Origin of the sequence: Bacillus cereus (assembly GCF_015071065.1) — a bacterium.
Taxonomy (GTDB): Bacteria; Bacillota; Bacilli; order Bacillales; family Bacillaceae_G; genus Bacillus_A; species Bacillus_A cereus_BA.
Genome location: NZ_VOVA01000013.1, coordinates 1 through 57,671 on the forward strand (window position 1 = coordinate 1; position 57,671 = coordinate 57,671).

A 57,671-nucleotide genomic window follows, 5' to 3' on the forward strand; every position below is an offset into this window, starting at 1 on the left:
AATTAAGCAAAATGATTTAACAACAAAAACTACAATTATATAAAAAAAGGAAACTTCACCTATAGGTGAAGTTTTCCCAATCTAAAATTTTATTCATGAACAAATTACTTAGAATTACATCATTACCAGTCATTGAAAAGTTTGTTTAAGATTCTATCTCTTTATTCAATGATGTTTCAACAGAACCTGTATTTTTCACCTTTAATATTTTTATTTTTCAACCATAAATATACCTAGAAATATTCTAAAAACTAGTTGAAAATCTTTTAGATTCTAACTTTCTTATAATACCACTTGCTATTTCTTCAATATTTTCATTTAGAAAGAAATGATTACCTTTAAATGAATTGAAGGTACACGATTTACTTGTGTATTGTTTCCATTTTTTTACCTCATCATATGTAGTTAATTCATCATTTTTTCCGTTCAATACAAGAAAATCAATGTCACATGCTCGTATATTGTTGTTATGTATATATGTCTCTACAATTTTAAAATCTGCTCTTAGAATGGGGAGAAAAATTCCCATTAATTCTTCTGATTGTAGTACCTCGGTTGATGTACCCCCCATTGCAATAACTTCATTTTTGAACTGTTCATCGGATAGGTTATGTCGAATGTTTTTTATCTTACTATTAGGATGATTTCTACCGGACAAAACAAGAAATTCAGGCAATATATTATTAGAATCCTGTATTTTTCTGGCTAATTCATAGGCGATCAAACTTCCCATGCTATGCCCGTATAGAATATAGGGCGAATGATCTAGCTGCTTAACTACGCTATTGTAAACATCATTTACGGCCTCTTCCATACTTTGGTACAAACTTTCTTCAATTCTATATCCTCTACCAGCTAACTCTATTGGGACTACTTCAATATATGGATTAAAGTAATTTTTCCATTTTGAGTAACTAAACGCAGATCCCCCAGCATGTGGAAAGCAAAAAATTTTAGTCTTCTTCATAATTTTCTCCTTACTTTAAAATCTGTTTATATTTTGGCCAATTGTATAGATGTCTTTAATTATTATTTCCTGCGGTAATTCATCCCGTGTTGCGCAAGCAGATACCTTATAATTTGGCTCAATATTATATTGTCTAAAGTGAAAGTTTTGAGGTATATTCTTGTATGAAATTAAAGTTTGAGATTCTTTTTTTATAGAGAATGAAATTAATGGGATATAAAGTCCTTTCCCAATCGTTTTTATATAGCTTTCTTTTAATGTCCATAAATCAAAAAAATAATTGATTTGTTCATCAGAATTCATATTAGATAAATCATAAAATTCTTCCTCTGAAAAAAATTCATTTGCTAATTTAAGAGCCTCTATGTCTGAAACTTTTTCAATATCAATACCTACATTAGAATTAGCAGTGGCACAGACCACCCATTCTCCTGAATGTGAAATATTAAAATGAAAGTCAGAAAAATTTTCAACAAAAGGTTTTCCGTACTCATTATATATAAATCTAATTTCTCCATTATTAATTTTATATTTTTGGCAAATTAAGGAACGGATTAATAAATCTCCTATCAGAGTCCTATTAATGTCGCATAAATTTAATAAACGCTTCATTCGTTCCCTCTTCTCATTTGAAATCAAGTTACTAAATTGATTAAACAAATGATTTTCAATATTATTTGGTATTTTCACAGCATGAATTTGTATGATAAATCACTTCCTTTTTAAAAGGATAGCTTCCTATGTATACGTTATAGAAATTTAATTTCCTATTATATCTTGCCTTTATTCAAGTGCAAATATAATAGGAAAGGTGCATATTTACATATCAATGAAAATATACACCTTTCCTCAGCAATATCATCAAAGCATTCGCTTCTGTACAAAAACTTCAGAGTATTTACATCATACTATGAACAACTCATATATGTTTCTATGTTCTTATTAAGGAATTTTTGCATTAGCCCCTTAAAAAGTAATGCTCTTGATATATTCATAATCTCCTACACTTGATGTGCAGTTATTGGACTGCTCTCTTCATTTACACTACTACTCACAAATAACAACTTTAATAATAACAATGTTCGTTTATAAAGTTGCCTCTTTTGTGCTCTCTACTTTTCCGTTAGCGAAAGGGACGTCTCTTTTATTCCTTCTAATTCATTTAGTAGATACTTAGCTAACTTTTCAACTGCGGGGGAAGCTACTATTTCTTCGTGTGATCCAGGGACCGAATACATATTCACTCTTCCTTTTAATAAAGGCTTCCAATCCGTAAACAATTCTTTACCTTCCTCAGCACTAAAGTAAATGACTTCCCCAAAATATGGTGTTAAATCATGCTCTGCCATTAAATTCAGACATTTCCTGTGAGCATTGATAATTTGCTTCAAATTCGTAAGATTTGCATCAGGCGGGAGCACTCCTTCCACAATTAATTGCTCAACAAGCATGTCCTGTTGATGAACAAGCTCTTCTTCCTGCTCCACTAGCTCTATATGGATGAAATGCTCCAATATATAAGATAGCATTTCATCCTCTGTCTTGTAATCCCGTTCTGAAGGCACCTTGGTATCCAATAGTACCAACACCTCAACTTCTTCTCCCTGATTCCGTAGCATAGTTGCGATTTCATAGGCGATGGCACCGCCCAGAGACCATCCTCCCAGACGATACGGCCCCTCTGGCTGAGCCCGCTTCATTTCCTCGATGTAGAGTTGAACTACTTCCGATAAAGTCAACCCGTTCATTCCTTCTTTCTCTACGAGAGGATTTTGTAGACCATAAAATGAGCAGTAATCCTTGAGTAACCTTGCTAGCTGAATGTAACAGAGTACATTACCCATAAACGGATGAACACAGAAGAAAGGTCTTTTCTCTGATTCTTGTAATGGAACCAGCACCGATAACGATTCTTCTATACGATGATTCTCACGGATGAGACAAGCGATCCCTTCCACTGTCGGGTTCTTAATCAGTGCGGGCACCTTAATCTCTTTTCCAAATTTCTCTCTGACCTTTGAAATCAATTTGATTACAAGGAGAGAGTGACCTCCTATATTGAAGAAATCATCGTTTACATGGATATCTTCTAACTGTAGCAAATCCTGCCAGATTGTAATCAGCTGATACTCGATTTCATCCCGTGGGATGATTGGTGTAGAAAAGGTACTTTCTCTTTGAATCGTTAAGCTGTTCAGTGCCTTTCGATCAACCTTCCCATTTGTTGTAAGCGGAATCGCATCTACCTCAATAAAGTGTGCAGGAATCATATAATTCGGTACTTGTCTCTTGAGATGCTCACGCCATTCATGCATACTTCCTTTACCCACCACATAGGCAACCAATCTCTGATCTCCTGGTTGTTCCTCTCTTATCAAGACTACCGCCTCTTTCACCGATGGATGACTTTCTAAATTCGCTTCAATCTCTCCAAGCTCAATCCGGAATCCTCGAATTTTCACTTGATTATCGATTCTTCCCAAATAATCCAAATGACCATCAGCTAAATAGCGGACTAGATCTCCCGTCCGGTATAACCGTTCCCCTTCAATAAATGGATGAGGAATAAAACGTTCTGACGTTAACTCTGGACGATTCAAGTATCCTCTCGCTAGGCCTGCTCCACCGATATAAAGTTCACCCGTTACACCAACTGGAACAGGTAACAAATTCTCATCCAATACATAGGCTTGAACGTTTGGCAACGGACGCCCAATGGTTACTCTCTTACTATCTTTTTTGATACGATAGCATGTCGCATCAACTGTACATTCCGTAGGACCATATACATTATAAAAATGGATATGGTCATTCTCTACTAGTTGTTCCCACAGTGATGGCATAATCGCTTCTCCACCGACCAGTACCTTGCTTGGAACATGAACACTATCGTTTGTTTCTAACAACCCCTCATCTATGAGTAATTGGAGTAGTGAAGGTGTTATATCGAACATTTCCAACTTATTCTCCCGAATATAAGATACAAACTTTTGAGGATCACTGCGAACTTCTGTTGAAATAATATATAAACTAGAACCATACAAAAGCATTTGTAATTGTTTAACGGATGAATCAAAGGCGATTGAGGCATTTAGACCAACGCGCATGTTATCATGTGCCCGATGTGAAAAAACCTCTTTCTGTAAACCATAGGATAGATTTAATACCGAATGATGCTGCACCATAACCCCTTTTGGATTCCCGGTCGAACCTGAAGTGTAGATAACATACGCCAAGTTTTCTCCTGTTACTTTACATATTGGTGAAAGGTTGTTTTCTTGCGAAATCATTGCTTGATCTCGGTCCAAACAAACTGTTTCAACTTCTTCAGGTATCCAACCTTGTGATACTTCGTTCGTAACCAATATTTGAATTCCTGTGTCCTCCAAAATATATCGTAGGTGACTTTCTGGATACGATGGATCCAGCGGAACATAGGCTGATCCAGCTTTCAAGATTCCCATGAGACCGACAATCATCTCAACTGAACGTTGGAAACAAAGCCCGACCAATGACTCCGTCCCAATCCCACATTTCTGAAGATAATGGGCCAATTGGTTTGCTTTCTCATTCAGCTCTCGATACGTCAACCGCTGATTTTCATCCACCACTGCCACCGCATCAGGTGTACGATCCACTTGATCTTCAAAAAGTTTGTGGATCACACTTTCACGTGGATACGCTGCTGCATTATCATTCCATTCTTCCAGTAGTTGTTTCTGTTCTATTTCCGTAACATACACCAGCTCCGACAGAGTTTGATCAACGTTCTCGATCATTTGCTTTAACACCTGGCTTAAATGCCCCAGCATCCGTTCAATAGTGAGACCATTAAACTTGCTACGATCATACTTCAACTTTAACAACAACTGGCTTTCTGGGACAACTGTCAATCCTAATGGATAATGAGTTTGCTCTACTCCTTCCAACTCACCAATTTCTAGATTTCCTGAGGACTCCTCTTTCACTGGGTAGTTTTCAAACACATACAAGCTATGGAACAGCGGGGTTCCTCTAGGAACTTCACTCCATCCTTGAATCTCTGTCAAAGAAGCATATTCATATTGTCTTCTTTCTATCTCTTCCTCTTGTATCTTCTGCAACCAATCCATTATTTTTATATTATCTATCAACTGAATTCGCGTCGGTGATGTGGTAATAAAAGGACCTACAATGTTTTCAACATCAATAATCTCCGTAGGGCGTCCTGAGCTAGTTACACCATAGACAATGTCATCTTCTCCACTATACCGGCCCATGAGATACGCCCACGCACCTTGAATTACCGTATTCAAAGTGAGCCTATTGCGCTTCGCCCAGTTTTGTAACGCTTGGGTTTGCTCTTCTGATAAATAAGTTACCTTCTCTGTGTAACCTTTTTCTTGCTCTTTACTTTCTAAGCCCAGCAGGGTTGGAGCTGTAAAACCTTTAAGTTTCTCTCTCCAGAATTGCTCCGCCTGCTCCTGATTCTGTTCTCTTAGCCATTGAATATATTTCTTGTATGGCGATGAATTAGGTAAATGCACGGCTTCTCCATTCATTCTCTTCTGGTACACTGTAAGCAATTCGTTAAAGACCAGTGGTAGGCTCCATCCATCCAACAGAATATGGTGATGTGTCCAAACAATCCGATATTCTTCCTCACCTTCTTGAATGACAGTCACCCGCATCAATGGCGCTTTATCAAATAGAAAGGCTTGTTTTCGATCTAATGCCAAAAAGGCTTTTCTTTTCTCTTCTTTTTCTTCAGCAGTCAGCGTACGCCAATCTTCTACATTCACCTTAAATGGAACACCCTCATACACCACTTGTAAAGGCTCTTCAACTTCATCCCAAAGGAAAGCTGAGCGGAAAATTTCATGCCGCTGAATTACCGATTTCCACGCCTGTTCAAAAGTAGCAATATCCAATTCTCCTCTAATCATGAAACTTAATTGCACTATATACGGCGCTACATGTTCATCCCCTTGGTCATGCAATGCATGGAAAATCATACCTTCTTGCAAAGGCGATAATGGATATAAATCGGTAATTGGATAGTTCTTTCCACGATTCATCTTGGTTAGTACTTTTGTCAAACCTACTTGGTTAAGATTAGCCATCGCAAAATCCGAAACGGTCAGTGCAGATTCTCCATCTGATGAAGATTGAATCAATCTACTCAGTTGATCGAGCATATTCTCTGCAATACTTTGAATCGTTGATTTCGCGAATTGTCCTACATTGTATACCCAAGTGAACTGAAGTTTCCCATCCGTTACAATTCCAATTACATCGATTAAATGCAAGCGTTTGGAACCAGAAGCATGATCTAAGCGCTTAAATCCGTTCTCCGGAATAAGCATTGCATCGTCAGAAAACATTTGGTCAAATTGTCCAAGATAGTTAAAACTAATAGACGGTGTATGTTGAGACCCCCATTTCTCACACATTGTTGCGTTCAGGTACCGCAAAATCCCATAGTCAACACCCTTATTAGGAATTTTACGTACTTGTTCTTTAACTGCTTTTAATGCTGCAATTGGCGTGTCGGCATCGGTAATATTTAAGTGAACAGGATAAATACTTGTAAACCACCCCACGGTTCTCGATAGGTCAACGTCTTCGATAATCTCTTCCCGACCATGCCCCTCCAAATCCACAGTCAGCGCCGGATAACCTGTCCATGCTGCCATAGCCTGTACCAATGCTGTCAATAGTACTTCATTGATTTGGACACGATGAGTGCTTGAAATCTCTTGCAATACCGCACGGGTCTCTTTCTCATCCAGCACCACCGTAATCTCCTCGGTTCTTGTATTTGCTGGAACTTCGAGGGTGGTATCCACTGGTAGCATAGCCACTTCTTGTTCGGATTGCTGCTCCCAGTAATCACGCACTTCTTGCACAATCCCAGCTTCAGCGTAATGATGCAATTTCTCCGACCACGCTTTAAAGGACGTACTCTTTGTAGGTAATTGGATCATCTGTTCCTGGCTCGCTTGATTATACGCCGTTTGCAGATCCTCCAGTAAAATCCGCCAAGAAACACCATCCACTGCTAAGTGATGAATCACCCAGAATAATCGGCCGGCTCTTTTCTCACCTTCATCAAAATACACCATTCTCATTAGCGGTCCTGCGTGTAAGTGCAAGCTTGCTTGTGCAGTGTCAATCTCCGTTTGAATCACTTGATGCCATTCTGCTTGCGGCACTTCTTCTAATGAAATAACGGTCAGCGTCGATTGTTCTTCGATTCCTTCGTTCCGCTGTTTCCAAGCTCCATTCGGTAACCGTTCATATCTTAAACGCAAGGCATCATGATGGATTAGAAGGGTACGTACAGCTTTCTCCAGTAATACTATATCCAGTCGCTCTTTTGTTCTAAAAAACATGGATTGATTCCAATGGTGTGGGTTTGGATGATCTTGTGCAAAAAACCATTGCTGGATTGGTGTAAGGATCAGTTCTCCAGTTACAACTCCCTGCTCTGCTTGTACACCCCGTTCTTCATTGACTATTTGCGCCAACTCAGCAATCGTTTGGTGTTCAAACATTTGCTTTGGCGTCAATTGCAAACCTGCTTGCTTCGCACGAGAGACAATCTGAATGCTGAGAATCGAGTCTCCACCAATTTCAAAGAAGTTATCATGGATTCCCACCTTTTTAATCCCTAATACTTGCTTCCAAATGGTGGCCAGTGTTTCTTCGTTACCATTCCGCGTGGCAACACATTCACTTTCGATTTTCCTCTCCTCTGGTACAGGTAAGGCCTCACGATCAACTTTTCCGTTAGCAGTTAGTGGAATGGCTTCCATCATCACAAATCCTGAAGGAACCATATGGCTTGGTAGTTCCGCCTTGAGATAATCTCTCCACTCACCTACATTCCCATCACCCACGACATATGCCACCAACCGTTTATCACCCGGCTGATCTTCTCGAACAATTACAACAGCCTCTTTTATGGAGACATGTGCGTTTAAAGCAGATTCAATTTCTCCGAGCTCAATTCGGAAACCACGGATTTTCACCTGGTGATCAATCCGCCCAAGATAATCCAGATTTCCATCAGGTAAGTATCTCGCTAAGTCTCCTGTCCGATATAATCGCGCTCCTGGGTCACTACTGAATGGATGAGGAATGAAACGCTCTGCAGTCAATTCGGGTCTGTTTAAATATCCACGTGCAAGTCCTGCTCCACCAATATATAGTTCGCCAGCTACGCCAATAGGCACAGGTTGTTGACAAGCGTCTAGTACATACACTTCTAAATCTGGAATCTGTTTTCCTATATTACTTCTTGAAGCATGCTGCACATCATCTTGAGTAATTGGATAATACGTAACATGAACGGTAGTTTCTGTAATTCCATACATATTAATTAACTGTGGTTCCTGCTCTCCATACCTTTGAAACCATGGTACCAAGCTGGTAGGATCGAGTGCTTCCCCACCAAATATGACATAGCGCAGATGCAAGTCTTTCTTCTCATCTTCTTGTTCACACACCTGTATCAATTGTCGAAATGCGGAGGGTGTCTGATTAAGAACCGTAACCTTTTCCTTTACTAACAGTTGATAGAAATCCTTGGGCGATCGACTAATCCAGTAAGGAACAACAATCAATCTTCCGCCATGGAGTAATGCCCCCCAAATCTCCCATACTGAGAAGTCAAACGCATAAGAATGGAAAAGCGTCCAAGTATCTTTTTCATCAAACTGATACCAACATTCCGTCGATTTAAATAAACGAATCACATTGTGATGCTCTACCATAACTCCCTTTGGATTCCCTGTTGATCCCGAAGTATAGATTACATACGCCAAGTTTTCTCCTGTCACTTCACATATTGGTGAAAGGGTGCTTTCTCGCGAGATCATCGCTTTATCCCGATCCAAACAAACTGTTTTGATTTCTTCAGTTATCCAACCTTCTAATGCTTCGTTCGTGACCAATACTTGAATCCCTGTGTCCTCCAGAATATATCGTAGGCGACTTTCTGGATACGATGGATCCAATGGGACATAGGCTGCCCCAGCTTTCAAGATCCCCATGAGACCGACAATCATCTCAACTGAACGCTGGAAGCAGAGACCAACCAATGACTCGCTCCCAATCCCACATTTCTGGAGATAATGTGCCAATTGGTTTGCTTTTTCATTCAGCTCTCGATAGGTTAACTGCTGTTTTTCATCTACCACTGCCACCGCGTCAGGTGTAAGATTTACTTGCTCTTCAAAAAGTGTATGGATCACACTCTCACGTGGATACGCTACAGCATTATTATTCCACTCTTCCAGCAATTGCTTCTCCAATTCTGATAGCATCTTCAGCTTCATCAATGATTTATCAGGATGTTCCACGATTTCATTCAACCAATTTTCAAAATGCTCAGCCATACGTCTGATCGTTACAATGTCAAATAAATCAGTCTTATAGTCAAAACAAAGGAATAAACCCTCTTCTACCTCTGCGGCGCTTAAACTCAAATCAAACTTGGCGATCGAAGCATGACTTTCCATCGGTTCTAAACTTCTTCCATGAAGCTCTGGAAGCTCTTGTTTCGTGTTTTGTAAGGTAAACATGGTTTGGAAGATCGGAGAATGACTTGTACTTCGCTCCGGTTGTATGACTTCTACAATCTTTTCAAATGGAACATCTTGGTATTCATACGCCTTCAATGCTTTTGCCCGTACCTGAGACAACAACTCTTGGAATGTCGGTGCGCCACTTAAATCAGCCCGATAGACTAACGTATTGACAAAGAAACCAATCAATCCTTCAATCTCTCGATAATTTCGATTCGCAATTGGGCTTCCAACAAGAATATCTGATTGTCCTGTATAACGGGCAAGGAAACTTTGATAAGATGCCAATAAGGTCATGAAAAGTGTTGCCCCTTCTTGACGACTAAGTTCGTTTAATTTATCAAGTAATGAGCGTGACAACAACACATTATGAGTTAATCCATGGTGGGTTTGCACCGGAGGACGGGGACGATCCATCGGCAACATTAAGACTGGTAACTCACCAGACAGTTCTTCCTTCCAATATGCAAGCTGTTGATTTAGTACTTCCTCTTTTAACCACTCCCTTTGCCATTGAGCAAAATCGGCATATTGAACTGGCAGTGGTGCAAGATTTGCTTGTTTTCCACCAATCTCCTCCTCATAAAATGCCATCCATTCTTGGAGCAAGATTTCCATCGACCATCCATCAGAGATAATATGATGCATATTACACAGAAGAACCCATTCTTCTTTTGAAATTTTCACGATTTGTCCACGGAACAATGGCCCTTTTTCTAAGTCAAATGGGGATTCGACTTCAGTTTGAATCCATTGCTCCAACTCTCTTTCTCTCTCCTCTAATGAAAGCTTAGTTAAGTCCATATGCGGGAGAGGGCGGAAAATATACGGTTGAATCTGCTGCACAGGATGACCGTCCACTTCATGAAATACCGTCCGCATAGATTCATGACGCTCTATCAACTGATTCCATCCCAACTCCAATGCTTCAGGTAGCCAATTCCCTGTAAGACGGCATACCATTGGCATATTATAAAGTGCACTATTAGGTGCAAATTGATCGATAAACCATAAGCGCTGTTGGGCATAAGAAAGTGGAAGGTTATCTCCTCGTTCCATCGGCATCAATGGTGGAATTTCTTCTCGTTTTTTGCTTCCCTTACGTAACTGATCCATTCGTTTCGATAATGCCTCGACCGTTGAATATTCGAACAGTTCACGTACCGGTAATTTGATTTGAAAGACTTCTTGCAAGCGTGAGACCACTTGTGTAGCAAGTAGAGAATGACCACCAAGTTCAAAGAAAGAATCCTGAACACCTATATTTTCTATTCCTAGCACTTGACTCCACACTGAAGCGATAAGTTCTTCTAGCGGAGTTCGTGCGTGAACGGTATTTTCAGTAGATAATTTGCTAGGTATTGGCAATGCCTTTAAATCAAGTTTTCCATTCGGTGTAAGTGGTAAAAATTCCATCTCAATAAAGTTTGTTGGGACCATATAATTTGGTAAATGTGTTTGTAGATGCTCTCGCCATTCTTGGACACTTCCTTCACCAACTACATAAGCTACTAATCTCTTGTCGCCTGGATCATCCTCTCGTACCAATACAACCGCTTCTTTCACAGAAGAATGTGCCTGCAAAACTGCTTCTATTTCTCCCAATTCAATCCGGAAACCACGAATTTTCACTTGGTCATCTATACGACCATGGAACTGGAGAGCACCATCAGAAAGATAACTTGCTTTGTCTCCGGTGTAATAGAGACGTTCTCCTGACTTGAATGGATGCGAAATAAATTTTTCCTTTGTAAGGTCCGGACGATTAGCATATCCACGAGCAAGACTCTTCCCTCCAATATAGAGATCTCCAATCACACCACTTGGTACTAGCTGAAGATGAGAATCTAACACATAAACTTCTGTATTCGCAATCGGTCGACCAATCGATGGCGTACCTGTTGTCACTCCTACAGGTACATAACAATCCGTGGTAACAACGGTATTTTCCGATGGACCATACTGATTGATTACCGCAAAAGGAATATCGTTAGATGGATACTGCGTTAATTGATCCCCGCCGGTAATGATAAAACGAAGATCCGTTTTATCTGGCCAAGATAATTTCAAGAGTCTTTCCAGAATAGGCGTAGGTGCAAAACTAGCTGTTATTCGCGAATCAATGAGCCAGTCTCTTAGTGCTTCTGGATTAATTCTCAGTTCCTCTGTTGACAAGTAGAGTGCTGCACCAGCAGTTAGATACGGCCAAATCTCCTGGACAGCCGAATCAAAAGCAATCCCCGCAATCTGAGTCGCACGATCCTCTGCTGTAATACGATAAACTTCTTGATGCCAAGAGACCATATTCATTAATGAGCGATATTCAACCATGACACCCTTTGGCTTTCCTGTAGAACCAGAGGTATAGACGATATAAGCTAAGTTCTCTGGATTTATCTGCCGTGTAGGTGCGATTACACTTTCCACTGTTAATTCTTCTAACCTCACCATTTCGACCTGTTCGAAAAGGCCTTCTTGTCCTTCTGCCGTCACTACAAATTGAATTCCTGCATCTTCAATCATGTATTCTAACCTTGATTTTGGATACAACGGATCTAAAACAACATAAGCTCCACCAGCTTTTAATATGCCTAGTAAACTTACCATGAGCTCAGCCGACCTCGGAAGATAAACTCCCACGACTGATTCTGGAGCGACTCCTTTTCGCTGTAAAACATTTGCCAACTGATTTGCTTGTGCATCCAGTTCATCGTAAGTCCACTCTTTTGTTTGATCAACCACCGCAATCGCTTCAGGACTCCTAGCTACTTGTTCCTCAAATCTGTCGCAAATAAGACCTTGTGGGGACATTTCCATTACAGTGTCATTCCATGTTTCTAATAACAAAGTACGCTCAGGTTCCGATAGCATGCTCAAACTATGCAACGGATTTTTCGGGTGATGGGAAACTTCGTGTAACCATTTCTCAAAGTGCCCTGCCATCCGTTCAATAGTGGTAGCATTGAATAAATCCTTATTGTATTCAAAAGTAAAACGTACTCCCTCTTCCGTCTCAGCTGCCATTACACTTAAATCAAACTTTGCGATTGGACTATGGCTTTCTATCATTTCAATACTTCTACCAGATAACACCGGGAACTCTTGTTTCATATTCTGCAAAATGAACATAGTCTGGAAGATTGGCGAATGACTTGTACTCCGCTCTGGTTGTACAACTTCTACAATTTTTTCAAAAGGGATATCTTGATATTCATAGGCCTTCAATGCCTTTTGACGAACCTGAGACAGAACATCCTGAAATGTTGGTCTACCACTCAGATTAGCTCGATAAACCAGCGTATTGACGAAGAAACCAATAAGTCCTTCAATTTCTCTATAATTTCGATTAGCAATTGGACTTCCGACCAGAATATCTTCTTGTCCCGTATAACGTGATAGAAAACTTTGATATGCAGCCAACAGCGTCATGAAGAGTGTAGCCCCTTCTTGGCGACTAAATTCGTTCAATTTGTCATGTAGCGTGCTTGGCAGAACCAGAGTGTATGTCGACCCGTCATGTGTTTGTATTGCGGGACGCGGGCGATCCATAGGAAGTTGGAGTACAGGAAGCTCCCCAGACAATTCTTCCTTCCAATATTGGAGTTGTTGATCAAGCACTTCCGCCTTCAACCATCCTTTTTGCCACTGAGCGAAGTCGGCATACTGAACCGGTAATGGTTCAAGTTCTGCTACCTTTCCATCCGTAGCTTTCTCATAGAATGCCATCCATTCTTCAAGTAGGACTCCCATTGACCATCCATCTGAAATGATATGATGTAGAGTACAAAGGAGAATCCATTCTTCCTCTCCCACTTGCAAAATACTTGTCCTGATCAGTGGACCCTCGCCTAAATCAAATGGCACTTCTGTTTCTTGTTGAATCAAACGTTTAACTTCTTCTTCTCGGTCTTCTGGAGAAAGCATAGTTAAATCCGTTTTCGGAATTAATCGAAAAGCATACGGTTCAATTTGCTGTACGGGTTGACCGTTCACTTCATGAAAGACCGTCCGCAATGATTCATGACGCTCTATTAGCTGATTCCATCCCGTTTCCAATGCCTCAGGTAGCCAACTCCCTGTAAGGCGGCATACTATTGGCATATTGTAAAGTGCACTATTAGGTGTAAATTGATCGATAAACCATAAGCGCTGTTGGGCATAAGATAGTGGAATAGTTTCCCCTCGTTCCATCGGCATTAGTGGCGGAATATCTCGTTTTCTATCTCCTTTACGTAACTGATCTAATCGCTTTGCCAGTGACTCCACCGTTGCATACTCAAATAGTTCGCGTACCGGTAATTCGATTTGAAAGATTTCTTGTAAGCGTGACACTACTTGAGTAGCTAGTAGCGAGTGACCACCGATTTCAAAAAAAGAATCCTGAACACTAATATTTCTTATACCTAATACTTGACTCCATACAGAAACGATGAGCTCCTCCACTGGTGTTCTTGATGAAGTAATATCTTCACTTATGAACTGTGCCTCCAATTCCAGTAAAGCTTTCCGATCCACCTTACCATTTGGAGTGAGTGGCATCGATTCAACTTGGAAAAAGTATGCCGGAACCATATAATTTGGCAATTGCTTCTTCAGATATTCACGCCACTCTCCAGTATCCCCTTCACCCACTGTATAAGCTACTAACTGCTTATCTCCTGGTCGATCTTCCTTCACCAACACGACAGCCTCTTTTACAGATGAGTGATCATGTAAAGCTGCTTCGATTTCTCCCAGTTCAATTCGGAATCCTCTGATTTTGACTTGGTTATCTATTCTTCCAATATACTCCAAGTTACGATCATTCATATATCTCACCAGGTCACCCGTTCGATATAATCGTTCCCCTTCCTTAAAGGGATGCGGAATAAAACGTTCAGTAGTTAACTCTGGTCGATTGATGTAGCCACGTGCCAAGCCTACTCCTCCAAGGTAAAGTTCCCCCGCCACACCAATCGGTACCACCTGTTGATGTTGATCCAACACATACAACTCTGTATTATCAATTGGACGACCAATTGGAATAAGCATAGGTTCTTTTTCTAAATCACAATCATAATAAGTCACATCCACAGTCGCTTCGGTAGGGCCATACAAGTTAATTAACTTTGTTTGCTGAACATCGTAAAATACCCCCTTAAACCGGCGAACCTGTTCAGTATTTAATGCTTCTCCACTAGTAAAAACCTGATTTAAAGACGATACATCCCTTTTCGAATTATATTGTTCCATATAATCCAAGAAAGTAGATACCATCGACGGAACAAAGTGCATGGTGGTCACACGATATCGTTCGATATACTCCTCAATCACCGCAGGATCTTTCTCTCCTCCTGGTTGAAGCAAACAAACACGCGCTCCTACAAATGACCACCAAAATAATTCCCAGACAGAAACATCAAATGAAAACGGTGTCTTTTGTAGGATTGTATCCTCCTCAGATAATGGATACTTTTTCTGCATCCACTGTAGGCGGTTGATAACCGAATGATGTTCAATCATTACTCCCTTCGGATTTCCCGTCGAACCCGAAGTGTATATGATATAGGCTAAGTTATTTGCTGTTACTCCACTCACCGGGGCCAAATTACTCTCTTTAGAAATCATTACTTGATCCCGGTCTAAACAAATTGCTTGAATATCTTTGGGTAACCAGTCCTGTAGTGCCTCTTTTGTTAACAGCACTTGAATTTGTGAATTCTCTAAAATGTATCTCAGGCGGTTTTCGGGATAACTTGGGTCCAGTGGGACATAAGCCCCACCTGCTTTCAAAATCCCAAAGAGACCAATAATCATTTCAGGAGAACGTTCAACACATATACCGACCAATGATTCAGGTCCTATACCTCGTTTTTGTAGATAATGTGCCAATTGGTTCGATTTTTCATTGAGTTCTTGATACGTTAGCTTTCCACCCTCATAAACTACCGCCACTGCATCAGGTGTACGTGCAACTTGCTGCTCAAATAGCTCATGAATCATACACTCATGACCATAGACCACGTCAGTATCATTCCATTCTTCTAGGAGTTGTTTCTGCTCTGTGTCCGATAACATTGATAGCTTTGTATATGATTCATCTGGATGATACGCGATTTCATTTAACCAGTTCTCAAAATGTCCTGCCATACGTACAACGGTACTACTATCAAATAAATCCGTGTTGTATTCAAAAGAGACAAATAGACCTTCTTCCACTTCGTAGGCAGTTAAACTCAGATCAAATTTTGCAATAGACATATTACTTTCTACCATTTCGATACTTCTACCAGGCAGATCTAGTCGTTCTTGTTTTATATTCTGTAGTGTAAACATGGTCTGAAAGATAGGAGAATGACTCATACTTCGTTCAGGTTGCACAGCTTCTACCACTTTTTCAAATGGTATATCTTGGTATCCGTAAGCTTTTAACGCCTTTTTCTTTGTTTGATTCAAAATCTCTCGAAAAGTAGGGGTGCCACTCAAATCTGATCGGTAAACCAACGTATTAACAAAGAAACCGATTAATCCTTCTACTCCCTTATGATTCCGATTTGCAATCGGACTTCCGACTAGAATATCTTTTTGCCCCGTATAACGAGCAAGAAAGCTCTGGTATGCAGCCATTAAAGTCATAAATAAGGTAGATCCTTCTTGTCGACTTATCTCCTTCAATTGACTTAGTAATTTATAAGGAAAAATCACGTGATGCGTATCCCCAGCATAAGTTTGCGTAACCGGTCGAGGTCGGTCCACTGGCAGTTGTAATATAGGAAGCTCCCCAGACAATTCTTCCTGCCAATACGTAAGTTGACGATTTAACACATCACCTTGCAACCACTCCTTTTGCCACTTCGCAAAGTCTGCATATTGAATGGATAGTGAACTTAATTTAGCAGGATTCCCGCCAGTTTCTTCTTCATAGAAAGCAAGTAATTCATTCATGAATATACCGATGGACCAAGCATCAGAAATAATATGATGCATCGTACACAGTAATAACCATTCATCCTTTCCTAATTGAACAAGCTGGTAACGAATTAAAGGGCCATTCATTAAATCAAATGGTTCTTGCGCTTCTCTCGCAATTAAACTAGCTACCTCTTTTTCTTTTACTTCTAGAGGAAGTTGAGAGTAATCCCTTACAGGTAAGGCTCTAGGAAGGAATTCGACAATTTGTTGTACAGGTTGCTCTCCTACTTCTTTAAAAACAGTTCGTAATGATTCATGACGTTCAATGAGTCGATTGAACCCCTTTTCTAATGCTTCAAGAATCCAATTTCCTTTTAGATGCCATACCGTTGGAATATTATATAAAGAACTGTTTGGGTTAAATCTTTCCATAAACCACAAACGCTGTTGTGCATAAGACAACGGAAGTGCTTCTTTGTTCTCCTTTTTTTGCATTTTCTTCTGAAGCCAAGCTCTCTTCTCAGGAGAAAGTGAACTCAGCTTTGCAAGTAAATCACTTCTCATTTTTTTACCCCTTCCTCAACTAAATTACTCTCGAATATTCCTTGTGCTTCTTCCTCTGATAGCTCTTCTAATTGCTTAAGCAGTTCAAGTAATTCTTCATCATTACTCACTTCTGCTTCTTTTTGAATATAGTCTTGAAGACTTACATTCTCTTTACTATCATTCTGCATTTCTTGATTTTTGTTATAGAGCAATTGATCAATCTGTTCAGCCAATTGCTGCACCGTATGAAACGTAAATAAATCATGCAATGGTAACTCGATTCCAAAATCCTCTTTAAGATTGGAAACAGCTTGCGTAGCAAGTAATGAATGCCCACCTATTTCAAAAAACGAATCCTGAATTCCGATGTTTTCCATACCTAAGACTTGATGCCATATCGAAACGATTGTTTTTTCCGTAGATGTACGGGGAGCAACATAACAATTCGCTATCTCCTGTCTCTCTGGTGCTGGTAAGGCCTTTCTATCAATTTTTCCATTTGGAGTAAGTGGAAATGCGTTCAATCCGACAAAATAGGCTGGAATCATGTAATTTGGTAGATGGGCCTTGAGATAATCACGCCACTTATGAGCATCCCCATCTCCCACAACATAGGCAACCAAACGCGGATCACCAGGATAATCTTCCCGCACCATCACAATAACTTCGTTAACTAATGTATGTTTTTGTAATGTTGCTTCAATTTCTCCCAGTTCAATTCGGAACCCACGAATTTTTACCTGCTGGTCGATTCGGCCAAGATAATCCAAATTTCCATCCGGCAGATACCTTACTAAATCTCCAGTCCGGTATACTCGCTCTCCTTCTTTAAACGGATGCGGTATAAAACGATCTTGCGTTAAGTCAGGGCAGTTTAAGTATCCACGTGCTAATCCTGATCCACCAATGTAAAGCTCACCGACTACACCAATTGGAACCATTTTTTGTTCAGCACTCAGTACATATACCTCTGTATTGAAGACTGGTTTACCAATTGGTGGTACCCTATGCATGACACCCTTTTCTAATTCCATATATGTGGAATACGTAGTATCTTCGGACGGTCCATATAGGTTGTACACCTTCTCAATCGTACTTCTCTCGTATAAATCTTGAACAAGTGAATATGGCAATGGTTCTCCAGCCAAATTCATCACCTTTACTGAAGATGGGATTGTTTTTGCTCGAACCAGTTCCTTCGCTGCCGATGGCACAGTATTGACCAAAGTCACACCCTTGGTAGACAACTTGTCTAGATGTAAAGCATTTTCAGCGACAATCACCTTACCACCCATCGTTAAGGGAACAAACACTTCAAAAACGGATAGATCAAAGGATAGCGAAGTTGAAGCCAACACTCCCGCTAAATCCCTTCGGGAATATGTGTGATGCGCCCAATGAATCATTGTTACTGTATTCCTATGCTCAATCATTACTCCCTTTGGATTTCCAGTTGAACCTGAAGTATAGATAATATAGGCTAAGTTATCTCCCGTCACTTCACTCGTACACACCGTAGTTGCTTCTTGTTCTATTTCTGCTCGATCACGATCAATACAAATCACGTCAACGGATTTAGGTATAACCATTTTTTGTTGTAACTTTTCCTGTGTCACCAGTACCTTTATTTGAGCATCCTCTAAAATGTATTGCAGTCGACTTTCCGGATACGCTGGATCAATTGGGACATATGCTCCTCCTGCCTTCATAATTCCTAAAAGGCCGACAATCATCTCGGATGAACGTGTAACACAAATTCCAACCAATGATTCGCATACTACACCATTTTTCTGTAGATAATGTGCTAGCTGATTCGAGCGTTCGTCCAATTCTCGATATGATAGTTCTTCATCTTCGCACACTACTGCAATTGCTTCTGGTGTTTTTTCCACTTGTTCTTCAAACAATGTATGAATCGTGCTTTCTCGTATATCTACAACACCTTTTTCATTCCATCCCTCTAGCAGTTGCTTATATTCTACTTTCGATAACATGTTCATTTCCGATAATAAATATTTTGGATGAGATACAATTTGATATAACCAATGTTCAAAATGACTTGCCATACGTTCAATGGTTGTATCATTAAACAAATCAGTATTATATTCAAAGGTTAGCGATAATCCTGCTTCCGTCTCAGAAGCAAATAAACTCAAATCAAATTTCGCAACAGAAGTATGACTTTCCATGAGTTCCATTTGTCTTTCAGATAGCTGAGGAAACTCTTGTTTCGTATTCTGTAAAGTAAACATGGTTTGAAATATCGGTGAATGACTTGTATTCCGTTCCGGTTTTACGGATTCTACCACTTTCTCAAATGGAATGTCCTGATACTCGTATGCTTTTAGTGCTTTTTTTCGTATCTGCGACAAAAGTTCTTGGAACGTCGGATTTCCACTGAAATCAGCTCGATAAACCAACGTATTTGCAAAGAAACCTATTAATCCTTCAATCTCTTTAACATTTCGATTTGCAATTGGGCTTCCAACCAAAATGTCGTCTTGTCCTGTATAACGAGAAAGGAAGCTTTGATACGCTGCCATCAAGGTCATAAATAAAGTGCATCCTTCTTGCAGACTTAAATCTTTGAGCTTTTCCTGTAGGGAATTCGCCAACATTAAGGACTGACTTGCACCACGGTGGGTTTGAACCACAGGTCGAGAACGATCCATCGGTAATTGTAAAACCGGTAGCTCCCCAGACAATTCTTCTTTCCAATATTGGAGGTGCTGATCCAAATTCTCTTCTTTTTGCCATTCCTTCTGCCACATGACAAAGTCTGCATATTGGACAGATAACTCCTTCAGTTCCACTGGCTTTCCGCTTAGTGCTCCTTCATAAAAAGCCATCCATTCTTCAAGTAAGATTCCCATTGACCACCCATCCGAAATAATATGATGCATCGTACAAAGGAGAACCCATTCTTCCCTGTCCACTTTCAATATTCGTGTTCGAATTAGAGGACCTTGTCCAAAATGAAATGGTTCCTCCGCTTCGTTTTGAATGAGCCGTTTCATCTCTCTTTCCCTATCTTCCAAAGAGAGATCTGTTAGATCCGTTTGAGGGATTTGTCTGAATACATGAGATTGAACCTGTTGAAAAGGTTCATCCTCTTGTTCTAGAATTATCGTCCGTAATGATTCATGACGCTCCAACAACTGATTCCATCCTGCCTCCAATGCTTCAATTGACCATTTCCCTGTTAAGCGACACGCTGCATGAATATTGTACATCGTACTATTTGGCATTAATTGATCAATAAACCATAGACGTTTCTGCGCATAGGAAAGTGGAATAGATTCTTCCCATGTCATAGGTACAAGGGGTGGAATCTCTCGTTTTTTATCTTCTTTGCGCAATTGATCTACTCGTTTCGCTAATGCTTCCACTGTATGGTGCTTAAAAAGTTCACGTAGCGGGATTTTAATCTGGAACAATTCTTGTAATCGAGAGACGATTTGAGTAGCGAGTAGTGAGTGTCCACCCCGTTCAAAGAAGGAATCCTGAATACCGATATTTTCTGTTCCTAACACTTGACTCCAAACCGAGGCAATAAGCTCTTCCGAAGGCGTCCGGGGTAGAACATTTAAATCTCCTATAGGTTGCTCATCAGGTGCTGGTAAGGCCTTTCGATCGATTTTCCCATTCGGAGTAAGCGGGAACTGTTCTAACTCTACAAGGTGTGCTGGAATCATGTGATTCGGCAATTGTTTTTGTAGATGCTCTCGCCACTTTCGGGTATTTCCACCGCTTATTACATATGCAACCAATCGCTGATCACCTGGACGATCTTCTCTAACTAATACGACAGCCTCTTTAATAAACGAACATTTTTCTAAAGTCGCTTCAATTTCTCCAAGTTCAATCCGAAAACCACGCATTTTTACTTGATGGTCCATTCTCCCTATAAATTCTAAATTACCATCAGTTAGATATCTTACTGAATCTCCTGTTCGATATAGTCGTTCTCCCAATCGAAATGGATGCGAAACGAATTTTTCGGCAGTGAGATTCGGACGATTTAAGTATCCACGAGCTAAACCGGCACCACCAATATATAACTCACCCTCTATCCCTATTGATTGCAAGCGTTGATTTTGGTCTAATACATATAATTGCGTGTTCTGTATCGGTTGCCCAATAGAAACAAATTCTTGATTAGGTTGAATGTCAAATGCATTTACGTAAATAGTTGCTTCAGTTGGTCCATAAAAGTTGGTTAATTTTACTTGCCCGCTCTGATTCCATTGCTGTTGAAACCGTCTAACCAGCCCAGAACTTAGTTCTTCTCCACCAGAAAATACATGACGCACGGACGAACAATTCATGTTCAACTCAATATGATTGAAATGATCTAAGAAAACAGATAACATCGAAGGAACAAATTGAACAATAGTAACCTGATGTTTTTCAATCACTTCAGCTATTATGGAAGGATCTTTTTCTCCACCTGGAGGCAAGAAAGATACACTTGCTCCAACGTGAATACCCCAAAACAACTCCCAAACAGATACATCAAATGAGAATGGGGTTTTCTGCAAGACCACATCTTTTTCAGAAAGTGGATATTTATGTTGCATCCATTCTAGGTAATTGATTACTGAATGATGCTCAATCATCACTCCCTTTGGATTCCCTGTAGATCCTGAAGTATACATAACATACGCTAAACTTCTCCCTGTTACACCACTTATACATGGGATTGATTCTTCTTTTTCAATTGCAGTATAATCTTTATTCATACAAATCGTTTCAACATCTTCAGATATATATAAATTTTTCGAATTTTCTTCCGTCACTAGTACCTCGATTCCAGCATCCTCTAATATATAACGAAGCCGACTCTCTGGATAAGTAGGATCAAGTGGAACATTCGCCCCTCCTGATTTTAGAATACCTAATAACGCTATCATCATTTGTAATGAACGTTCCATATATACCCCGACTAGAGACTCTGGACCTACACCACGCTTTTGTAAATAATGTGCTAGCTGATTCGCACGCTCATCCAACTCTCTATAAGTAATTTGTTCATTTTCGTAAATAGCTGCGATTGCTTCTGGATTTTTCTTAACTTGCTCCTCAAACACCGTATGAATCATGCCTTCAGCTGAATATTTTACTTGAGTATTATTCCATTCCTCTAGTAACTGTGTCTGCTCTTCCACTGTTAAATGAGTAATTTCAAATAGTTTTGAATCTAGGCTCTTTGTCATCTGAATTAATATTTGCAATAAGTGACCCTGAATCCGATTTATTGTTTCTTCATTAAAATAGCTTTGATCATACATCAACTTTAAAGTAATTTTCTTACCAGGCATTACAATGAGTGTTAAAGGATAATTTGTTTGTTCCGCGCTTTTAACATCTAGTAATCTTAAATCATCATTTCTCTCACCTTGAATTGGATAATTTTCAAACACATACAAGGTATGAAATAAGGAGCTATTCCGCGGAACCTCACTCCACCCTTGAATATCAACCAATGAATTATGCTCATATTGTCTTCGTTCCATTTCTTTCATCTGTATTTTACGAAGCCAATCTACTACTGATGTATCATCCGTTAATCGAATTCTAGTAGGTAATGTGTTAATAAATAGACCTACCATATTCTCTGCTCCTATCAAATCAGTAGGACGTCCAGAGCTAGTTACGCCAAATACGATATCACTTTCACCGCTATACCTACTCATCAAATAGGCCCATGCACCTTGTATTAACGTATTCAATGTTAAACGACTATTTCGTACCCACTCTTGTAAATTCTCAGTGAGTTCCTCAGACACCTGATAAACACACTCTCCATAGCCCTTCTCCTGTTCTTGATCCTTTCTTTCCATCGCTAATGGCGTAGGTGCATAAAACCCCTTTAATTCTTCTGTCCAAAATTCCTCTGCTTCGCTTTGATCTTGTTTATTTATCCACTGTATATATTTTTTATAAGGAAGAGATTTAGGTAGATTCAACAATTCTCCCTTTATCATCTTAAGATAAACTTCCATCACTTCACTAAAGACCAATGACACACTCCACCCATCTAGCAAAATATGATGATGTGTCCAAATGATTCTCGTTTCCTCTTCTGCTTCTTTAATCGCAGTGACTCTCATCAATGGTGCTTCATCCAATAAAAATCCTTTTCTACGATCTGCAGTCAAAAACTGGTGTAATTTCTTCTCCCTCTCCTCATATGAATGGGCACTCCAATCCTCTTGATGAATAGTAAAAGGAAGACGTTGGTAAACTGCTTGCAGAGGTTTTTCTACTTCCTCCCACACAAATACTGAACGTAGAACCTCATGTCGATGAATAACATGTTCCCAAGCCTTTTCAAAAGTAGCAACATCCAATTGCCCCCCGAGCAAGAAGCCTACTTGTACAATGTAGGAAAAAGAATGTTCATCATCTTGATCGTATAAAGTATGAAACAGTATTCCTTTTTGCAAAGGTGATAATCCATATATATCTATAACGTCTCCCATCTTTACACCCTCTTCTTTGTTAATTTAAGTAATACTTTGCTCAAGCTTTCTTCCGTAAGATCCTCAGCATCAGCAAAATCTGATACTGTAAAAGCTGACTCTGTTGTTGGTTTATTTATAAGTTGACGAAGATGCCTCAACATACTATCTGCTATCGCTTGAATTTTTAATCTAGAAAACTGTTCTCTACTATATATCCAAACAAAATGTAACTTCTCATCTTTTACCATACCGATAACCTCAATTAGGTGAGATGGCTTGGAATCTGGAGCATGATCTAAAAATATAAACCCTGTCTCTTGCATAAACAAAGATTCCTTTGAAAACACTTGATCAAATTGGCCCAAATAGTTAAAGCTTATTGAAGGCTTTTGCTGATAAAACGGAAGTAATTCTTTTTTCAAGTAACGTAAAATACCATAATCAACTCCACGATTCGGAATTTGACGCAATTGATCTTTTACAGCCTTTAATCCTTCAATAGGTGTTTTAGTTCCTTGAAAATTCAGATGAACAGGATAAATACTCGTGAACCAGCCCACTGTCCGTGATAGATCAATACCTTCAACCACCTCTTCTCTCCCGTGTCCTTCTAGATGAATAGAAACCGTTTGCTGATTTGTACAATCGACGATAGCTTGTCCTAATGCCGCCAATAGTACCTCATTAATCCTTGTCTTATGAGTCACTGGAACTTCTTGTAACAATGCATGTGTTTCTTCTACTCCTAAAGTCCTCGTCACTTGATCAATCGATTCTTCTGTTGTTTCTTGCATTGGATAGTCCATTGGAATTTTCATCGTTTCTTTTTCTACCCGTTCATTCCAATAATCTTGTACTTCTTTTGAAATAGCCGAATCACTGTATGCCTGCAGTCGTTCTGACCACTCTTTAAAAGATGTACTTTTCGCAGGTAGGCGAACTCCTTGACCTTGTTTCATCTGGTTATATACCGCCTGTAAATCTTCCAATAGAATTCTCCACGATACTCCATCTACTACTAAATGATGAATCACCCAGAATATTCGATCATTTCCAGACAAGGTGTCCTCAAAGTAAACTACTCTCATTAACGGACCTGTAACTAAATTGAAACTAGTTTGAGTAATGTTCATCTCTTCTTGTATTACTTTATTCCACGCTTGTTCATTAGCTTTGTTCCGTTTTACCACATGAAGTACAGAATGCTCATCAGTCCCTTCATTTCTCTGCCTCCACGTTCCATTTGGTAACTGTTCGTACCGGAAACGTAAAGCATCATGATGTTTTAGTAAGTTTAAGATCGCTCCTTCTAGTAACTTCACGTCCAATCTCTCTTTTACTCTTAAAAGCATCGATTGATTCCAATGCTCCGGACGTGAATGTTCTTGCTCGAAGAACCAGTACTGAATTGGAGTAAGGGGCACTTCTCCTGTCACAATTCCCTGCTCCGCTTGTACTCCCTGAGTTTCTATAGCCACTTGTGCCAACTCGGCAATGGTTGGGCATTCAAACATTTGCTTTGGAGTAAGTTTTAATCCTACTTGACTTGCTTGAGATATGATTTGAATACTGAGAATCGAGTCGCCACCAATTTCAAAGAAATTATCATAGATTCCCACATTTTTAACACCTAATACTTGCTTCCAGATGGTAGCCAGTATCTTTTCGTTACTATTCCGAGGGGCAACAGCTTCACTGTTAATCTGCTTTTCCTCCGGCATAGGTAAGGCCTCACGATCAACTTTACCGTTAGCTGTTAGTGGAATGGCCTCCATCGTCACAAATCCCGAAGGGATCATATAGCTCGGTAGTTTTGCTTTAAGATACTCTCTCCACGCACCTACATTTCCATCTCCTACAACATATGCTACTAATCGTTTATCACCCGGTTGATCTTCTCTAACAATTACAACAGCCTCTTTTATAGATGCATATGCATTTAAAGTAGACTCAACCTCCCCAATCTCAATTCGGAAACCACGTATTTTAACCTGATGATCAATTCTTCCACGATAATCCAGATTCCCATCCGGCAAATATCTCGCCAAGTCTCCTGTCTGATATAATCTTGCTTTCGGATCACTACTAAATGGATGAGGTATAAAGCGCTCTGCAGTTAATTCAGGTCTATTTAAATACCCACGTGCAAGCCCTGCCCCGCCAATATAAAGCTCACCATCTACACCTATAGGTACAGGTTGTTGATAAGCATCTAGTATATACACTTCTAAATCTGGAATCCGCTTTCCGATATTACTTCTTGAAGCATGCTGCACATCATCTTGAGTAATTGGATAATATGTAACATGAACGGTAGTTTCTGTAATTCCATACATATTAATTAGCTGCGGTTCTTTCTCCCCATACCTTTGAAACCACGGTAACAAGCTAATAGGTTCTAACGCTTCTCCACCAAATATCACATAACGCAGCTGCAAGTTTTTATTCTCATCTTCTTGTTCACACACCTGTATTAACTGTCGAAATGCGGAAGGTGTTTGATTTAGAACTGTGACTTCTTCCTCCACCAATAATTGATAAAAATCTTTGGGCGATCGACTAATCCAGTACGGGACAACAACTAATTTCCCACCATATAATAATGCTCCCCAAATTTCCCATACTGAGAAATCAAATGCATAAGAATGAAAAAGCGTCCAAGTGTCTTTTTCATTAAACTGATACCAACAATCCGTCGATTTAAATAAACGAATGACATTGTGATGCTCTATCATAACGCCCTTTGGATTCCCTGTTGATCCCGAAGTATAGATTACGTAAGCTAGGTTTTGAGAACTTACATCAGAAAACGGCAAGGTCTTACTTTCTTGCCCAATCTCATCTCTATCACGATCCAGGCAAATCGATTTAATATTTTCTGGTAACCATTTCAATTCTTTTAAACTTTCTTGCGTTACGAATAACTGAATGCCAGCATCCTCTAAAATATATTGAAGTCGCTGCTCTGGATATGTTGGATCAAGTGGAACATAGGCTCCACCAGCCTTCAAAATCCCTAAAATACCTACAATCATTTCTAGAGAACGTTCAACGCACAGCCCAACTAAAGTATCAGGTCCTACTCCTTTTTTCTGCAGATAATGAGCTAACTGATTTGCACGTTCATTTAGCTCCCTATAAGTAACTTTTCCTTTTTCATACGTAACTGCAATAGAATTTGGATAAATCATCGCTTGCTGTTCGAACAATTCATGAATAGTTACTTGAGGTGGAAAATCAAGCTTAGGATTGTTGAACTCTACTAAACTTTTTCTTTTATCTTCTTCTGAAATAATTTCAATCTCAGAAACCTTTTGCTTTGGATTTTTAAATGTATTTTCTATTATTGCTAACATGGTTTTAAAAAAGCGGTTTATCTCTTCTTTAGAAAATAGCTCTTTACGATAGTCAATATGTACTTGTAAAGATTCTATATCAGTCAAATTCTCAATATGTACTGCAAAATCTTGCATTTCTTCACCATTTGGAATCCAAAGTGAGTCACCACTTTCATCACGATCTCTATAATCAATCGTAGTTCCGAAAAGTCTAACATTGCTGTTATTCTCTTTATTAATCTGCTTTAATAACAAATCAAATGGGTATTTCTGATGTCGTAATGATTTACTTTGTTTTCTGGACACCCTACCAATAAACGAAAGTACCTCTTCTTCTGGATCGATATCCATTCTTAGAGGAACCGTACTCACCATCATTCCAATTAATTCCCGTTCCATTTTAGTCATACGATTGCCATAAGCCATTCCTAATGCAATATCAAGCGATGAGGTCCACCGATACATAGACAATGAGAAAGCAGCAACAAAAAGGGTATATAAACTAAATTTGTAATCTTCAGAAAATTTTTCTATCTTTTTCTTCAAATACTCCGATAATATAAACGTTTCACGTGATGCTTTGGTACTAACTTGGTACGTATTATAGGGCTTCAATCCCGTCACAGATGGAAGTGTTTTAAATTCCTCTAACCAGAATTTTTGATCTTTTTGAAAGCGACTACCATTCAAGTATGTTTGTTCATTGGCCAGAAATTGAACATATGAATTTCTAATTTCGCCTACCTCAGTCTCGTTATGCATCTCATCATAATATTTTGCAATCTGACTGGTAAATATTTGGATTGATAAACCATCCATGATAACATGATGAACATTCCCAAAGACTGCACATTCATTATCGTTTAATTTTATTAAAGCGAAATAGTATAAATTTGAATTAAATAATGTAAACGTTTCTTTTGTTTTCTGCTCGACCCATTTCTCAAGCAAATCTGAATCCTCCACAGAACTGAAATCGAAAAACTCAAATTCTTGTTCTTCATGTTTAATAAAATATTGTTCAGGTTCCTGATGCCCATTTTCTTTTAATCTGATGCACAGACCGTCATTTTCACTGATAACACGATTCACAACTCGGTTTAATTTTGAATAGTTCATTTTTCGATGAAGTTTAAATAAGAACCTTAAATTACATATCCCCTTATCAGAATGAATAACTTCTGTATACCATATTCTTCTCTGCGGGTGACTTAATGGATAACATTCCTCATTGGTCATAAAAACTCTTCCCTTCAAAAATTATTTACTCTTATAGGTTCTTGTTTATGTGTAACCCATAAATATTTCTGTAGTGAAACCCCAATTACTGCAATGATGATGAGCCCAATACCCACATAAAAATAGAGTTCAATTACTCCGAAAAAGTGAACCAGTGGACCGCTCATAGCAGGAGAAATAATGAGGGCTGCATTTGCTAAACTGCTTTGAATCCCAAATACTCTTCCGACCTGTTCTTGATGAGATTCTATTTGTAGAATGACTTGATTGGATACAAACATAAGTCCACTTCCAATACCAGCTATAAAACTGATCAGATAGGCAAAAATGAGGGATGCATCAGAACTTATCAGAGTTATCAGGCTAATTCCCCCAAAGCCAATTCCCATTAAAGCAATACCTCCACATATTACCCAACCATATTGAAAATGTTTTAATTTCTGAGTTAAGAATGCGCCAATTATTCCCCCAAGACCAATAATAGAAATGATGTATCCCATTTTACTCTTATCATTTGGGAACAAGCTCTTAAATAAAGTAGGGAACTGTGAGTCTACTAATTGTAATACTGCCATAGCTATTGTAAAGAAAATCATGGTTGATAATATCATCCGATTGGATAATACATAACCCCAACCTTGTAACCAAGCAGTCCAAGTACTTTGCTGTTTCTTTTCTATATGTTCTCTTGACAGAGATTCCTGTAACCTTATTGTGGGTAACAGAACCAAAGCAGCTAGTAAACAGCATATTGCCCTTATAATCAGACAAAACTCTGGCTGAAACCAGCTCAGTAACATTCCTCCTATAAGTGGGCCCAGTATCTTGGTTCCTTGCTCAACTATCCCATTGATACTTACCGCTTTGGTAAGCAGATTAGGAGAAACGATCTGCCGTGTTAGTGTTTGCTGTGCAGGATAATAAAAAACGGTGAAAATGGAACGAACCATTAATGCTAACAAAAGCCAATGAATATTTTGGACAAATAAAAGAACAATTGTTAATAAACCAACCATTAGATTACAAAACATCATAATTGGAATTTTTCTAAAGCGATCAGCAATCACGCCTGCCCATGAACTAAATATAATTCCAGGAAGTGCATACGCAACGGGGATCAATCCAATCATGGTAGGGTCTACTTCCCATTCAAAACTAACAATGGTCATAATGGCTAACATGTCAATAAATACTCCGAGCATAAGCAGTGAATACGCAGAGAAAACTTGTAAATAAATTGTATTTCCCCATAGCCTTTTTGATTCGGTAGTTTTCATAAAAACGAGCTCCTTAAGTTTACTAAATAGGGACGATAGAAGCTAATTGAGTGAGATACGAGGCTTCTCCCGCCTCTTCAATCCTATTCTTTTTTTGCAGTTCGTTTGTGATGGTAATGAAATCAATAGCTTGCTTAGACTCTCTCAAAGACACTAACGCTCTAAAAATGAGATATTGACTAACAATTAAATCATAACACTCCTATTAATGGGATTATTTTCTAAAAATAATATAGAAAATAATGAATATTCCGATTATTTTTTTCTAAAAACCAGAAATATTTCTATAAAACAACTAAATTAAGATTAAATCGTATCGCAGATTTTAAATAATATTAATAAATAGAATCTATTTTGAACGTAAGAAATTTGTATGGAATGGGTAAGGAAAAAGAGAGTTTCATTGTATAGGATAAAAATATTACGAGGCGTGAAAGGCGGAACAGATATGACTTATATATGAAAAACAAACTAGTAACAAAAGTGCTTCAAGGAAAAGAAGTAATTTCTGTGGTTTACAAACATGTGAAAAAAGAGAGATTTACCGTTTGTTAGGGCAGAATGGCGTTGATAAAATAATACTTATGAAGATGATTACAAATTCAATGTTGACCTTTTGTAAACGGTGAAGATGATAGCTGTGTGGTTAGTATGAAACAGCAAGCAACCACCTATACAATATGAATAGAGGAGCGGAATGCCTTATGAAAACATGTAGTCAAATTACATGTGCAAGTCTGGCCCTTTTAATAGCTGGAAGTTCCCTGTTATATACAACACCAACTTCGGTTGTAAAAGCAGAGCCCACTCAAAATGTATCTAGTTCGTTACAAACAAATACTCAACGAGATCGTACTTCCGTCAAGCAAGCAATGCGGGATACATTGCAACTTGGATACCCGGGGATACTTGCTAAAACTTCTGAGGGTGGAAAAACGTGGGGGTATGCCGCTGGGATAGCGAATCTAAGCACCAAGCAATCAATGAAAACAGATTTTCGCTTTCGCATTGGCAGCGTGACGAAGACGTTCACCGCAACGGTTGTACTTCAATTAGCTGGAGAGAACCGCTTGAATCTAGACGACTACATCGAAAAATGGTTGCCTGGTGTCATTCAAGGAAACGGATATGATAGTAACCAGATTACTATCCGGCAGATATTGAACCATACAAGTGGTATCGCTGAATACTCAAGGTCAAAAGATGCTGATTTTATGGATACAAAAAAATCGTATATGGCTAAAGAGTTAGTGAAGATGGGGATTTCTCTGCCACCAGACTTTGCCCCAGGAAAGGGTTGGTCTTATTCAAACACAGGATACGTATTACTGGGTATTCTTATTGAAAAAGTAACCGGAAACAGCTATGCGGAAGAGATTGAAAATCGGATTATTGAACCGCTTGAATTATCGAATACATTCCTACCTGGCAATTCAAGCGTTATTCCAGGCACCAATCATGCCCGTGGATATGTCCAATCAGACGGAACAAGTGAGCTAAAAGACGTTACTTATTATAACCCAAGTGTAGCTAGCTCAGCTGGAGATATGATTTCTACTGCTGACGACTTAAATAAATTCTTCTCTTACTTGCTCGGTGGCAAATTACTGAAAGAACAACAACTAAAACAAATGCTTACTACAGTTCCTACAGGAAAAGAAGGAATCGATGGATATGGTCTTGGAATCTATGAAACTAAGCTTCCAAGCGGTGTCTCGATATGGGGACACACAGGTGGCATTCTAGGGTTTACTACTCTTGTTGGAGGTAAACTTGGAGGCAAGCATACGTTGGTCGTCAATTGGAATAGTTTGGGTAGAACTGACAGTCCTAATCCTTTTAAAAATATTTTACTTGCTGAATTTAACAAGTAGGCAAAAAGGAAAACAGGATAAATTTTGTCATAGTTTTTATAGTTAAAAATATATCTTTCTGGTTTAAAAACCCCCAACTTACTCTAAAAAATAAATTTTGTTTTTTTGGAATTTTGTTGGCAACCCAATGTTATTAAGCTAATAAAACAAAACCCTCTCTAAAATGAAAAAATACGCTATTCTTTCTGTAGAATCATAGGAAAGGGTGGCGTTTTTGTATGTCTCTTTCTGTATCTAATGAATTACAACGTGAATGAAACTAATATGATTTCAGTATTTTATTTTATCAATAGGTTATATTAGGTTCTGTTGCAAAGGTTCTGTTGCAAAGCTGAAAAAAGATAAAGAGGGCTATCGATTGGGATATAATTTAAGCAATTGCTACTAATTTTTGTAATTCTTTATACACAGAAAAGACGGAGTCTGATTTAAGACTTCGTCTCTGTTTATATATGGCTTGCATCGTTTCGATTCCTTTTATGGTACGTGAAGCATGACGAATAGTTTGAAATCCAGAAGATTTGGCAAAGCGCAGCTTTACATGTCGATGATCCTGTTCAATGAGGTTATTTAGATGTTTGACGGTGCAATATTTAGTATGTGTACAAAAATCATCTTTCTGTAATTTTTTGAACGTACAAAGCAAGGCAGGAGCCTTGTCTGTAGTAAGAACCGCTGGTTCTCCAAAAGCTTTGATGAGTCGCTTCATAAACATATAAGCCGCTTGATGATCACGTGTTTTACGAAGGTGAATATCCAAAGTATGCCCGTCTCCATCAATTGCACGATAAAGATAGCACCACTTTCCTCTAACTTTGATGTAAGTTTCATCTAAATGCCAAACATGGTATGATGACTTGTTTTTCTTCTTCCAAATTTGATAGATCAGATTGTCGTATTCATGGACCCAACGCATAATTGTTGTTGGATGAACGGAAATAACACGTTCTTTTAGGATTTCAGATACATCGCGATGAGGTAGGACACCTTTTTCAACTAACGTACCTCTGGTCTAATAAAGATAGCCTAATAAATCTAACTCTCCATCCTGCCATTTTACATTTCCCAGTTCCTTAATCATAAGTTCGTTTATAACTTCATTTCCTATGCTGAAAGTAGTCTGATTTTGTTCATCTATTTTAAGCCACTTGCATTTATTCTCTACCGATTTGTATCCTTTTTTTAAATACAAGCTTTTGTTATCGGCAAATAAGAGTAGAAAGTCAATAGACTTACCCTTGCAGAAATTTTCTATTTCTGAAAGCAATAAGTTTCCTATTCCTTGAGAACGAGCTTCTCTTGATACGCATAAATCAATAATTCCAAGAACTCTTATAGGCATACCATTTAAGTTCATCACTCTATAATCCAAACCTACCTGACCAATAAGTTGATTTTTCTCAGTTAAAGCCAATAATCTAAAATGAGGGAGTTGTTTAAAATAGATTCTTTCCCGAGGGTAACTTTCTTCAAAACACTCTACTAATAATCTTTGAATAGCCAGCCTTAACTCTTGATCCACTTCATACTCAAAAATCTTTTCTATGTTCAAGTTATCTTCTCCTCACGACTAAGTTTTCTACAAAAATTCCGTCGGCATTAAACAGTAATCCTTCTAGCGGTACTTTTTATATTTAGTTTACTAGGTATAGGGACTGCTGCATAGCCATTAAGTTGATATCTTAGATGCCCGCGGAACAAATATTTTTACCTTTTATAATAATTAAGCTTATTTCTATCGTTTTGGGTTACTTCAAAATATTAGGTTGATGGGCATGGGGTCACCAGGCCCCCAAAGAAAATTGTACGTTTAGACATAAAATCGACACATTTTGATTAGTTCCCTGTACGTTAAGGAGTTAGTTTGTATATTTGAGGAGATGTGCGAGACAGGTGTAAATTTAGAGGAATCCAATATTTTCTATTCAAATATGATAGAATGGAAATATATCCAAAACGGAGGAACAACAAATGAACTCAAACACAAAGCAGTTTATTTATGATATCCAGCAAAGAAAGAACAATTATATGGAAAATGTATTAATAGCAATACAACACCCTAAAAAAGAGCAATCTAAACAAGTCATTCAAAATATAGTAGAGAAGATGGATATGATGATCAGTTTAGTTACTACTTACATGGCTATTGAATCAGAATCTATGAAAGAATTAAAAGAGCTTCAGGAAGAAATTATTCATGCTCAAGCATATATTCAAAAACGAAAATTTGAAGAAACACAGAGATAAAACCCTGTGTTTTTACTGGTTCGTCTATGACGCTAATCTGTTATAAATCAAATTAGATGTAATTTAATTATTGTTTTGGCATAATCCATACAATTTGTTGAATGCGTACAATATACGGTACCGTATCTTCAATAAGCAAATGATCTGGTTTCACATTCTTTAACTTTCCTCTTACATTACCTCCTACAGTTTCAATAACCACATGTTTACCAATTACTGATTGTAATGTTTGATATACGTAGGAATCAGATGCAATTACTGCATTTTGTTAAATAAAGTCATTTACTTCCAAATAAATCATTCTATAGAACTCCTTTCTAACTTGCATTATTTCTCTTAATATATGATATATATCTTATGAATATGCTAGAAGGATACTTCATTGTATGAACGAAAATAACATTTTAATAAGGTACGTTTTCTATTCCTAAATTACTAAAAAATTACTTATATAAGATTATTTTTACTAGTTAATAGGTAATGATATAGAGATATTTTGAATGTACATCTAGGTTGTTCCTTTCAAGATATTTATCATTTTATATACGCCCTTTATTAGAATACTGCTTATACTTTTTTTGAGATTCTTTAGTAATACGTGCGTTAAATAAAATTGCTAACAACAAAAACACTCCATATTTTCCCCCTGTAGCTCCTATGATAATCACACTACTAAAAACAAGTACAATTAATAGGAAAAACGAAACTAAATAAATACGGTCATAGTTCTTTGACATCTTCTCGCATTTTATGCGTTCTTTCCTTGCATCCATCTAAATTCCTCCTTAAAATTATCCATTTCACTATAAAATAAATCTCGCCCTTAAAAAGAAAACAATATATCGTTTCAAATAATTAGTTTTTTTAAGCAACTAATTTATATAACATAAAAAGAAATACTACCAATATTAAGCTTTCCACTATGATAATCCCGACCCTCTCCTTTCGTTTAATCCCATCAAATCAGATGAAATTTATTATTATCAACAGCAAACAAAAAGGACCTTCCCTTCTCGTAAAGGCTGATCCTTTTCTTCGTTCATTCAACTATTTTTAGCTATTCTTGATTAATTAGAATAACAGCTGGTCCATCTACACGAATTCCACCAACTTCGATTTTTTCATAAGGTTCAACTGTAATAGAAATGATTCCTTCTCGCTTCTTTAATTCATTACTTAATTCTTTTGTTAACATTTTTTTCATGTGTGCACCCCTTCTTACTGCTTAATTTACTATTGTTATGTAAATGAAATTTAAAATGGTTTCCTGGTCAGGAAACCATTTTTTGTAGTTGACCATATGGTGTTATCAATTCGTTTATCAATTTTACGTAAAGAAGATAAACAATTATTATTCACTGTTTCAGTAGATGTAAGAAATTCTTAAAGATAGAGATGAGATTGATTTTTCTTCTAGAAATAATGACTTAGATATATATACCTAAAACAATGAAAGCCCTACCTCTCTTTCATCCTTACGGCTCCTTGTCCGTGCCAGTGTGAATCAGGATTGCAAAAATCAAGTGACTATTTGATCGAGTTATTTGATGAAACTTCAAACGTTCGTAAAAGAAATTTAAATAATAAAAATGGATTAGATTGTAGAAATAACAAAAGAGGTTCCTACTCTAAAAGTGAGTTGAAGAAGTTGAATGTCTTTGAAATGATTTACTTTTAATAATAATCATATTCCCGAAAAATTCAGGATATTTTCGGGGTATGTAATACATTATCTATAATGAACCTTAACAGAAACTTTTTATTTGATTTTCAGTGATCCCTTTAATTAATCCTAGTTCACTAATCAAAAATTCATGTGCGTTATCCAACATTTTTTTTTCGCTTGTATTCAGTGCTTTTTCTTTCTTCATACGCATTAAATCACGTATAACTTCAGCACCTTCTTGTATTTCACCCGTTTTTATTTTGTCCGTGTTCACTTTATACCTTTGTTTCCACGGCAGTAATCTATCTGATTCTCCATGCTGAAAAATGTGTATAATGTGTTTTAATGCAAGTATATCAGTAACTGGGCGTATACTCGAACTCAATATTTTACCCATAGGAATCATGACTTGCATATTACTGATTGACATTTTTATGACATAATACTGTTGTTTTTCCCCTGAGAATTCTTTTTCTTCTATGGCTTCAATTATACCTGCTCCGTGCATTGGATAAACAATGTTATCGCCAATTTGAAACATATAATCCACCTCCATATATGGTAACCTTCTTAAGCTTACCATATATGTGGTTTTTTATCAAATATTTAATGATACCATAAATTTATTTTTGTAGTCAACTACTTTTTCTTTAAAAATCAAATTAAATAAAAACAGCACCAAAACAATGGGAGCGTGTCATATTTCCAATAAAGGGAAGGGGAATTTCCCCGCGTATATTCTGAAGCCTCTACTCATTAACGTAGATCCGTTTTTCCTTGAAAACGACCAAATCGATCCCGTATTTTTTTCAATCTTGTGTGGTACTCCAAAATCTCAATTCTTGCTTTTTCAGCTAGAGGTGCAATTGGTCGTAAGTCTTTTAACCCCCAATAATCAATTACTACATCAAGTACTTGATCAAAATATTGCAGCGGCCCATAGTTAGCTTCTTTTGCAATCACAGCCATTCTATTTTCAAAATCAGGCATAACGGCACCTGGCATTTTAAAATTCCTAATCACATTGGCAATATGATAGCAATAATTAGGTTCCAATTCCAAATGTGTTCGAATGACGTCTCGATAAAACGCATAATGCAGAGTTTCATCTTTTGCAAGACGGCGTAATAATGTAGCAAGATCTGGATCATGCTTACTTGCAACCTTAGCTACATTATTGTAAAACACCATCGTTGCAAGTTCTTGTAGCGTCGTATACGTCATTGCTTCGATTGGTGTGTGAAAATCGGGCTCAAATCCACCCTCAACGACTGACTTTCTTAATTCATGTAATCGTTTGGGATTCACACTTCGAGTGAGTAGTAAATATGTCTCCAATAAATTCGAATGTTGATCCTCTTCTGAAGTCCAAGTATGAATAAAGTCTGTAATAACAGAAAGGGACCCTTTAAAAGTCGCAGATAAATACGTTGTAAACCATGGTAAATTCACTTCTGTTAATAAAGCTGTTTCAATGGCCGTAATTACACCAGTAGGAAGAGTAACTTGACTTTCATCCCAAGGAACTCTTTTAAAGTCCATTCCCTTATCCCATGGTAAAAACTCATGATAACCCCAGTCTATCTTCTGCGCTCTTATTTTATGTTGTTCATACAGTACTTTTAAACGTGGTTCTAATCGGAAATCTAAATCATTTGTTAGCATATATAAGTGCCCCCTTTTCTTATCATAGATATTCATTCTATTTTTACATTCATTTTTATCCTTAAAAATTTTCTACAAATAAATATTACTTTCCTTTTTTTAGTCAAACATAAAAAATTTTTAACAAAACTCTTTAAGAACGCTTTATTTCTATATGATTTTTTTCATATCAAAAAGGTGCATACCCATAAAGAATCGTTTTATAATAAAGATTGATAAACAATTAATCTTTCATGCGTTTTCGCTACTTTCTAATTTTGTTATTGGTAGCAAAAACTGAAAAGATGAATGGTATGTTATATAGACTAACAACTTATTTAGATGTAAGATCCAAGATGTTAGATTAATCATTTGGAAAATATATACAGTTAATGAGATAGCCGTAAACGACAATCCCCAACAAGATTACTGTACATTAGCTATGATGAGTTAGACCGTATTTTTGGAAACAGTATACAGCTCAAAGGGAAGAGGCGATAAACATGCAGTCAACGGAAGCTCATATGAAGGAAACACAACGTAGAGAAAAAATAGAAATAATATTTAGTCATATGGTAAAAGGAGAGAGTTATTTTCACGGATCCTCCTATCAATGGAAAAACATTGTATACCAAAATTATAATAGGATACAACAAAAAGAGTTAAAAATTGAACAACTTATTTCCAAAATGGAAAAAGAAGGGGTTCTCTTTGCGCAGCACCGTTCACTCATACACTATCCCGTCATTGATTTTGTCAAATATATAGCTAAGGTTTATAAGGAAACCCTCGAAAAACAATAACCATGATTATATTTTTAAAATAAATAATTATATTCAAAGAAAACCTTTACAAAAAGTTTATTTGTGAACATTGTTAACAAAAAGCTCAAAAACTCATTCGAATATTTTTTTATTCAAAATAATATTCGTTTTTGTTATAATAACAACCATAACGTATTCTAGTCGTTTGTATATCTTCAGATTTTGTGAAATTTATTACACAAAAAGACAACTCTTAATTAGAGTTGTCTTTTATTTTTTCTCGATATACATAATACTGTTCTGGTGCAAAAACTCCAAGATTCTTACAACTGGAGAAAAAGTAGGACCTCTCATAGGAAAGATGCTACTTTTCTCTCTCATATTCCTTCATTATTTTATAAAACGTATTTTTCTTTAGCTCTAACATTTCCATAAATATAATAGCTGTTATTCCCCACTTTTCCATTTAGAATAAGTTTCTTCTATATTAATTATGACAATAGATGGTTTTAATGCTACTGTTGGTTCAACCTTACTTATTTTGCGGTCTATGACAACTACCCTGTCACTACCCCATTTAGTAAGAAAGAAGATTTAGAGAAAGCTAAGAAGTACTATGATGAGCTAGGAAACTCAGCTCCACTACTATTCTTTCATATATAGGCTAAAGGCGATTTCCTTTCACAGATAAATGGTGATATAAAAAATAAAGAGTTTAATAAATATAAAGAAGTTATGGATAAAACCATTAAGCAGGCTAATGAATGCACTTTCATTTTGCGGAAAATATGATAAAATTGGGTTCTGGTGCAAAGATTGCATTTATTTAAAAGAGGTATATAGATTTCTAATGGAATCTATTCTTATGCAGCCATTCCGAATAGTTGATGAATAAACTTCATTTCATTTTGGACAGACTTGTCCCGTAAAATAAGTTGGCCTTTTTTAATGATATGCATCGCTTCTATTCCTGAAAGAATAGATTTAGCTGTACGAAAAGATTTCAATCCTAACATTGAACGAACTCTCTTTTTAATAAAACGATGATCTTGCTCTACAATGTTATTAAAGTATTTTACCTGCCTTATTTGGATGCCTACAGGCATCTTTTTCTCTTTCTTCAACTCTTCAATCGCTATAGGATAGGCCGGGTTTTTATCTACTGTAATCACACGGGGCTTTGAAACACGAAAAGACTGCAAAGCTTTCTTGAAAAAAAGCTTTGCAGCCCTATGATCTCTTGTTTTGCTTAAATGAAAATCAATTGTATTTCCTTTTGAATCAACAGCACGATATAGGTACATCCATTGACCTTTGACTTTCACATACGTCTCATCGACTCGCCAAGAATCATTGGTTGACTTAAGATGACGTCGTACGCGCTTATCTAATTCGGGACCATATTGATGAACCCATCGCATGATAGTTGTATGAGCAAGGGATAGCCCGCGTTCTTCCATCATTTCGACTAAATCACGAAAACTGAGGTTGTACCGTAGGTACCATCTCACTGTTAATAAAATAATATCCGGTTGATAATGTTTCCACTTGAATAGATTTTGCTTTTCCATACCAATCACATCCTTTTTAGAGTACTAGTATCAGTATGTCCAAGTTTAGGAGGTTACTTACAAACGTTTTGGAGTGTTTGCACCAGAACCTACATTTGTACATATTAACAGATTGGTATTGCATAGATCGTAAAATTTGCCTAGGTAGAGCTAAATACTTTATGGTATTACTTAATGATTGTAGAGATGGCTTGTTTGTATACCAGTTGTTGTTTACCATGAACCATCATTAAGACAGTAAATTTATCTGTTGCAAGGATCTGCCCACGTACTGGAACGCCATTCTTTAAAAATACAGTAACTTCCCCTTTTTTCTCTATCAATTGTTCATACATATCTTCTTGTAAATTAAACATGAAATGCGCCCCCTGGTTTGTTTGTATTTACTTTTCTTCTCATACCTGCTGCTTTTCACTGTTGGATATTTGTGATTCCCATTCACTTTCTATTTTTCTAGTTTACTTACATAATATCTTTTCACTTCATGAAGAATCTCATCATGTTCGTATTTTCTTGGCTTTCTATGATTTTCTTTTACAAACTGTGTATATTCTCTATATATAACCAATTAGAAATATGCTCTTTTTGTTTTTGTTTGAGGTGTGACCATTTTTGCTTGTTTGAAGGATCTTGCCATTTACTTTTACATGATTTTTCATCTTCATTCAGCCCTTTTATTTTCAGAACGAATATATAAATATCGTAACATCAAAGATATATATGTCACAAAAGTTAAATGTAGACTAGTTCGTTGTGTTGTTATTTTTTATAATAAATACGGTACGTGAAATTATTTTATTGATCTTTAAAAAAGCCCCTTGTAAGGAGCCACTTATTTTACAAGGTACTGTTTTACTTCTTTTATTAATAGTTCCGCACCTTCTGGACTTAATGTTATCTTACCATTTGCTAATGCTATGTTACGATTTGACACCTCTCCTGTTAATGCACAAACACGCCCCGGCTGATACTTCTGTAAAACAATATCTTCACCTTCTACAAAGATCTCTAATGGTGATTTTTCTTTAATACCTAGCGTATTTCTAAGTTCCTTTGGAATTACCACACGCCCTAATTCATCTATTTTTCTAGTTACTCCGGTTGCTTTCATCTAATATCTTTCCCCATTTCATTATCAATTGTACCCAAGTTATTCTTTACTATTGTAACAAGCTTTTCCCATACATGAAAATTTATTTGCATTTACAAAAGAACAAGTAAAATAAATAGAGGATTTTTGGCACGATAACAAGATAAGTAATTGAAATGAAGCAATTCGTCAGCTCGTAGAGAAAGCGTTAAGTCTTAAATAATGACTATCCTTTTTATTCCCCCTAAAAACCCAAAAAAACACATGTAAAGTCCTTATCTGCCTTTTCATATGTTTTTAAAATGAACAAGACCTATTGCATTAACTTGTCCATCGAAACGCAAAATAAACAAATCTGAAGAGTCGTTTTTAAATTAAACCTCATTTTTTTAATACATTCTTTAATCCTCTCATTTTCCGTTACTAGTGTAACCAAATATATTACTCTATTAGGCTTTGAATTATTGGTAAGAAATGCTAAAGTTAAATAAGTTAAAAAAATATACAAAGTGAGGCGATATTTTTGAAAAAGCTCAGTTTATTACTAACGGCATTTCTAATGATTGCTGCATTATTTATCCCTAATCTTGCAAGTGCTAAATCTTTCCCTGATGGTACATTTGGTGCAGACGTAAAAGTAACAAGTGAGCAGTCTGCTGCATTCTTAGCTCGCGTATTAGAACCAAGCTTCCGTCCTCCCCTTCCTCAACCAGAGGGCAATTTAGAAGTTCATTATATTGATGTAGGACAAGGTGATGCAACGTTTATAAAATCTCCAAGTGGAGAAACAATCCTCATTGACGGAGGAAACAATGGCAAAGGTAAAATAGTGGCAAATTATCTAAAAGGACTAGGATTCCAAACCATTGATTATATGATTGCTACACACCCTGATGCTGATCATGTAGGTGGATTAGATGAAGTACTAAATTCTATGAACGTAAAAAATGTGTATGCACCTAAAGTAAGCCATACTACCCAAACATTTAAAGACTTTTTAACTGCGGTAGCCAACAAAGGATTAACAATTAAAGAAACAAAATCTGGTTTAAATTTACCAATCAATGGTTTAGACTCACAATTCTTAGCCCCTGTTAAAGAATATGGTGATGACTTAAACGAATGGAGCGCTGTATTAAAAGTAACGCACGGCAGCAAATCATTCTTATTTACTGGTGATGCTGAAGCAAAAAGCGAAAAAGATATGATTGCAGCACACGGTTCAAACCTAAAATCTGATGTATTAAAACCAGGTCACCATGGAAGCAAGACTTCTTCTTCTCAGCCATTTTTAGATGCAGTTAAACCAAATATCGCTGTTATCAGTGCAGGTGCAGGTAACAGATATGGACATCCTACACAAGAAACGTTAGCCAAGTTATCTTCAATGTCTGTTAAGGTATATAGAACTGATTTAAATGGAACTGTAGTTATTAATAGTGATGGTTCAGATATTTCAGTAAGAACGGAGAGATAACGATGCAAAGAGGTATTATTGACCGTTTTGAAGGAGCATTAGCAGTTATTGAAATCAATAACATAACAATTGATGTACCCAGATCCAAACTTCCTTCTAATGTAAAAGAAGGGGACGTTCTTATAATTGAAAATGATACGTATACAATTGATAATAATGAAACAGATAAAAGAAGATGTGAAATTCAAAATTTAATGGATAAGCTATTTGAATAATAGATTTTCAAAGTCAGCTCAATATAAGCTGGCTTTTTCCATTGCTATTATAAACAAGATCCGCCACTTGCATCGATTAATTCCCCAGTTATCCAGCGACTGTTTGATGAAGCAAGAAAAGCTACAATATCAGCTATATCTTTAGGCTCTCCCCATCTATTAAAGGTCGACAAACTTGCAGCATATTTCTGTCCATCTTGATTTCCCAATGTTCCAGCATTCATTTCTGCATTAATTATGCCAGGAAGAATGGCGTTTACCGTAATACCGCGGTAACCAATTTTGTTGTGCTAAAGTATGAGTGCGTCTATTAATTGCCCCCTTAGATATACTGTAAGCAAAAACACTTGTCGAGGTGACACGTGTAACAAACGATGAAATATTGATGATCCGTCCTCCATCTTTTAATCGTGGTAAAGCCTGTTGGATAATAAGAAATGGAGCCTTAACATTAATATTCATAATCTCATCAAAAGACTCTTCTGTGGATTCTTCTAATGTTAAAATCCGCACTAATTATGAATGCAAAACCACCATCTTTTTTAATTTTATGCACCACTTCTTCTGCTTCTTCTTTTTCCATAGTGAACTACGACCAACGCACCATCCTGTGCCAAATTTATCGCAACATTTCGCACTATCCCCCTACTTGCACCAGTTACTAACGCGACTTTTCCCTTTAATGTATTCATTTCTTCAGCCCCTAGTTTAAAACTCATCCTAGTTATATCACAAGATGACCTTTGAAATGTTGCGCTCTTATTTGGCATCCATAAAACAGCAAAAAAAACATCTCATAAGAGTCGGCCTTTTCACTTCACACATACATTGGCTTTACAGCCCTTTTCGAACGAGAAAGCCCATTGCCTTTAGGCATGGGATGAAAGTGAGGTTGGATACGGAGTACCACTAAAAATCACAAGGTTTGTGGTACTTTAAGTATCCAAAGTGTTGGTATCTTTTATTTTTCATCCTTTTTGTTGCAGTTAATTGAACAAACTAACACAATGTAACTATGATAAATGATTATAGAAGAACTAAAACAACCGTATCATTCATTAACTATCATTTTGTGTTTTGTCCACGATACAGAAGAAAGATTTTTCTAAATACAAAAGTAGAAGAATGCTTCAAAATGTTGGTTCAAGAAATATGTAATGAACTGGATATTGTTATTATCGCAATGGAATGTGAAAAAGACCACGTTCACTTGTTTTTAAATACACTGCCAACACTTAGTCCCGCCGATACAATGGCAAAAATTAAAGGAGTGACATCTAAGTGTTTGAGAGAAGAATTTCCCCATCTCATGCACCTGCCAAGTCTATGGACACGTTCCTGTTTTGTTTCTACTGCTGGAAATGTATCAAGTGAGACAATAAAACATTATGTTGAAAATCAAAAAACAAGGGGGTGAAACTTATGTCTCAAACCATAACAGTTAAAGTTAAATTGCTTCCAACAAAAGAACAAATCTGTTTATTGGAACAAAGTAGCCACGAATATATCAAAGTCATTAATGAACTTGTATCTGAAATGCTTGAAGCAAAGAAAAGCACTAAGAAAAGTACAAAAGATGTTCTTGCTAACCTACTAAGTGCGGTTAAGAATCAAGCGATTAAAGATGCGAAAAATGTGTTTTCTACAAAGGTGAAAAAAAGTAAATACCAAATCGTTCCGATTTTAAAGAAACCCGTTTGCGTATGGAATAACCAAAATTATTCATTTGACTTCACACACATCTCAATTCCGTTTAGCACATTGTTTTAGCTCCTTTTATCAGAAAAAAACGATTCATCCTCCACCTTCACTCCGCGCTTAGAGGAGGGGATCTTCTCGTTCACAAAATAAAAAGAGGGACAAATGCCCCTCTTACAATTACATCTCACTATTTCACAAGGTTAAATAATACCTTTTAATATCAATCCTAAAACTGACATAACTATCGCACTAATAATGATTCGCAAAATCCAGGTTGTGTTTGTACTTATTTTTTCTAATTGCTTATTGATTGTAGCTATGTCTTTCTCATTAATAGTTGTACGCATCTCTAAATTACGAATATCTCTCATGATTTCTTTTTGTTCCGTTTTTAGACTGTCAATTTTAGCGTATACATCTTCCATATATTCACACCCTCTGTTCATCTTAATAGAGAAATCTATATGTATATTATGAGACAACCCTCTTAACTGTGAATGCATTCCACATATTCGCACGCCAAATCCTTTGGTAAAACCTAATTGAATTACTTACATCTTTCCGTGCTTACATATTAAAATCATTAGTAGGATAATCCGCAGTCTTGCAAGTTCTTTTTCACAATCTGGGCCTCTTCTCCTATCCATATTTAGCTACTCCACTGTATTTCCTAAAACACTCATATATTTATCTATATATAAATATATGAGTGTTCAAATCTTTGCTTATATGTGATTTAGATAAGTCGGAATTAGAAGAGGAATCCTTAGTGATTCCTTTTTCTATTTGATATGAAAAAAGAACGGATTTTTCTACTTTAATTACGTCTTCCAATCCTAGTATCTAGAACACTCTTTATATGCTGTTTCGAAATGGTTCTTATTTTCCTCTGAGTTATATCTCCATTTATATTTTGCCAATCCGAATTATTAAGGTCATACTCACAATCTAACATCCTCTTTTTCTCCAACGTTAAATTAGATGTACAGTGGTGCTTTATGTTTAAAAGCAAAAAATGATTCTATTTTGTTTATGGTTATTTGTTACTTTAAATGTTGTTGAATTTAATATTAGTTATATTCAAAGAGATTATAGACCTACTACAGGCAATGAGGTGTTAATCTCTAAAACATTGCGAATAACATTACTAGACGTCCCTGAAGGAATATTTTGTTATTCCAGGTGCAATTTTCATATATCAATTCACAAAAAAATCACCGAACGAAAATGCATCTTTGTAGGTGCTTTTTTTCGGTGAACTATTGATAAATGAAATCCACATAAATCCTCACTAAATGTGACTATAGTCCCTTATTATTTCTTGAAATAATATGACACTTCCAAATTCAACATTTATGACTACTTTCTAATGCTTCTTTTATTACTGATTGCTTTACAAAAAAAACTGAAGGAACATTATCAGAGAAGTTTTGGTATACATGTAAAACTACTATATTTCCAAAGAACGTGTATAAACTGTGACAAACAAAAGATATAGTGTTAAAGTACAAGTAAAATACACGATAGAAATACGCCTTATATTTACTTTCTAATTACGTATACTGGAAATCAGAAAATTCACTATCACCACAACAGTTCCCTACTCACTAATAATAACAATACAAATGTTATTATTGCTAACAGTGAACGTACTACACGTAAATAAAAAATTATATAAAGATATTTCCGCTACCTACTTGACAGAGAGTTGTTCATCCATCAATAACAGCTCTTTTCTAATACGTATATTTATACTTTATTAGCTTTATTTTTTTCTATATGTCCATATAAAATATCTCCTAGCTGTTGTACTGTTATTTCTTCCTTCTCGTAACTCTCTGTAGTTTGTAATAGAAACTCTAAATCAATTATTTCTTTCAAGATTTTATAAATAGAAAAAAAAGCTTTATTTTCTACGTGTATATCCAAATCCATTAAAGCTGAAATAAGTTTTAAATTTTCTCTATCTGCTTCTATCATTTTAATTATGAGTTCTTTTAATACCTTTTCCTGCCACACTATAAACAACTCCTTCAGATATTAATCTAAATAACTACTTCAGAATAACCTTATTAAATTTACTGCCATTTACTTATTATCTTTCAATTTGCTAAAGAATATTATAATCAATACTCTTGATAACTTATTTCTTTTTATATTATCCCTCAATATATTAAATTACTACTATGTTCTTTTTTTAAAGTATACATCCTCTTCTTGACTTAAGTATAACAAAGATAATCAAAAAATAATTAATTAGATTTTGAAAATTAAAAATAAAACCATTTATGGAAAATTAAAGACATAATTTATGAATAAAGAAAAGGGTTCTTCTGTAAATAATTACAGAAGAAAACGATTGATGGCAGATTACCAGCGGATTCGAATTTAATGCCATAAGTCTCCATCGATGAATTCTTCTGATTTTGAACAAACTGGACCCTTAAATTTATCATTTTCCGACAGAAGACTCCTTCCTCAAAAATGTGAAGGTGTGAAACACCAATTTTAGGTGGGAGATGAATGTCGGTAGGCGTAAGCCTACTTATTTTGTATACTATTAAGAAGCATGCTAGAAAGTGAGGTGCAATCAATGTTATTAAATAAAGCATATAAATTTCGTATTTACCCGAATAAAAGACAAGAAATCTTAATTGAGAAAACGATTGATTGTAGTCGATTTGTGTTCAATCGGTTCCTTACTATGTGGAACAATACTTACAAAGAAACAGGGAAAGGATTAACATATAATTCTTGCTCTGCCGAGCTCACTCAATTAAAAAAACAGAATGATACGATATGGTTAAAAGAAGTAGATAGTATTGCGCTTCAATCTACATTAAAAAATCTGGCAGATGCTTTTTCACGCTTTTTCAAGAAATAGAATGATCCTCCACGATTCAAGTCCAAACGAAATAAAATCCAATCTTACACAACGAAAGAAACAAATGAAAATATCGCTGTGATAGGTAATCGAATAAAACTACCTAAAATCGGATTTGTGAGGTTTGCAAAGAGCCGTGAGGTAACGGGACGTATTTTAAATGCTACCATTAGACGGAATCCAAGTGGTAAATACTTTGTATCTTTGCTAGTTGAGACAGAAGTAAAAGAATTACCGAAAACAAGATCTTCTGTTGGGATTGATATGGGATTAAAGGATTTTGCTATTCTTTCAAATGGCACTACATACAAAAACCCTAAATTCTTTCGTACATTAGAAAAAAAATTAGCGGAAGCACAACGCATCCTTTCCAGAAGAACGAAAGGTTCTTCGAACTGGAGTAAACAACGTGTGAAAGTGGCACGAGTCCATGAACATATTACTAATGCAAGAAAAGATTACTTGGATAAAATCTCTACCGAAATCATCAAAAACCACGATGTAATTGGTATTGAGGATCTACAGGTAAGCAATATGCTAAAAAACGGGAAACTTGCCAAAGCAATCAGTGAAGTATCTTGTTCACAATTTCAAAATATGTTGGAATACAAAGCAAAATGGTACAGGAAGCAAGTTGTAGTTGTCTCAAAAATATTTACTGCTAGTCAGCTATGTTCGAGTTGTGGTTACCAAAATAAAGATATTAAAAGTATAAATCTTCGTGAGTGTCATTTTCCTCCTCGTGGCACACATCACGATAGAGATATTAACACAGGACTAAATCTTAGAAACTACGGTGATAACCTAGTTAAGTTTCTATACTTAGAAATCTCCCGCTTCAAACATTCCGTTAGAACGTTAAGTAGTGAGTGGTTCAAATACAGTTTTGAAATACACTTATATCTCATTGCATTACCAAGGATAATACTAATCTATCTTATTCAAAAAACATTTGAAATAAAAAAAGATGCTCGAAAGCATCTCACTGACTAAAAAATTATAATATTTTCAAATTAATATAAATCCAAGTATTTACCAATGTTATTTTTTAGAGCATTCTCATAAATCTCATATGCACATGAAATATCCTCAATAGCCATTCCCATGGGGTTTAGGATAATTAATTCATCCTTATGTTCTCTCCCTGCTTTTAATCCAGTAATAATATCCCCTAATTCAGCATGTAACATCTCTTTAGAAAATTTACCTTCTAAAACCAATTGATTTATTACTTTTTTTTCTCTATTTGCTTGATCCCAATCATCTACAATTACCTTATCCGCTTGTATAAATAATTCACTTTCTAAATCCATAATAGATACATTACTAATAAATGTTCCTTTTTGAATCCACTCTGCTTTAATATATGGCTTATTCGCTACTGTACATGTAACTAATACTTCTGCTTTTTCAACAGCATCCTGAACTTTATCGGCAACCCGAAATGATATATTTTTATATTTTGACTGAAACTCTTTTATTAGTTCTTGTGCTTTATTTAGCTCCACATCGTATAGTACAACATTCTTAATACTTTTGAAATTTTCTAACATAGACATTACATGCATTTTAGCAATCAAGCCACAACCAACAATAGATAGATTTCTAAAGTCTTTATTGGCTAAATGTCTCGTAGCAACTACAGAAACAGCTGCTGTTCTCATTGCACTTATAGAACTTCCCTCTAAAATAGCAATCGGGAAATTTGTTTGAGGATCATTTAAAACAATTAATGCACTTGCCCGTTCCATGTTTCTCAAAGATGGATTATCATGCTTACTTCCAATCCATTTAATACCAGAGATAGACGGCTCACCTAAATGTGCAGGCATAGCGATAATCCTATCAGCAATATGTTCATCTTTTTTGTTAGTTTTTAAGTATGGTTTCAGTGGTTGACTAAAATCCTTACGAGAGTGTAGGATTAATGCCCGTTCTACGCCCTTAATATAAATATCAGAACTATTTTCTTCTAACTTATGAACATCTGCTCTACTAAGATAAAGAATTTTCGGCTCAACAGTTTTATTAGTCATTCATATCACCCTTTATTGTATTTTCATATATTACTAATATTATAAGTACTAGTCAATCTGTAATACTTCTCTCCATTATGTTTAATTTTTGATATACAGTATCTATTTCCTTATGAATATCCTTCTCAACAGACATTAGCTCTTCCAATTTCAATTGAAGGGTAGGTATAATTTGTTGAGGATCTTTATTCTTTAAATTTGCCTGCATTATAATAAAAGAAATTTTCCGTGTAATGCTAAGGGAATATCCCAAATAATTAATCAACTTTTCCATATCAAGAGAAACTATATGGTGATATTTATTTAAGTAATATAGCATCCCTTCTCTACTATAAAGAAAACAAGTATTAAATCTACGAATTAAAAAATTCCAATTATCCTGTATACTTTCTTGTCTACTCATTGCATTTGAAAATACTTGATCTATCTCCATACATAGTTTAGAAATTGCTGTTGTCCCTGTATAATAACTAACACCGTCGAATTGAAAATGCCCCTGTAAATACTGAGATAATTTCAATAAAAACTCATATTTCAAACATTTTATCATTTCATCATTAAAATTATTAATTCGTGCAGTTTCTATATTTAACTTAATAACTTCGCCTGCTTGTTTAATCTTTTTAGACTGAATAGAATTATAAATTAAGTCAATAGGTATCGGACCATGATAACCAAAATATTGATCTTTAACATGAACATTTTCGTTCTCTACTCCTACTATGTTCAAATAATGATAATCATGAACTGGTGGAAAGGTTGGATACATAGTTGAAAGAACCTTAACATCTACGCATAATAAAAATGATTCAGTATTATTATGAAGAAACTCTCTTAATTTATGAGGAGCTACCTTAGATTTACTAGTGCCAATATAATTTTGCAACCATCCAAGAGTATTAGGCTGTTCCGCCTCAAGCTCAAAAGTAATATCTAAACTAGGATTACTATATACATATCCAAAATTTAAATGCTTTAAAATTAATGGCTCTAAACCAAATTGCTCCAATAACAAAGACATACTATTCCAATAACAATTGACACCTCTTCTCAAATAGCTATACCTTTCATTAAGCATCTCATAAAACTTCCTTTGCGTTTTCATTAAACTCAAAAAGAACATTTACAGGAGAGCATACTAATTTCCCTGGATGTCTTGATAATTCAGACGTCTTAATGTTCCTTACTGCAAACATTCGCTGTAACCACCGATCATTTCCATCGTATTTTGGAGTAAAACCTGTCCGAGCATGAATAGCTTTTTTATTATCCACAACTAATAATTCACCTGGTTTAAGAGCGACTTGTATACAGTTCTCTAACAATTGCTTTTTCAAATATTCTAGCGCCCACTTAGCCATAGGTGTTTGAGGTTCCATTAGATAAAAATCCATGCAAATATCCGGATCTAATAAAGGTCCACTTAACACAGGTATAGTAGTATGATAACTGTCTTCATCCCCATTTTCTAAAAATGATGATGGTGCATTAATTTTATATAAAGGTTTTCTTAATATCTCTATTACATCATTAGATAAGTTAAATAAAACTTTTCGGATTGAGGAAGTAATTGTCTTTGCCTTAGCTTCTTTATCAGATTTTACACAGTATAAAGCTAAAAAGTCAGGTTTATATGGATGAAACCCATCTTCAGTATGGAACTCTAAGATATCAGATCCTGTATTCTCTTGCTTTTTTTCTTGTCCTTTTACCGGGCAAATATTTTGAACTAATAACCCCTGTTTTTCATCTTCATATGCAAGTGGTTCCCCTAAACAAAGCATAAATAAAAATAAGATATACTCACTAATGGCCGTTTGTTTATCTTCACTTAACTGACCCTTTACTGGTGTATTCGGAAGAATTGGATCTGTTGGTAAATTAGAGAATTTTAAAGTCCCAAATAAATTAGAAAACCTTTTAAATGTAACTAATTCCTTTAAAATACGTATAGGTAACTTACTTTTAATAATATCTAATTCGTTTAATAATTTATCATCCATCTTGGTTATATCAAGTAATGGAAGCCCATTAATTAAATGCTTTAATTGTTTCTTCTCCTCCTCGGTTAAATACACTTCCCAATTACTGGAATAATTAATCATAAAACTCCTCTCCTTCCTTTCCTATGCCGATCCTTAATTCCCGAGCCTTTTGTTGAAAAAAACTATTAATAGAATATGGTTTAAATTCATCTATAAAGTTCCCAAAATTCGAAAAACTAAGGCTGTTACTTGCAGTTTTAGCAATACAAAAAATATTTCCTTTTGTAATTTTCCATTTGATAGTCCCATTTAAACTTTTATTAAAAGCTCTTATACTTTCATCTAAGCAGGACTTAAGAGGACTAAACCATCCTCCACCTACTACTAGATTAGTCCATTCTCTATCAATATAGGACTTTACTCTTAGTTCATCTCTAGTTAATACCATTTCTTCTAATAATAAATGAGATTGATGTATTAACATTGCTGCTGGAGCTTCTCGAACTTCTGGATTCTTAACACCAAAACAACTATCTTCTAAACCTGCATATCTTCCAATTTTATAATCCGATAAGAGATCATTTAATAAAATCACTATCTCCTTTAAACTCCTCTTATCATTATTAATCTTAAACGGAATACCATTTTTGAACGTTATATCTAGGTATAGAATTTCTTTTTCTTCTATTTTATTTGTCCACTCAAATACGTTATCTCTAATTTCTAACTCAGTATACTCTAAAGTATCATTCTCTATAACTCTGCACCATAAGTTCTCGTCAATAGAATATTTAGATGTGGTAGGGAAATCGATACCTAATTCTTTCTTCAATATTCTCGCTTTATCTTCACGTGTAGTATATTCTCCTATAGCCGGACAAAATATATTAACATTTGGATAATTGGCCATTATAGAAAGGTTAAATCTCATAGCAGAATTCTGATATGGTGTTGAATTATGAACAATTAGTGATCCTCCAATATCTTTAGCATACTCACATGCCAATTTAGCAAGTAACGGACGTGTGTAGCTAGAAGAAATAGGGAAATGGTTGTTATATAAAGCTTTGGCCATTATCCCATGTGATATATAGCTATTACACAAATCTTCTGAAGCATCAATAATATGAAGTTTCAATTCTAATTTTTGAGATAATTCCATAATTTCATCAGAAATGTTTTGTCCAACATCAATTAAAACGGCATGTATATCCATATCGTATTTTTTCAATTCATAAGCTGTATAAAAACTATCTAGTCCACCAGAAAACAAGAGTACAGCTTTTTCATTTTTAAAAGGCAATAGTTCTTGGAATTGACCATATATTTTACTCATATAAATTAGTCCCTATTTCATTTTTTGCGATTAATTTATTGTTAAAATATCTTATATTACGAGGAATATTCAATCCCCTTCCAAGTTCTATAATCCATTTAGCAAATACTGTGGTGACAATTTCTGAATTTCTATAAAAGTCGAAGTTAACACTGAACCATTCTTTGATTACATCTGGAACTGCATCTTTTGGAGAATTTAAGATACGTATCTCAAGGTCTGTAATATCATCTAATAACATACTTAGATTTTCTTTGATTTTCATAATATCCAACTCAATTTTAAAATCTTTAAATGTAATTGCTCTAGCCTTTAAAAGGTACTCAAATAAAATATAATTTGTTAGACAGTCAAAACTTTTTTCAGGATCATCAGCATAGCTATAACGAAATAGTCTTTCCACAAGAAATATCTCTTTTGCTAGTTTATCAATATAAGAGTCCTTATTTAATAAATACAAATATGCTGATATATCTACTCTAACTTCTTCAAATGAACTTCCTAGCAGTGAACTTTTTTCTTTAAAGAATACATTTAAAGGTAATACTCCTTTGTAATGATAGTAATCATGTAAGTACGAAAGTAGCATTCTTGCCGTATAAATATCATTAAGATTAGCTTTAAATATTGATAGAGGTGTTTTTAAGACCTCTTCACTAATAGGTTTAGTAATCTGATGGAACACTTGTAAGTACTTGTTTATAAAGAACAAAGAAAATTTATCTTGTTCTATGCTACTATTTGTTACAATTGCTTCTGGGAAAAAGCTAAATACATTAGCTTCTAAAATACCCTTCGTTCCCAAGATTAATTCTACGCCCATAAAAGTATCAAATGGTAACTCTTCTCTTAAATGTGTGATAGCTTCTGGTTCATTCCGATAATAAAAGCATGCTTCAAAATTAATAATTTTATTTTTTTTCACAGGGAAAAAGAACATACCAAATTCTTTATTCTCAATTTTATTGTATTTCCCAAAAGTAAAATCAAATTTGGGTGTATTATTAATATTAGATTCTTTCCATGCAATCAAATCTTTTATAATTGCTTTTACTAAGCCTTCATCAAAATGGGTCTTTAACTTTTCTAAAATGAGTATAATACGTTCAATAATTTCTTCACAATATGAATCTTCTTTATTAATTTGACCTAAATAATTTTGATGTACTCTTAATTTTTCAACTTCTAAAACTAACTCTTCTGCACTGTTATACCATAACAAATTTTTCAAATTATCCATATCACTTGAAATTAACATAAACTACCTCCTATTTAATAATTGTGTTATCGAACTAATTGAATTGAAGTTTTCAAATGAAATTTCAGACTCCATGAATTGAGCCTGTTGTACATTTTCTAAATAAGTAATTAACTCCATAATTTTTAAAGAATTAAGTATACCTGTCCCTATTAAATCTAGATCATGTGGGATACTTTCAATACTTCCATCCTGTAATAATTCTCTTTTTATATAATCTTCTAATTCCGTTTCCAGCATGCACTTTATTCCTCCGTATATCCCATTAGTTTCTTTCGATCAATTTTGCCAGTACTAGTTTTAGGTAATTTATGCTCTGTAAAAATAAACTTACTAGGAATTGCATAAGCATCTAAAAACTCAGAACAATACTCTCTAATATCTAAGGAATTTAAAGTTGCTTTAGAATGAATATAACAAGTAAGACCATCATTGTTCATTACAATAAACACCTCATCTATAAGATTATGTTTAGAAATTACATTCCTGACTTCTGAAAGATAAACCCTTTTCCCTTGAATCTTAACCATGTCGTCCATACGCCCCATGTAATAATACAGACCATTTTCCTTTTTAACCAAATCACCAGTTGGAAGGTATTTTAAGTTATTTGAATCATTCATTTTAAAGGTCTCATTTTCTGTTTTATTCAAATACCCTTTTAACATCGTCGAAGAATGCACATATAACTCTCCAACTTCTCCTTCACCACATGGTAGCAAATCAGCATCTAAAACCTGTAATTGTACATGTTTTAATGGTCTGCCAATAGGAAGAATTTTTAATGCCTCTATGTCTTGAGGAAACAAATAAGATAATGCCTCATTAACCTCTGTATTACCATAAAAATTCACAATATTAGCATTTTCAAAACAATTTCTAACCAATTTCACATCGCCGAAAGGTAAAGCTTCACCCGCTAATCCCAAAAAACGAACAGAAGTATAATTTTTGATTTTTTCATTTAGAAGCAATTTAATTGATGAAGGAACCAAATGTAAAATGTTAATTTTTTCCTCTTCAATCAATTGATTAATATATCGCGGATTATTCCTCTTTTCACTTGAAGGAAGTACACAGCAACCACCTACAGCAAAAGGGATAAATAAAGAGAATATAGACATGTCAAAATATAAAGGCGCATGACATAAAAATTGATCCGCATTTGTGGCTCCAACAAACTCGCTTCCCCAGCTAATAAAGGCACGTAAACTTTCTCTTGCTAAAATTACCCCTTTTTTCATACCTGTCGAACCTGAAGTGAAAAATATAAAAGATTCAAGACTATCATCTATTCTACCAACATCAACATTTGATTCCATAGACTTAACATATGCTAGATCAAACAAATTTTGTTGAGGTTTACATAGATCCAATGAGAATAATAATAGGTCTTCTACAAAATTCAATTTAGAATCTATAGCATTTTTTTTGTTAACTATACAGCATTTTATTTGAGCGCTTTTAATACTATCTTCAAAGATTTTCACTTGTTCATCTGGATTTAGCGGCACACTTACAGCCCCTATTTTTAGAGCTGCTATATAAGTTATTACGTTGTGTATTGGATTTGTACTTAAAATTCCAATTCTTTCTCCAACGGTAATACCTTTTGACAATAGAGCATTGGCCAATTGACCAGATACATTATCAATTTCTTTATACAAATAATTTTCTGTATCTGTTTTATAAGCTATTTCATCTTTATATTTTTCAATCGTATTATTAAGCATTGTTTTAAGGCATACTTTCAAAGCATCTCCCCCTTTTAATACCTATATATATCCTCTCACGAAGTTTTAATTTTCAGAATAAAACCAATGTTAAATTCACATTAGTTTGTAATAAAATTAAAAAACATATTTGTTAAGTAACGTTAAACTAACCCCTCTTATACAAATACGATATGTAGAAATGTAAGGGCTTGTATTACAATTAAAGAAACTATTTTATGGAGTTGATTTTTATGTCAAATGAAAAAACAGTAGTAAGCTCTAATTCCCCATTTGAAGACTTTTTAGGATCTTCTAGGGCAATTAAAAAAGGAAATATCATTGTAGTTGCAGGCACAGCCCCCTTAAATACTAATGGAGAGACCACAACCTCTGATGTTTATGAACAAACAAAAAGTTGTATTAATGTAATCAAAAGTTCTTTAGAAAAAATGGGTTCTTCTTTAGAGGATGTTGTTAGAACAAAAATTTATATTACAGATATGAATAAGTGGCATGAAGCAGCTAAAGCCCATAAAGAATATTTTTCAAAAATCAAACCAGCTTGTACAGTTTTTGAAGTAAATAGATTTATAAAGGAAGAGTGGCTTGTAGAAGTTGAAGCTGACTGTCTGCTATAATACTATCCCACCTAAGCATAGACTTAAGGTGGGAGATTTTTATGGATTGTCCACGAAAAAATTAACTCAAGTTGGTTCACAAAATTCCCTTGCAGCAATCCCTTTGTTCCATTTGCAAATGTATTTGAATCTACTTTATATAAAATCTTTCAGTCGGATTATTAGTGTTTGAAAGTTTTCTCTTAGCTCTGTACACCTCTCATTTACAAGTCTTCCTCAAAATCACTATTCTACGTGATTTTGAATAGGATCTTCAGTTTAGAAAAGAAACTTTTATTAATAATCACTTTATAAATATATAAATTCAACCACATTATTTTGTATCAAATATATCCTTAAGTAAGGCATTTAATAATGTATAACTTATCATAGGTTTTTCCTTTGTCAGAAATTTAAATAAGGAAGCAACTTTAATTGTTTTCATACATTAATTAGCATTTATAACTCTTTTTGTCGAATTTGATGATAAGGATACACTTTTTTAATCATGGTAAAAATTCAAGATTTAACTAATCATTTTAGTTCGGCTGAAAACTTACCTTACCTCCATTTGATAATAAATTAAATCCAAAAAGGTTTAATAGTGACTTTCATCCCACTTTTATCACTGAATTATGACTTTCACAGTACTCGAAGTGGAAATTAAACTCGCTTATAAATCATAATATCCGTATATAATAATATAATTTTAAGCTTAAAAATATTACTATCATTCGAAAAAAATAGTCAAATTAGAAGGATATAATTCAACCTAAGGAGAATAGTATCTAAAAGGTTTAAAAATTCAAAAATTAATTTTATACATACGTAAGAGACATGTAGAATTCTTCTTATTTTAAATAAGCAATTCTAACACGCCTCTTTTTAATAAGTTATTACAGCCCTACAAGAAATTCGTTTCCTTTACCAATTAAAGTATAACCAACTCCTTTTCGGTGGACTATAAGATTAAAATTTTTCTGACTAGTATATAATTTTTTTCTGAGCTTATAAATATATTGTCTAACTGTTTCAGTAGTTGTATATTCATCCCAAATAGCAAGTAGGATATCTTCTGTTGTGACAAATTTGTCTCGCATGTTTATAAAAAACATGAGCATTTCATACTCTTTTCCAGCTAAAGGAAAAATTTCACCTGCATTATCTAGATAATGCATATCTACATTCACAAATATACCTGGATAAAGTTCAACAATATTTTTGTTGTGCTGCTTATTTCTATTCAATTGGACAATATGTTTATAAAAATGACTCACGCACTCCTGTATTTGTTGATGAGTATGAATTTCAAAAGACATTGTAGAATTTTTTTTCAAAAGTTCTAATCCTGCCTTATTAGTACTAATATCTTCATCAAATAATATTAATATTGGGATATTTTCTAACTCTTTTTTTATATTTCGAAATTGTTTTACCTCTTCAAAATCTAAGCTTTTTAATCTCCATATTATCCCATCAAAATGGTTTCTTTTATCTTTTAAAATATAATTTAGAGAAGTAATATCTCCCACATGTATAATTTCCCAATTGGGATAGTATGCAGATCTCCGAGCTAACTTTGGTAAAAATAATTCAGGACTAATAACGACAATTTTCATTTCCCATTCCTCCATAATATTTTTTATTTGGTAAAATTAGATATCAAGACTACCTGTGCGATAGAGTAGTCTTTGGAATGAGAAAGTGATACAAAAGCTTCCAACTTTTGTTTCTTAATCGTTTGTTCAGTCGTATTATAGAATTTAAAATACGGTTCGCCCGTCTTCTTCTTAAGTATAACAGCATCTGTAAAACAGAATCCATTACCAATCCCTGTACCTAATGCTTTAAAAAGGGCTTCCTTTGCAGAAAATCTTGCTGCAAAATGTTGGGATGGGTTACTTTTTTTTCTACAATATTCAATTTCTTCTGGAACGAAAATTTTATTTAAAAATTTGAGGTCATATTTTTTAATTGCAGATTGAATCTCAGTAATATCTTGAATATCAATCCCTATACCATATACATTAGGCACGGATAAGATTGAATTTCCCTGTTTCATGGTATACATCGACTCCCGAATAAAATTTTTTATTATTCTAGCTATTTTTCAACTCCATAATATAATTTGCAATGGTAGTAACACTTTCTAAATATGAAGGATCCAACTCTTCCATATCAAATTCAATTTCACATTTCTCTTCAAGAGCTAATAAAAGTTCAATTATACCTGTTGAATCAAGCCCTAGTTCTTCAAAAATATTTGCATCTACTTTCACATCTGCTACAGCAAGTT

Annotated in this window: 35 protein-coding genes and 8 pseudogenes (1 of these 43 running past the window's edge); 11 read left to right on the forward strand and 32 right to left on the reverse strand. The window is 35.6% G+C overall.

What is annotated here, in order from left to right:
- Positions 1-244 precede the first annotated feature (244 nt).
- From FT637_RS22370 to FT637_RS30685, 7 genes are all read right to left on the reverse strand, one after another.
- Entirely contained in the window at positions 245-967 is a 723-nt protein-coding gene (locus tag FT637_RS22370; protein WP_193648174.1) for a thioesterase II family protein, read from the reverse strand.
- A 15-nt stretch (positions 968-982) separates the two neighbouring features.
- Positions 983-1,657 carry a 4'-phosphopantetheinyl transferase family protein gene (locus tag FT637_RS22375; RefSeq protein WP_413541629.1) on the reverse strand — a complete coding sequence of 225 codons (675 nt, stop codon included), beginning with the start codon at positions 1,655-1,657 and terminating at the stop codon, positions 983-985.
- A 422-nt stretch (positions 1,658-2,079) separates the two neighbouring features.
- The gene (locus tag FT637_RS22380) at positions 2,080-16,992 is read right to left on the reverse strand and encodes a non-ribosomal peptide synthase/polyketide synthase (protein ID WP_193648176.1); all 14,913 of its coding nucleotides are present in this window, start codon (positions 16,990-16,992) and stop codon (positions 2,080-2,082) included.
- Positions 16,989-23,459: a non-ribosomal peptide synthetase gene (locus FT637_RS22385; RefSeq protein WP_193648177.1), complete on the reverse strand. Its 6,471-nt coding sequence runs from the start codon at positions 23,457-23,459 to the stop codon at positions 16,989-16,991. Before FT637_RS22385 ends, FT637_RS22380 begins: the two co-directional genes overlap by 4 nt.
- 2 nt (positions 23,460-23,461) lie before the next feature.
- Positions 23,462-28,018 (reverse strand): non-ribosomal peptide synthetase, encoded by a 4,557-nt coding sequence (locus FT637_RS22390; RefSeq protein ID WP_193648178.1) that lies wholly within the window; start codon positions 28,016-28,018, stop codon positions 23,462-23,464.
- Between the two features lie 14 nt (positions 28,019-28,032).
- Entirely contained in the window at positions 28,033-29,295 is a 1,263-nt protein-coding gene (locus FT637_RS22395) for an MFS transporter (RefSeq protein WP_193648179.1), read from the reverse strand.
- A gap of 22 nt (positions 29,296-29,317) precedes the next feature.
- The gene (locus FT637_RS30685; RefSeq protein ID WP_413773242.1) at positions 29,318-29,482 is read right to left on the reverse strand and encodes a DnaB-like helicase N-terminal domain-containing protein; all 165 of its coding nucleotides are present in this window, start codon (positions 29,480-29,482) and stop codon (positions 29,318-29,320) included.
- 517 nt (positions 29,483-29,999) lie between these two features.
- Here FT637_RS30685 and FT637_RS22405 point away from each other — a divergent pair.
- Positions 30,000-31,169: a serine hydrolase domain-containing protein gene (locus FT637_RS22405; RefSeq protein WP_193648181.1), complete on the forward strand. Its 1,170-nt coding sequence runs from the start codon at positions 30,000-30,002 to the stop codon at positions 31,167-31,169.
- Between the two features lie 370 nt (positions 31,170-31,539).
- Here FT637_RS22405 and FT637_RS22410 read toward each other — a convergent pair.
- Together FT637_RS22410 and FT637_RS22415 are read right to left on the reverse strand one after the other, a co-directional pair.
- A pseudogene (locus tag FT637_RS22410) lies at positions 31,540-32,151 on the reverse strand (IS6 family transposase); the annotation flags it as partial.
- Between the two features lie 30 nt (positions 32,152-32,181).
- A complete protein-coding gene (locus tag FT637_RS22415) occupies positions 32,182-32,721 on the reverse strand; it encodes a GNAT family N-acetyltransferase (protein ID WP_193648182.1) in 540 nt (179 codons plus the stop codon).
- Between the two features lie 419 nt (positions 32,722-33,140).
- Here FT637_RS22415 and FT637_RS22420 point away from each other — a divergent pair, with 419 nt between their 5' ends.
- Positions 33,141-33,416, forward strand: a complete 276-nt coding sequence (locus FT637_RS22420) for a hypothetical protein (protein ID WP_193648183.1) — start codon at positions 33,141-33,143, stop codon at positions 33,414-33,416.
- A gap of 67 nt (positions 33,417-33,483) precedes the next feature.
- Here the strand turns inward: FT637_RS22420 and FT637_RS22425 are convergent, their stop codons facing one another.
- The 5 genes from FT637_RS22425 to FT637_RS22445 form a co-directional block, all read right to left on the reverse strand.
- Positions 33,484-33,672, reverse strand: a complete 189-nt coding sequence (locus FT637_RS22425) for a DUF2642 domain-containing protein (RefSeq protein ID WP_193648233.1) — start codon at positions 33,670-33,672, stop codon at positions 33,484-33,486.
- A gap of 283 nt (positions 33,673-33,955) precedes the next feature.
- Entirely contained in the window at positions 33,956-34,189 is a 234-nt protein-coding gene (locus FT637_RS22430; protein ID WP_193648184.1) for a hypothetical protein, read from the reverse strand.
- Between the two features lie 284 nt (positions 34,190-34,473).
- Positions 34,474-34,620 carry a BC1881 family protein gene (locus FT637_RS22435; RefSeq protein WP_000738547.1) on the reverse strand — a complete coding sequence of 49 codons (147 nt, stop codon included), beginning with the start codon at positions 34,618-34,620 and terminating at the stop codon, positions 34,474-34,476.
- A 541-nt stretch (positions 34,621-35,161) separates the two neighbouring features.
- Complete coding sequence (locus FT637_RS22440; RefSeq protein WP_193648185.1) at positions 35,162-35,623, reverse strand: CarD family transcriptional regulator; 462 nt, start codon at positions 35,621-35,623, stop codon at positions 35,162-35,164.
- Positions 35,624-35,838: 215 nt separating this feature from the next.
- Positions 35,839-36,747, reverse strand: a complete 909-nt coding sequence (locus FT637_RS22445) for an acyl-ACP desaturase (protein WP_193648186.1) — start codon at positions 36,745-36,747, stop codon at positions 35,839-35,841.
- Between the two features lie 482 nt (positions 36,748-37,229).
- On the opposite strand from FT637_RS22445, the gene FT637_RS22450 reads away from it, so the two are divergent.
- The gene (locus tag FT637_RS22450; RefSeq protein WP_002144219.1) at positions 37,230-37,529 is read left to right on the forward strand and encodes a hypothetical protein; all 300 of its coding nucleotides are present in this window, start codon (positions 37,230-37,232) and stop codon (positions 37,527-37,529) included.
- A gap of 325 nt (positions 37,530-37,854) precedes the next feature.
- Here FT637_RS22450 and FT637_RS30030 read toward each other — a convergent pair.
- Positions 37,855-37,976: pseudogene (locus tag FT637_RS30030) on the reverse strand (recombinase family protein); the annotation flags it as partial.
- A 90-nt stretch (positions 37,977-38,066) separates the two neighbouring features.
- Here FT637_RS30030 and FT637_RS30035 point away from each other — a divergent pair.
- A pseudogene (locus tag FT637_RS30035) lies at positions 38,067-38,282 on the forward strand (hypothetical protein); the annotation flags it as partial.
- Positions 38,283-38,353: 71 nt separating this feature from the next.
- Here FT637_RS30035 and FT637_RS22455 read toward each other — a convergent pair.
- The 4 genes and pseudogenes from FT637_RS22455 to FT637_RS22470 form a co-directional block, all read right to left on the reverse strand.
- A complete protein-coding gene (locus tag FT637_RS22455; protein ID WP_193648187.1) occupies positions 38,354-39,061 on the reverse strand; it encodes an IS6 family transposase in 708 nt (235 codons plus the stop codon).
- A gap of 167 nt (positions 39,062-39,228) precedes the next feature.
- Complete coding sequence (gene hfq / locus FT637_RS22460) at positions 39,229-39,417, reverse strand: RNA chaperone Hfq (RefSeq protein ID WP_193648188.1); 189 nt, start codon at positions 39,415-39,417, stop codon at positions 39,229-39,231.
- A 39-nt stretch (positions 39,418-39,456) separates the two neighbouring features.
- Positions 39,457-39,720: pseudogene (locus FT637_RS22465) on the reverse strand (transposase).
- A 173-nt stretch (positions 39,721-39,893) separates the two neighbouring features.
- Positions 39,894-40,172: an AbrB/MazE/SpoVT family DNA-binding domain-containing protein gene (locus FT637_RS22470; protein ID WP_088031163.1), complete on the reverse strand. Its 279-nt coding sequence runs from the start codon at positions 40,170-40,172 to the stop codon at positions 39,894-39,896.
- A 583-nt stretch (positions 40,173-40,755) separates the two neighbouring features.
- Between FT637_RS22470 and FT637_RS22475 the strand changes: the two are divergent.
- Together FT637_RS22475 and FT637_RS22480 are read left to right on the forward strand one after the other, a co-directional pair.
- A pseudogene (locus FT637_RS22475) lies at positions 40,756-41,628 on the forward strand (ComEC/Rec2 family competence protein); the annotation flags it as partial.
- 2 nt (positions 41,629-41,630) lie between these two features.
- On the forward strand, positions 41,631-41,843 hold the full coding sequence (locus FT637_RS22480; RefSeq protein ID WP_149191246.1) for a DUF3006 domain-containing protein: 213 nt from the start codon (positions 41,631-41,633) through the stop codon (positions 41,841-41,843).
- 47 nt (positions 41,844-41,890) lie between these two features.
- Here the strand turns inward: FT637_RS22480 and FT637_RS22485 are convergent.
- Positions 41,891-42,535: pseudogene (locus FT637_RS22485) on the reverse strand (SDR family oxidoreductase).
- A 323-nt stretch (positions 42,536-42,858) separates the two neighbouring features.
- Here FT637_RS22485 and tnpA point away from each other — a divergent pair.
- On the forward strand, positions 42,859-43,260 hold the full coding sequence (gene tnpA, locus FT637_RS22490; protein ID WP_193648189.1) for an IS200/IS605 family transposase: 402 nt from the start codon (positions 42,859-42,861) through the stop codon (positions 43,258-43,260).
- A gap of 5 nt (positions 43,261-43,265) precedes the next feature.
- Positions 43,266-43,595: pseudogene (locus tag FT637_RS22495) on the forward strand (RNA-guided endonuclease TnpB family protein); the annotation flags it as partial.
- 149 nt (positions 43,596-43,744) lie between these two features.
- Here the strand turns inward: FT637_RS22495 and FT637_RS22500 are convergent.
- A complete protein-coding gene (locus tag FT637_RS22500; RefSeq protein ID WP_193648235.1) occupies positions 43,745-43,969 on the reverse strand; it encodes a hemolysin XhlA family protein in 225 nt (74 codons plus the stop codon).
- 590 nt (positions 43,970-44,559) lie between these two features.
- Here FT637_RS22500 and FT637_RS22505 point away from each other — a divergent pair.
- Complete coding sequence (locus FT637_RS22505; protein ID WP_227493918.1) at positions 44,560-44,802, forward strand: DUF3937 family protein; 243 nt, start codon at positions 44,560-44,562, stop codon at positions 44,800-44,802.
- Between the two features lie 491 nt (positions 44,803-45,293).
- Here the strand turns inward: FT637_RS22505 and FT637_RS22510 are convergent, their stop codons facing one another.
- Positions 45,294-45,563 (reverse strand): hypothetical protein, encoded by a 270-nt coding sequence (locus tag FT637_RS22510; RefSeq protein ID WP_088031166.1) that lies wholly within the window; start codon positions 45,561-45,563, stop codon positions 45,294-45,296.
- A 574-nt stretch (positions 45,564-46,137) separates the two neighbouring features.
- On the opposite strand from FT637_RS22510, the pseudogene tnpB reads away from it, so the two are divergent.
- Positions 46,138-47,262, forward strand: a pseudogene (tnpB, locus tag FT637_RS30040) (IS200/IS605 family element RNA-guided endonuclease TnpB); the annotation flags it as partial.
- A 179-nt stretch (positions 47,263-47,441) separates the two neighbouring features.
- Here tnpB and sbnB read toward each other — a convergent pair.
- The 7 genes from sbnB to FT637_RS22555 are packed head-to-tail and all read right to left on the reverse strand — an operon-like array spanning position 47,442 to position 54,797.
- Positions 47,442-48,464, reverse strand: a complete 1,023-nt coding sequence (sbnB, locus tag FT637_RS22525; RefSeq protein ID WP_149191250.1) for a 2,3-diaminopropionate biosynthesis protein SbnB — start codon at positions 48,462-48,464, stop codon at positions 47,442-47,444.
- Between the two features lie 52 nt (positions 48,465-48,516).
- The gene (locus FT637_RS22530; protein WP_193648192.1) at positions 48,517-49,542 is read right to left on the reverse strand and encodes a hypothetical protein; all 1,026 of its coding nucleotides are present in this window, start codon (positions 49,540-49,542) and stop codon (positions 48,517-48,519) included.
- Position 49,543: 1 nt separating this feature from the next.
- Positions 49,544-50,569 (reverse strand): TauD/TfdA family dioxygenase, encoded by a 1,026-nt coding sequence (locus tag FT637_RS22535; protein WP_193648193.1) that lies wholly within the window; start codon positions 50,567-50,569, stop codon positions 49,544-49,546.
- Positions 50,562-51,785 (reverse strand): argininosuccinate synthase domain-containing protein, encoded by a 1,224-nt coding sequence (locus FT637_RS22540; RefSeq protein WP_193648194.1) that lies wholly within the window; start codon positions 51,783-51,785, stop codon positions 50,562-50,564. Before FT637_RS22540 ends, FT637_RS22535 begins: the two co-directional genes overlap by 8 nt.
- Positions 51,778-53,043 carry a DUF6421 family protein gene (locus FT637_RS22545; RefSeq protein ID WP_193648195.1) on the reverse strand — a complete coding sequence of 422 codons (1,266 nt, stop codon included), beginning with the start codon at positions 53,041-53,043 and terminating at the stop codon, positions 51,778-51,780. Before FT637_RS22545 ends, FT637_RS22540 begins: the two co-directional genes overlap by 8 nt.
- Before the next feature lie 3 nt (positions 53,044-53,046).
- Positions 53,047-53,283: a hypothetical protein gene (locus FT637_RS22550; RefSeq protein ID WP_193648196.1), complete on the reverse strand. Its 237-nt coding sequence runs from the start codon at positions 53,281-53,283 to the stop codon at positions 53,047-53,049.
- 5 nt (positions 53,284-53,288) lie between these two features.
- On the reverse strand, positions 53,289-54,797 hold the full coding sequence (locus FT637_RS22555; protein WP_193648197.1) for an AMP-binding protein: 1,509 nt from the start codon (positions 54,795-54,797) through the stop codon (positions 53,289-53,291).
- Positions 54,798-55,009: 212 nt separating this feature from the next.
- Here FT637_RS22555 and FT637_RS22560 point away from each other — a divergent pair, with 212 nt between their 5' ends.
- Positions 55,010-55,396, forward strand: coding sequence for a RidA family protein (locus FT637_RS22560; protein ID WP_088031176.1), 387 nt, complete (start codon positions 55,010-55,012; stop codon positions 55,394-55,396).
- Between the two features lie 875 nt (positions 55,397-56,271).
- Here the strand turns inward: FT637_RS22560 and FT637_RS22565 are convergent.
- The 3 genes in view from FT637_RS22565 to FT637_RS22575 are tightly spaced (at most 37 nt apart) and all read right to left on the reverse strand, a layout consistent with a single transcriptional unit that may run on beyond the window.
- Positions 56,272-56,994, reverse strand: coding sequence for a winged helix-turn-helix domain-containing protein (locus FT637_RS22565; RefSeq protein WP_176280899.1), 723 nt, complete (start codon positions 56,992-56,994; stop codon positions 56,272-56,274).
- A gap of 23 nt (positions 56,995-57,017) precedes the next feature.
- Positions 57,018-57,437 carry a holo-ACP synthase gene (gene acpS / locus FT637_RS22570; protein ID WP_187770560.1) on the reverse strand — a complete coding sequence of 140 codons (420 nt, stop codon included), beginning with the start codon at positions 57,435-57,437 and terminating at the stop codon, positions 57,018-57,020.
- A gap of 37 nt (positions 57,438-57,474) precedes the next feature.
- A protein-coding gene (locus FT637_RS22575) for an acyl carrier protein (protein WP_088031179.1) crosses the window boundary here: on the reverse strand, positions 57,475-57,671 show its 3' portion. The gene runs 58 nt beyond the window's last position; the window shows 197 of its 255 coding nt (coding positions 59-255); the start codon falls outside the window, past its right edge; it ends in the stop codon at positions 57,475-57,477.

Bases quoted from the DNA above. Each gene is read 5' to 3' on its own strand.
- FT637_RS22370 (WP_193648174.1), bottom strand. From the start codon at position 967: ATGAAGAAGACTAAAATTTTTTGCTTTCCACATGCTGGGGGATCTGCG.
- FT637_RS22380 (WP_193648176.1), bottom strand. From the start codon at position 16,992: ATGAGAAGTGATTTACTTGCAAAGCTGAGTTCACTTTCTCCTGAGAAG.
- FT637_RS22385 (WP_193648177.1), bottom strand. From the start codon at position 23,459: ATGGGAGACGTTATAGATATATATGGATTATCACCTTTGCAAAAAGGA.
- FT637_RS22390 (WP_193648178.1), bottom strand. From the start codon at position 28,018: ATGACCAATGAGGAATGTTATCCATTAAGTCACCCGCAGAGAAGAATA.
- FT637_RS22395 (WP_193648179.1), bottom strand. From the start codon at position 29,295: ATGAAAACTACCGAATCAAAAAGGCTATGGGGAAATACAATTTATTTA.
- FT637_RS22405 (WP_193648181.1), top strand. From the start codon at position 30,000: ATGAAAACATGTAGTCAAATTACATGTGCAAGTCTGGCCCTTTTAATA.
- FT637_RS22420 (WP_193648183.1), top strand. From the start codon at position 33,141: ATGAACTCAAACACAAAGCAGTTTATTTATGATATCCAGCAAAGAAAG.
- FT637_RS22430 (WP_193648184.1), bottom strand. From the start codon at position 34,189: ATGGATGCAAGGAAAGAACGCATAAAATGCGAGAAGATGTCAAAGAAC.
- FT637_RS22435 (WP_000738547.1), bottom strand. From the start codon at position 34,620: ATGAAAAAAATGTTAACAAAAGAATTAAGTAATGAATTAAAGAAGCGA.
- FT637_RS22440 (WP_193648185.1), bottom strand. From the start codon at position 35,623: ATGTTTCAAATTGGCGATAACATTGTTTATCCAATGCACGGAGCAGGT.
- FT637_RS22445 (WP_193648186.1), bottom strand. From the start codon at position 36,747: ATGCTAACAAATGATTTAGATTTCCGATTAGAACCACGTTTAAAAGTA.
- FT637_RS22450 (WP_002144219.1), top strand. From the start codon at position 37,230: ATGCAGTCAACGGAAGCTCATATGAAGGAAACACAACGTAGAGAAAAA.
- FT637_RS22455 (WP_193648187.1), bottom strand. From the start codon at position 39,061: ATGGAAAAGCAAAATCTATTCAAGTGGAAACATTATCAACCGGATATT.
- hfq (WP_193648188.1), bottom strand. From the start codon at position 39,417: ATGTTTAATTTACAAGAAGATATGTATGAACAATTGATAGAGAAAAAA.
- FT637_RS22470 (WP_088031163.1), bottom strand. From the start codon at position 40,172: ATGAAAGCAACCGGAGTAACTAGAAAAATAGATGAATTAGGGCGTGTG.
- FT637_RS22480 (WP_149191246.1), top strand. From the start codon at position 41,631: ATGCAAAGAGGTATTATTGACCGTTTTGAAGGAGCATTAGCAGTTATT.
- tnpA (WP_193648189.1), top strand. From the start codon at position 42,859: ATGATAAATGATTATAGAAGAACTAAAACAACCGTATCATTCATTAAC.
- FT637_RS22500 (WP_193648235.1), bottom strand. From the start codon at position 43,969: ATGGAAGATGTATACGCTAAAATTGACAGTCTAAAAACGGAACAAAAA.
- FT637_RS22505 (WP_227493918.1), top strand. From the start codon at position 44,560: ATGATTCTATTTTGTTTATGGTTATTTGTTACTTTAAATGTTGTTGAA.
- sbnB (WP_149191250.1), bottom strand. From the start codon at position 48,464: ATGACTAATAAAACTGTTGAGCCGAAAATTCTTTATCTTAGTAGAGCA.
- FT637_RS22530 (WP_193648192.1), bottom strand. From the start codon at position 49,542: ATGCTTAATGAAAGGTATAGCTATTTGAGAAGAGGTGTCAATTGTTAT.
- FT637_RS22535 (WP_193648193.1), bottom strand. From the start codon at position 50,569: ATGATTAATTATTCCAGTAATTGGGAAGTGTATTTAACCGAGGAGGAG.
- FT637_RS22540 (WP_193648194.1), bottom strand. From the start codon at position 51,785: ATGAGTAAAATATATGGTCAATTCCAAGAACTATTGCCTTTTAAAAAT.
- FT637_RS22545 (WP_193648195.1), bottom strand. From the start codon at position 53,043: ATGTTAATTTCAAGTGATATGGATAATTTGAAAAATTTGTTATGGTAT.
- FT637_RS22550 (WP_193648196.1), bottom strand. From the start codon at position 53,283: ATGCTGGAAACGGAATTAGAAGATTATATAAAAAGAGAATTATTACAG.
- FT637_RS22560 (WP_088031176.1), top strand. From the start codon at position 55,010: ATGTCAAATGAAAAAACAGTAGTAAGCTCTAATTCCCCATTTGAAGAC.
- FT637_RS22565 (WP_176280899.1), bottom strand. From the start codon at position 56,994: ATGAAAATTGTCGTTATTAGTCCTGAATTATTTTTACCAAAGTTAGCT.
- acpS (WP_187770560.1), bottom strand. From the start codon at position 57,437: ATGAAACAGGGAAATTCAATCTTATCCGTGCCTAATGTATATGGTATA.